The following is a 57,671-nucleotide window of genomic DNA, read 5'->3' as shown; positions in this document are numbered from 1 at the left end:
GCGATTGGCGGCCACAATTCCTGTCGCGCAATCACCGCTCCAGCCGCTACAATAATGCGCCCATGCCGTATTCGGTTTTCTATTCCGGTCATTACGCCATTCACGGCACGGATCAGGTCAACCGTCTTGGCCGCCCTGCCTCGGCCGGATGTGTGCGCCTGCACCCTGACAATGCCCGCGTCTTTTTCGACATGGTCCGAAACGAGGGTATGGATCAGACACGCGTGATTGTGGTCAGGTAAGCAAACTGCCCCCCCCCTGAGTCTGCAAGGCAACAGGCGCGCCCCCATGATCTGGTGGTGTACGTTTGTTGCTACCCAAGCCCTCGCGGTTTGCCTATAGTGTTTGCGGAGCAAGCATAAACAAACCCGAGGGAGAGGACATGCGCTGTCCATTTTGTGGAAACACCGATACGCAAGTAAAGGATTCTCGCCCAGCCGAAGATCATGGCGCGATCCGCAGGCGGCGCTTTTGCCCAGCCTGCGGGGGGCGGTTCACCACATATGAGCGCGTTCAGCTGCGCGATCTGGTTGTGGTCAAGACCAATGGCCGCCGCGAGGCATTTGACCGCGAGAAGCTGGAACGCTCGATCCGCATTGCGATGCAGAAACGGCCTATCGAGCATGAGCGCATTGACCAGATGATTTCCGGCATCGTCCGGCGGTTGGAAAGTCAGGGCGACACGGACATCCCCTCCAAGATGATTGGCGAGATTGTCATGGAAACCCTCGCGCGGATCGACACTGTGGCCTATGTGCGCTTCGCCAGCGTCTATAAGAATTTCCAAGAGGCGGATGATTTCGACAAATTCGTCTCGGAATTGCGGCCAGAGCAGAAAGAGCCAGAGTAAACCTTGGCCTGTGAGCGTGACCAGCATTTCATGCGCCTTGCCATCCGACTGGGCGCGCGCGGGCTTGGGCGGGTCTGGCCCAACCCCGCTGTGGGCTGCGTTCTGGTGCGGGGCGGGCGCGTGCTGGCGCGTGGCTGGACACAGCCCGGCGGGCGGCCCCACGCCGAAGCGATCGCGCTGGCAAAATGCGATGCGCGCGGCGCCACCGCCTATGTCAGTCTGGAGCCGTGCGCCCATCACGGGCTGACACCGCCTTGCGCACAGACGCTTATCAACTCAGGCGTGGTGCGGGTGGTAACCGCGCTTACCGACCCGGACCCGCGCGTGTCCGGGCGTGGTCATGCGATGCTGCGCGCAGCCGGGGTCGAGGTTCTCGAGAATGTCGAGGCAGAGGCCGCGCGCGCCCTGAATGCGGGTTTTCTGATGCGGCTTTCGCAGGGTCGCCCTTGGGTGACACTGAAACTGGCGCTGACTTTGGATGGCCGCATCGCTACGCAAACCGACGAAAGCCGCTGGATCACCTGCCCAGAGGCGCGGCGCATGGTGCATGTCTTGCGCGCACGCCATGACGCGGTTCTGGTGGGGGCAGGCACAGCGCGCGCGGATGACCCCGACCTGCGCGTGCGCGATCTTGGGACCACGCATCACCCTGTGCGGATCGTTGCAGCCCCGCGGCTGGATATCCCCGTTGAGGGGCGTTTGGGCCGGACTGTGCAAGAGGTGCCTGTCTGGTTGCTGCATGGGGCCACCGCCGATCAGGATGCGCGCAAACGCTGGTCGGGCGCAGGGGCAGAGCTGCTGGAATGCGCGGCCACCCCCGAAGGGCTGGTGCCGGATGCAATGCTGCAAACACTGGGCCAACGTGGGATCACGCGCTTGTTTTGCGAGGGCGGCGGCCACCTTGCCGCCAGTCTGCTGCGGGCGGGGCTTGTCGATGATCTGATTGTCTTTTCCGCAGGCAAGATGATCGGCTCTGAGGGGCGCGCGGGTCTGGCGCAACTGGGCGTGACCCGACTGGCCGATGCCCCGCACTTCAAACTGACCGATTTGCGACAGGTCGGTGCGGATATTGTCCACACATGGACACGCCAGACAGTCTAGGAGCGCTTTCCGACGGCCACGATTGTGGCCTTGCAAAGCCTGTCCCTTTGGAGAAACTGCACGCCATGACCCGGTTTCGTACATTCATGCATATCGCATTGGCGCAGGCCCGCGCCGCAGGCTTGCGCGGCGAGGTGCCGGTGGGGGCGGTGATCGTCTCGGCATCGGGCGAGGTTGTCGCCGAAGCGGGCAACCGCACGCGCGAATGGAACGACCCGACCGCACATGCCGAAATGCTGGCCATTCGCGCGGCCTGTGCCGCCCTTGGGCAAGAGCGGCTGACCGGTCATGACCTCTATGTCACGCTAGAGCCTTGCCCGATGTGCGCCATGGCGATTTCGCACGCACGCATCGCACGGCTGTATTTTGGCGCCGCTGATCCTAAAACCGGCGGCGTGGGGCAGGGGCCGCGCATCTTCGATCACCCCCAGTGTCACCACGTGCCAGAAGTCTATGACGGCATAGATGCAGACGCAGCGCAGGCGCTGTTGCAGGATTTCTTCGCGCGATTAAGGTGACGGGTATGCTACAGGAACAGGTCATCGCCTATTGCGAACGCACAGATTTTTCGTATTGGAGCGAGCCGGTCAATGCCGTGACCAATGCCGCCTTTCTGATCGCGGCGGCACTGGTCTGGCGGCAGACTGCGGGCCTGCCCTTGGCGCGGGCAATGGCGGTGATGCTGGCGATCATCGGCGTGGGGTCGTTTCTGTGGCATACCCATGCGACGCAATGGGCAGGCTTGGCGGATGTGCTGCCCATTCTGGTGTTCATCCTGCTGTATCTCTTTGCCGCGACACGAGACTACTTTCGCGTGAGTTGGCCTTTCGCCCTTGGGGTGACGCTGCTGTTTTTCCCCTATGCTGCGGGCTTCGCGTGGATCATGGGCTGGGTCGCACCGGGGCTGGGGGCGAATGCGCTGTATCTGAGTGTGGCCGTGCTGATTGCGGCCTATGGCCTTTGGTTGCAAGACCGCGACACCGGCAAGGGGTTGCTGATCGGCGCGGGTCTGCTGGTGGTGTCGCTTGGGTTTCGCATGGCCGATGACGCGGTGTGTGCGGTGTTTCCGATTGGCACGCATTTCATGTGGCACTTGCTCAACGCCGCAATGCTGGGCTGGATGATCCATGTGTATTGCCGCCACATGCGCAGTGCCGGTGCCGTGCAGGCGTGAAATCCACTTTCATTCTATGAAAAAGCCCCGGTCCGCAAACGGCACCGGGGCTGATTGTTTTCAGGTCTGAACCGCGTCAGGCGATGGTGGCGATGGCGCGTTCCAGATCGTCCGCCGCCTTGTCGAGCGCGTCTTTCTCTGGGCCCGTGGTGTTCGCCGCTTTGGCACGCATCTCTTGCAAGATGGCATCCAGTGCTGCGCGCCCTTCGGCATCAGCGGGAAAGGCACGCTCTGCCAGCACCGATGTGCCTTGCGGTGTGATCTCGGCGAAGCCGCCGGTCACGACATAGCGAATATTTCCGTCCGGCCCCTCAGAGGTCAGCACGCCCGGACGCAATGTGGTGATTGTGGCGGCATGCAAGGGCATGGCCGTCAGATCACCATCTGCGCCGGGAATCTGCACTGCGCGGACCTGACCCGAGGCAAGCTTGCGCTCGGGGCTGACCAGATCGAATTGCATCATCTCAGCCATAAGACCCTCCTCAGGCCGCTGCTGCCAGCTTCTCGGCTTTTGCGATTACGTCGTCGATATCGCCCACCATGTAAAACGCACCTTCAGGCAGGTGATCGTATTCGCCAGCAACCACTGCCTTGAACGATGCAATGGTCTTCTCCAGCGGAACCTGAATCCCGTCAGAGCCGGTGAACACTTTTGCCACGTCGAAGGGCTGCGACAGGAAGCGCTGGATTTTCCGCGCGCGAGCCACGGTCAGTTTGTCTTCTTCGCTCAGTTCGTCCATGCCAAGGATGGCAATGATGTCCTGAAGCGACTTGTAGCGCTGCAAGATACCCTGCACATCGCGGGCAACCTGATAGTGCTCGTCCCCGATATAGGTCGGGTCCATCAGGCGCGAGTTTGAATCGAGCGGGTCCACAGCCGGGTAGATGCCCAGCTCCGAGATGGCGCGCGACAACACGGTGGTTGCGTCAAGGTGGGCAAAGGACGTGGCCGGTGCAGGGTCGGTCAAGTCATCCGCAGGCACGTAGATCGCCTGAACCGAAGTGATCGAGCCTGCTTTGGTCGACGTGATGCGTTCCTGCAACTGGCCCATATCGGTGGCCAGTGTCGGCTGGTAGCCCACAGCCGATGGAATACGACCCAGAAGTGCCGACACTTCCGAACCCGCCTGCGTGAAGCGGAAGATGTTGTCGACGAAGAACAGCACGTCTGTGCCGGACTGGTCGCGGAACTGCTCAGCCAGTGTCAGGCCGGTCAGCGCCACACGGGCACGCGCACCGGGAGGCTCGTTCATCTGGCCGTAAACCAGCGCCACTTTCGACTCGGACAGGTTGTTGATGTTGATAACGCCCGAATCCATCATCTCGTGATAGAGGTCGTTGCCTTCGCGTGTCCGCTCACCCACACCGGCGAAAACCGAGTAGCCAGAGTGCACTTTGGCGATGTTGTTGATCAGTTCCATAATCAGAACTGTCTTGCCCACACCGGCACCGCCGAAGAGGCCGATCTTGCCGCCCTTGGAATAGGGGGCCAGCAGGTCGATGACCTTGATGCCGGTCACCAGGATTTCGCTTTCGGTTGACTGTGCGTCAAAGCCGGGTGCGGGCTGGTGGATTGCGCGGCGTTCGGTCGTTGCAAGTGGCGCGCCCTCATCAATAGGCTCGCCAATGACGTTCAGGATGCGCCCCAGCGTCGCGTCGCCCACGGGAACCATGATCGGTTCGCCGGTGTCGGTCACGGCCTGCCCACGCACCAGACCTTCGGTTGCGTCCATAGCGATGGTGCGCACAGTGCTTTCGCCAAGGTGCTGGGCCACTTCGAGCACCAGACGCTTGCCGTTATTGTCGGTTTCCAGCGCGTTCAGGATGGGGGGCAGCTCTCCGTCGAACTGCACGTCCACGACAGCGCCGATCACCTGTGTGATTTTGCCATTTGAAGCCATTGTCTTCTCTCTCCGGTTTCGTCAGAGCGCCTCGGCGCCCGAAATGATCTCGATAAGCTCTTTGGTGATCGCAGCCTGACGCGAGCGGTTGTAAACCGTTGTCAGCTTGTCGATCATGTCGCCAGCATTGCGTGTGGCGTTGTCCATAGCGGACATGCGCGCACCCTGCTCCGAGGCGCCGTTTTCCAAAAGCGCGGTGAAGATCTGCGTTGTGACCGAACGCGGCAACAAATCTTCAAGGATGGCTTCTTCGGATGGCTCGTAATCATAGAGTGCATCCACCTCGGCACCTTCCGGCACAACGGCGGGAATAATCTGCTTAGGTGTCGGGATCTGGCTGATTACAGATTCGAAGCGGTTGTAGAAGATTGTTGCAACATCGAATTCGCCCGCATCAAACATCTCGAACACTTTTTTCGAGACTTCGGCCGCGTTCTCATAGTTGACGCGTTTGACGTCGCTAAAGTCAACATGGCCGACCATATGCGCAGACAGATCACGCTTCAGCTGTTCACGGCCTTTTTTGCCAACGGTCAGAATCTTGACGGTCTTGCCTTCCTTGATCAGCTTGTTCGCACGGTAGCGCGCGATTTTCACGATCGAAGAGTTGAAGCCACCGCACAAGCCGCGTTCTGCGGTCATCACCACCAGAAGGTGGGTCTGATCGCTGCCGGTACCTGCCAGAAGCTTTGGCGCGGTTTCTGATCCGACAGCCGAAGCTGCCAGACCATTGACCACATCGGCCATCTTGTCGGCATAGGGGCGTGCGGCCACGGCCGCATCCTGGGCGCGGCGAAGTTTCGCCGCCGCGACCATCTGCATGGCTTTCGTGATCTTGCGCGTCGACTTGACGCTCGCGATCCGATTTTTCAGGTCCTTGAGGTTGGGCATGCGCTTATCCTCTCTCCGCCCTTAGGCGAAGTCTTTCGCAAATTCATCCAGAGCAGCGCGAATTTTTTCTTCCAACTCGCCCTTCACCTTGCGGTCATTGACGGTCATGTCCTCCAAGAGGTCCTTATGACGGCCTCGCAGGTGCGCCAGCAAGTCCTTCTCGAAGCGGCCCACATCCTTGACGGCAACGTTGTCGAGATAGCCTTGGGTGCCCGCAAAGATCACGCAGACAATCTCGGCATTGGTCATAGGTGAATACTGGCCTTGCTTCATCAACTCGGTCAGACGCGCACCACGGTTCAGCAGCTTCTGCGTCGACGCATCAAGGTCAGAGCCGAATTGCGCAAAGGCCGCCATTTCGCGGTACTGCGCCAGTTCCAATTTAACCGGACCGGCAACAGATTTCATCGCATCCGTCTGCGCCGAAGACCCCACACGCGACACAGACAGACCTGTGTTCACAGCAGGGCGGATGCCCTGATAGAACAGTTCGGTTTCAAGGAAGATCTGGCCGTCGGTGATCGAAATCACGTTTGTCGGAATAAAGGCCGACACGTCGCCGCCTTGGGTTTCAATGATCGGCAGCGCGGTCAGTGACCCTGCGCCGTGATCGTCGTTCAGCTTGGCCGAACGCTCCAGCAAGCGCGAGTGCAGATAGAACACGTCGCCGGGATAGGCTTCGCGGCCCGGTGGGCGGCGCAGCAGCAGCGACATCTGGCGATACGCAACAGCCTGCTTGGACAAGTCATCATAGATGATCAGCGCATGGCGGCCATTGTCGCGGAAATGCTCGGCCATTGCGGTTGCGGCATAGGGGGCCAGAAACTGCATGGGTGCGGGGTCAGAAGCGGTTGCGGCGACCACGATCGTGTATTCAATCGCGCCGGTTTCTTCCAGCTTCTTCACCAACTGCGCCACGGTCGAGCGCTTCTGGCCGATGGCAACATAGACGCAATACAGCTTCTTGCTTTCATCGTCGCCAGCAGCCTCATTATAGCTCTTCTGGTTCAGGATCGTATCGAGTGCCACGGCCGTCTTGCCGGTCTGGCGGTCGCCAATGATCAGCTCGCGCTGGCCACGGCCAATCGGGATCATTGCGTCAACCGACTTCAGGCCCGTTGCCATCGGTTCATGCACCGATTTGCGCGGGATAATGCCGGGTGCTTTCACATCCGCAACCGAGCGCTTGGAGGTCTTGATCGGACCTTTGCCATCAATCGCATTTCCAAGGCCGTCAACAACGCGCCCCAGCAGCTCGTCACCGACTGGCACGTCCACGATGGATTTGGTGCGCTTGACGATGTCGCCTTCCTTGATGCCGCGGTCATCGCCGAAAATAACGATACCGACATTGTCGGCTTCAAGGTTCAGCGCCATGCCGCGAATACCACCGGGGAATTCGACCATTTCACCAGCCTGAACATTGTCCAGACCATGCACACGCGCAATCCCGTCACCGACGGACAGCACACGGCCAACTTCGGCAACTTCTACATCCTGACCAAAGTTCTTGATCTGCTCTTTCAGGATCGCAGAGATCTCAGCTGCTTGGATACCCATTTATCCGACCTCTTTCATACTGTTCTTGAGGGCCGCGAGCTGCGCGCGGATCGACGTGTCGATCATTTGCGAGCCCACCTTGATGACAAGACCGCCGATGAGAGTTTCATCAACGGTCAGCTTGAGTTTTATATCCTTGCCGATACGCGATTTCAGCGTTGTGACAAGGTCTTTTTCCTGTGCCGGTGTCAAAGCCTGCGCTGATGACACGTCGGCAGTGACCTCGCCTTTCTCGGCGGCCAGCATTTCTGTCAGTGCTGCAAGCACCTGCGGCAGTGCAAAAAGCCTGCGCTTTGACGCCATCAGCCCCAATGTGCCGCTGACTGTCTTGGACAGTTTCATTTTCTTTGCGACTGCGGTGATGGCCTGTGAAACCTGATCCCGCGAATAGGCGGGCGAAACCAGAAGATTGCGCAAATCAGCGCTTTCGCTCAGCGCGCCTTCCAGCGCGTCGATATCTGCTTCCAGAGATTTGAGAGATTTGGACTCTTTGGAGAGTTCAAAAACTGCCGTGGCATAGCGTTGTGCGATGCCAGTGGAGATCGAAGCTGGTTCGGACACGTCCATCCTTCCATCTGTTTTACATCGAGCCTCGCGCAGGCCCGATATCATGAATGCTAACGTAGACGCGGCATGTGAAATCGGCGCGGGTTTAGCAGAGGGTTTTTGATGCTGCAACCGTCAAGGTCGCGCCTTTGTGAGAAAGGGTCTAATAAAAGAGGGGTGCAGTGCGACAATCTGCCACAAGCTTGCGCTATCATTCGTCGGAGTGCCGCGCAAGCGCGCAACTATCCGCACAATGTGCCTGATTTTTTTGCCGCCACAATTCATGATTCCCTAACCCGTGTTTCTTAGGTGGCGCGCGGCCATGTGCCGTTGACCCTTGCGCCATGCGGGTTGGGTTCCGCTTTCGCGCACGGGGTCCAATATGCGCAAGGGTTTGCGTTCGCGCACGTTCAGGCCAGAGGGGCGCGGCGCGTCTGCAACCCGCGTCGCTTCAACCAGCAACACCCCGCCTGCGTGATAGCGCGACAGCTTCTGGCCCATATTTTCTAACATCATCGCCCAACGCAGCCATGACGCACGGTCGCGCGGGGGGAAGAACAATGCCGCCGAATGGCTGTCCACGGCGAACCCGTGCTCGACCAGCAATGTCTCGACTTGACCCAATGAGTATGGCCGCCCAAGACCAAAGGGTGTCCCATCCCGCCGCGCCCAAAGCCCTGAGCGATTTGGCAGAATCAACACAACCTTTGCGCCGATCTTCAGCACGCGCGCGGCCTCTGCCATCAGGGCGGCGGGGCGCTCGGACGTCTCAATCCCGTGCAGGACCACCAAGCGGTCAATGCTGTCAGAGGCAAGCGGCCAGTTCGTTTCTTCCACCAGCACCGAATGATTGGCGGCCTCGGCGGGCCAGTGCATGACCCCTTGTTGCGCAGGCATCAGGGCAATCACGCGCCGCGCGTCTTGCAGGCAAGGGCGCAGCAACGGCGCGGCAAAGCCGAACCCGGCAACAGACAATCCTGCGACCGACGGCCAAAAGGCAGTCAAACGGTCACGCATGGCCTTTTGCGCGGCACGCCCAAGCGCGCTGGTATAGTAGAAATCGCGCAGGAAGCAGACGTCTTGATGCATTCTATCTCGCGTATTCGATGGGTTGCGCCGCATCGCCTCATCCCTCACACTGCCCAAAACCGACGGAAATGCAAGGAAAACACCATGCCCCTGACCCTCAAGACCGTCCCATGTTTGCGCGACAATTACGCCTATCTGATTCATGATGCCGAGAGCGGGCGCACAGCCATCGTTGATGTTCCCGAAGCGGCCCCTGTTCAGCGCGCGCTGGCACAGGCGGGATGGCAGCTCACCGATATCCTGATTACGCATCATCATGACGATCACATTGATGGCGTCGAAGAGCTCCGCGCAGCGACCGGTGCCTCCGTCTGGGGCGCACGGGCAGATCGGCACCGCCTTCCCCCGCTTGATCATGCACTAGACAAAGGCGATGTCGTCACCTTTGGGGGGGCCACCGGACATGTGATCGACGTGCCCGGCCATACTGTCGGGCATATCGCCTTTCACTTCCCTGATAGCGGTCTGGCCTTTACTGCCGACAGCCTGATGGCTTTGGGCTGCGGGCGTCTGTTTGAGGGAACCGCCGCACAAATGTGGGACAGTCTGACAAAACTGATGGCGTTGCCCGATGACACATTGATGTGTTCGGGGCATGACTACATAAAGGGGAACGGCGCATTTGCGTTGAGTGTCGACCCTGACAACACCGCCCTGCATGACAGACTGACAAAACTGGACACGGACCGCGCCGCTGGCCTGCCGATGGCCGTTGCAACTCTGCGTGTTGAGAAGGCGACAAACCCTTTTCTTCGTGCCTCTCAAGACTACCTGAAACGTATCCATTTCAAAGAGGCTGTGACCGATCTGGAGATGTTTGCCTATCTTCGTGGCTTGAAAGACAGGTTTTAGGCGATCATCTTGCGGGCAATGGCCAAGAAAACTTGCCAGATCACGGGGGATACGGCACAGTTTACGAAATAACTCTTGAAGCTCGGAGAATAAAACCGAAGTTTAAGACTATGAGGCGATACCGGAAGCCGGTTATCCCGGCAACCATCAGAAACAGGAGCGTCTGACGTGCCAAGCTTTTCGACAACACTCGAGCAATCCATCCACGGTGCCTTGGCGCTGGCCAACACCCGTCGGCACGAATTCGCAACACTCGAGCATCTGCTGCTCTCCTTGCTGGATGAACCAGATGCAAGTCGTGTGATGCTGGCCTGCAATGTCGATCTTGATGGGTTGCGAAAAACCCTTCAGGATTTCGTAGAAGAAGAGTTGTCATCACTGGTGACCGACATCGAAGGGTCCGAGGCTGTGCCGACCGCAGCATTCCAGCGCGTCATCCAGCGCGCGGCCATTCATGTCCAAAGTTCGGGCCGCAATGAGGTGACGGGCGCGAATGTGCTGGTCGCAATCTTTGCGGAACGCGAATCCAATGCGGCCTATTTCCTGCAAGAACAGGACATGACCCGCTATGATGCCGTAAACTTCATCGCGCATGGCGTGGCGAAGAATTCGCAATATTCCGAAAGCCGCCCCGTCTCTGGCGCGGATGAGGAAGAGGCCGAACAAGCCAAACCCGAGGATAAGGCGAAAGAAACCGCCCTTGGCAAATATTGTGTCGATCTAAACGCCAAAGCCCGCAAGGGCGAGGTGGACCCGCTGATCGGTCGCGCCTCTGAGGTGGAGCGCTGCATTCAAGTGCTTTGCCGCCGCCGCAAGAACAACCCGCTGCTGGTGGGTGATCCGGGCGTGGGCAAGACAGCGATTGCCGAAGGTCTGGCCAAAAAGATCGTCGAAGGGCAGACGCCCGACATCCTTGCACATTCCACAATCTTCTCGCTGGATATGGGCGCGCTTCTCGCAGGCACGCGCTATCGCGGCGACTTTGAAGAGCGTCTGAAATCCGTGGTGCAGGAACTTGAAGATCATCCCGATGCTGTGCTGTTCATCGACGAAATTCACACAGTGATCGGTGCCGGTGCAACGTCAGGCGGGGCGATGGATGCGTCAAACTTGCTGAAGCCTGCGCTTCAGGGCGGCAAGCTGCGGTGCATGGGTTCGACGACTTACAAGGAATTCCGTCAGCATTTCGAGAAGGACCGCGCCCTGTCGCGGCGCTTCCAGAAAATCGACGTGGTCGAACCAACGGTCGAAGATTCGATCAAGATCCTGATGGGCCTCAAGCCTTATTTCGAGGAACACCATGATATCCGCTACACGAATGATGCCATCAAGATCGCGGTGGAGCTGTCGGCACGCTATATCAATGATCGCAAATTGCCCGACAAGGCCATTGATGTGATTGATGAAGCGGGCGCAGCGCAGCATCTTCTGACCGAGTCCAAGCGCCGCAAGACAATCGGCCCGAAAGAGATCGAGGCTGTTGTTGCCAAGATCGCACGCATCCCGCCGAAGAACGTATCAAAAGACGATTCAGAAATGCTGCGCGATCTGGAAGGGTCGCTCAAGCGGGTGGTGTTCGGTCAGGATCAGGCCATCAGCGCGCTGTCATCTGCCATCAAACTGGCCCGCGCCGGTCTGCGCGAACCTGAAAAGCCCATCGGCAACTACTTGTTTGCAGGCCCGACAGGTGTCGGCAAAACCGAAGTGGCCAAGCAACTGGCTGACACATTGGGCGTTGAATTGCTGCGCTTCGACATGTCGGAATACATGGAGAAGCATGCCGTCAGCCGTCTGATCGGTGCCCCTCCCGGCTATGTCGGGTTCGATCAGGGCGGGCTGTTGACCGACGGTGTCGACCAGCACCCGCATTGCGTATTGCTGTTGGACGAGATGGAGAAAGCGCATCCTGACGTCTACAACATCCTGTTGCAGGTCATGGATCACGGCCAGCTGACCGACCATAACGGGCGCACCGTCAACTTCCGCAATGTCATTCTTATCATGACATCAAACGCGGGCGCGATGGAGCAGGCGAAAGCAGCGATCGGCTTTGGTCGTGACCGGCGCGAAGGCGAAGATACGGCTGCGATCGAGCGGACATTTACGCCTGAATTCCGCAACCGTCTGGACGCCGTGATCAGCTTTGCGCCATTGCCACGTTCGGTGATCATGCGTGTGGTCGAGAAATTCGTTCTGCAACTCGAAGCGCAGTTGATGGACCGCAATGTGACCATCGACCTGACCGAAGAAGCAGCAGCATGGCTGGCCGAGAAAGGCTATGATGACAAAATGGGCGCGCGGCCTCTGGCCCGTGTGATCCAGGAGTATATCAAAAAGCCGCTCGCCGAAGAGTTGTTGTTTGGCAAGCTTGCGAAAGGTGGCGTTGTGCAAGTTCATGTGCGCGACGGGGCAATCGCACTGAAGATGGACGGGCCAGATGCCAAGCGTATCTCGGGGAATAAACCCCCTTTGCTGACCGCCGAATAAGGCAGCTTTCTTTCGCCCGATGGCTTCAAAACGGCGCCCATGAATATATTCAGGGCGCCGTTCCTTTTTGAAAAGCGCGCATATATGCTCATCCCGATCCGCGACCATAACCCGTCTCGCCAGCGCCCTTATGTGACCTATGCGCTTCTGGCGTCAAATGTTGTGATTTTCGCGCTCTATTTCCCCTTGTTTTCAGATGATTACGCGCTGATGCGCTTTTTTCATGAATGGGGCATGTTGCCTGCGCGTCTCAGCTATGGCGAAGGCTATGCAACGCTGATTTCGCACCAGTTCCTGCATGGCGACATGCTGCATCTGGGCGCGAACATGCTGTTTCTATGGATATTCGGCGATAATATGGAAGAAGTGTGGGGCCATTGGAAGTTCCTGATCTTCTATCTGGTCTGCGGTCTGGCAGCGGCGGGCCTGCAATATGCAGCAGAGCCTGCGTCCATGATCCCGATGGTCGGCGCGTCCGGCGCGATTGCGGGGGTGCTGGGGGGGTATTTTCTGTTCTACCCGCGTGCGCGCGTCGATATGTTCCTGTTCCTGATTATAATCTTTCGTGTCATCCCGATTCCGGCATGGCTGGTTCTAGGCAGTTGGTTTGTCTTTCAGATATTGGGCGGGCTAAGTGTGCCGGTTGATGCAGGCGGTGTGGCCTATTGGGCGCATGCGGGCGGCTTTGTGGCGGGTATTATCCTGTGCGTGCCGCTCTGGCTGCGTATGGGCGGGCGCAAATATTGGGCGCGCTGCCACGGCCACCCACCCCATGCCGAAGCACAATATCGCTTTGTGAAATCCGATATCCCGAAGGCAGGGCGCAAAAGCCGCTTTCGGCCCAGCCCTTGGCGCAGATGAACGCAAACGCGAAGTCTTAGCTTAAGGGGACCACGCAATCGCATATCCGCAGCCGCACGCGCGCGCCCACGTCAATCATCGCGCCGGCACCAGAGATGACCAGCATACAACGCTCGCCTTCCTGCACCCAGTACAGTTGATCATGCCCACGGAATTCACGCCCCACGACCGAGGCGGGGCCATCCGAGTCTGCCTCCAGCATGATCTGCTCGGGGCGCACAGAGAGTGACACCGCGCCATTGGCCGCGCGCGACAGGGGCAGGGTGCCAAACTCGGTTTTGACCTCCATCCCGGACGCTGTGCCGCTGAGAATGTTCGAGCGCCCCAGAAATGACGCAACAAAAGCCGAGACCGGGTTGCGGTAAATCTCGTCAGGTGTGCCGATCTGGATGACACGGCCCTTTTCCATCACGGCAATGCGGTCGGCCACGGCCATCGCTTCTTCCTGATCATGCGTGACCAGAATCGCGGCAGAGCCTGCGGCCTTCAGAAATTTTCTGACTTCCTGCCGCGTCTCGACCCGCATCGCGGCATCCAGATTAGAGAAAGGTTCGTCCAGAAGCACAAGGGGCGGGGCCACGGCCAATGTGCGGGCCAAGGCAACGCGCTGCTGCTGTCCGCCCGATAATTCATGCGGCTTGCGTGCCCCCAGCGCCTCTAGCCCGACCAGCGCCAGCATTTCGCGTGCGCGGGCGTCTGCATCGGCGCGGCTCAGTTTGCGCAGGCCGAATTTCACATTGTCGAACACGCTCAGATGCGGGAACAGCGCGTAATCCTGAAACACGAACCCAATTCCGCGCGCCTCTGGTGGAAGATCGGTGATATCGCGGTCCCTCAGGGCAATGCGCCCGTCATCAGGGCTTTCAAATCCGCCAATCATGCGCAGGGTCGTGGTCTTGCCACAGCCCGACGGGCCCAGCAGGGCAAGCATTTCGCCTTCGCCCAGATCAAAGCTGACACGTTCGACCGCCGCAGCCTCGCCCTTGGTGAACTGTTTGCGCAGTTTTTCGACATTCAGCAATGTTTTGGTCGGCCGCGTGCGAAAGCCAAGCGGCGAGGCATCTGCCGGCATTTTGAAGCTGAGTATTTTGGGGCGCGGGGTCATGTCATTCATGGGGGTGATTTATCCTGCCTTCTTGTCATGACGCAACACGAAGCCCACGAAAATCGCGGAAAATGCCATGATTGCGGCGGCATAGGGCGCGGCTTCGACCAGCATCCCCTCAGAGGTGCGCGAGAACATCGTGATGGAGAGGGGGCGAAACCCTGTGGGCGACAGCAAAAAGGCGATGGGCAATTCCTTCATGGCGATCACAAAGACCAGAACCATGCCCGCCACCACACCCGGCCGGATTGACGGCAGCGTGACGCGCCAGAAAACCGAGAATGGCCCATGCCCCAAGGCACGCGCCGATTCCTCGATCGAGGGGCGGGTCTGGTAAAACGCCGAGCGTATCGGCCCGATGGCCAGTGCAAGGAAGCTGAGCGCATAGACTGTGATCAGAAGCGTGTGCGTCTGATACAGCCAGCGTGCCCCTTGCAGCGAGAAGAAGACGAAAGCCAATGCAAAGGCCAGCGCCGGAATGGCATAGCCCACAAAGGCCAGCCGGTTGATGAGCGTCGACAGGCGCGAGGGGTAGCGCACGGCCAGCACCGCCACAGGCAGCGCCATCAATGCGGCCAGTATCGCAGACGGAACCGCCACGGAGAGCGACTGCATGAAGCTGTCAAACAGCGGCTTGAGCACAGGCCCGATGGGCGAGCGGGTCATCCAGAAACTGAGAACCGCCACCGGCAGGCCCAATGAGGCGAGGACCGCGACGCCGGAAAAACTCCAGCCCGCAATTTTGCCGCCCCATCCAAGGGCCAGCCGCTTTGATCCTGTACCGCTGCCAGAACCAGTGCGCGCATAGCTCGTGCCTTCGCGCAACCGGCTTTCCCACCAGACCACCGACAGCGCAATCGCAATCAGGATCAGCGCCAGCCATGACGCATAAAGCCGGTCAAATGCGGCGGTGTATTGCTGGTAGATCACAAAGGAAAACGCCTCATAGCGCATCAGCGCGACGGCACCGAAATCGCCAATCACATACAGGCCGATCACCAGCCATCCGGCCATAAGCGCAGGCAGCAGATGGGGCAGGGTAACGCGGGCAAAAACCTCTTTCGGGCCACAGCCAAGGGCGCGCGCGCTTTCTTCCAGCCCTTGATCCAGCCCCGCAAAGGCCGCGCGCAAATTCAGATACAAATACGGAAAACAATAAAGCGACAGCGCCAATGACGCCCCCCACAGCCCTTGCATGCGCGGAATGGTCACGCCGAAAACCTGATTGAGGAAACCGTAATTCCCCGACAGCCCTATCAGCGCATAGGCCATCACATAACCCGGCACCGCCAGCGGCAGGACAGCCAGCACATTGATGATACGACGCCCCGGCAAGTCCGTCCGGCTGACCAGCCATGCCAGCGGCAGCGCAAGAACAGTGCAAAGTGCCAGAACGCAGGCGGTCAGTAGAAATGTATTGATCAAAAGCTGCCCGGTGCGCGGGCGTGTCAGCAAGGCCCAGACTGTCGGCAGGTCGGCCTGAAACGCCCGTAAGAGCAGGTAATAGATTGGCAAAAGCATCAAGGCCCCGATCCCGAGGCCAAGTGCCGAAAACAGCACACGGGCCGCCGGTAAGCGGCGGCCCGATATGAAATCGATAGCTGTCAAAGCAGTCCCGATTCGCGGATGAGTTCCAGAGTGCCTTCCATATCAACGATCAGGTTGAGGTCAAACTCTGGTGCAGCATCGGTCGCCTGCTGGTAAGTCAGCCCACGGCCCTGAACTGGCACAATGCCTTCACCGGTCACCGGGAACTCGTACACATTGCCTGTGAAATACTGCTGCGCAGTCTGACCAAGCAGGAAGTCGACGAAAGCAACTGCGTCGTCTTTGTTCTCGCTGCTTTCCAGCACACCGATGCCGGCAACCATCATCAGGTTCCCGATATCGCCAGCCTCAAAGGTGGCTTGTGCGACAGGGAAATCGGGGTCGGATGCCAGAAAGCGACCCAGATAGTAGTTGTTTGTCAGCATGATGTCGGCTTCGCCATCGGCGATGGCCTGATAGCCCGCAGTGTTGTTGCTGACGATAACAGGCTCAATCGCAGCCAAGCCCTGCAACCATTCCAGCGCATATTCATCGCTGGTGGCTTCGCGCAGGGCTGCGACATGGGCGATGAATGACCCGTTGGTCGGGGCCAGCGCCATACGGCCTGTGAACCGCTCATCCGTCAGGTCTGCCAGTGTGGCTGGCAATTCGCCCTCTTCCACCCGCTCTGGCGAGTAGATGACAGCGCGCGAGCGGCCGGAAATTCCGATCCAGCGACCGTCTGCGTCACGATAGACAGAGTCGACTCTTTCCAGCGTTTCGCCGGGCATTTCGGCAAACAGGGGTTTAGTGACCCCAAGAGCTGCCACATCTTGCGCCCAGAACAGGTCGGCAGGCGAACGGTCGCCTTCTTCGTCCAGCAGAATTGCCAACTCGGCAGTGCCGCCATAACGCACATTAACATTGATGCCTGTTTCGGCAGTGAACCGCTCGATGATCGGTGCGACCAGCGTTTCGCCACGGCCAGAATACAGCGTCACATCTGCCAGCATTGGCGTGGCTGCAAAGGCTGTAAGTGCGACAACAGAATTTCGTAGAAAGTTCATGGTTTCCCCCATAGGGTCAGGTTTCAGATCCATGCAGGAACAGGACCCCGGTACCACGCCCAAATGCGCTTCCCTCTCGCGGCGCGCCGCTCAATTCCTACTGATATTGTCAGTTATTATACCTGATCAGTTTCGTCAACATCATCTTTTGCGGTAAAGCGGATGATTTTGAAACAGGGATTGCCTCGCAGTTATGCCATGCGCATAGTGCCTTGAGTTTTTCCAGAGTGGACCTGATGACGCATTCTCGCAACCCCGGAACCGCCCTTGACTGCGACAGCTTCACGGCTGTGAACCGGCCCGCAAGCGCGCGCCGCGCCGCCAGCATGATCGCGCGCCGCTCTGTGAAAGGCCCGTATCAGGCGGCATGGCTGCTGAACGCCATCGCGTGCATGGACTTGACCACCCTTGCCGGGGACGACACGCCAGATCGCGTGCGCCGCCTGTGCGCCAAGGCCCGCAGACCCCTGACGAATGAAATTGTGGCGGGCCTTGGGTTGGACGCCATGCCACAGGTTGGCGCTGTCTGCGTCTATCCCACGATGGTCGCGCCCGCCGTCAAGGCATTGGAGGGGGCGGGTATTCCGGTCGCCTCGGTCGCAACAGGGTTTCCCGCCGGGCTGATGCCGCTGGACCTGCGTCTGGCTGAAATTCGCTATGCGGTCGATCAGGGTGCGCAGGAAATCGACATCGTGATCACGCGCGCGCATGTGCTGGGCGGCGACTGGGCCGCACTTTATGACGAGGTTGCGGCCATGCGTGCAGCCTGCGGCCCTGCGCATTTGAAAGCCATTCTCGCAACCGGTGATCTGGTCACGCTCTCGAATGTCTATGCCGCGTCACAAGTGGCCATGCAGGCGGGCGCTGATTTCATCAAAACCTCGACCGGCAAGGAAGGGGTGAATGCGACCTTGCCTGTGGGCCTGACCATGTGCCGCGCCATCCGCGATTACCGGGCCGCGACAGGGCAGATCGTCGGCTTCAAGCCCGCAGGCGGGATGAAAACCGCCAAGGATGCGTTGAACTGGCAAATTCTGATGCGCGAGGAGTTGGGCCGTGACTGGCTGCGCCCCGATCTGTTCCGCCTTGGCGCGTCATCCATGCTGGCGGATATCGAGCGTCAGTTGTCCCATTATGTGACGGGGCGCTACGCCGCCCATCACCGCCATGCGCTTGCCTGAAGGAACAGTCATGCCCACCATCACGGAGATACTGGACACAATGGACTATGGCCCCGCCTTGGAAAGTGATGCCATCGCCCGCGACTGGCTGGCGCGTGGCCCGTTCGGGCATTTCATTGGTGGAAATTTCACCCCGCCCGGCCAAATGTTTGAAACTCGTGACCCCGCAAGCGATGCCGTGTTGGCGCAGGTTACCCAAGGCACGGACCAAGATGTGGACGCCGCTGTCAGTGCCGCACGCGCCGCCTTTCCCGCGTGGTCGGGTTTGCCTGGCCATGCCCGCGCGCGCCATATCTATGCCATTGCCCGCCAGATCCAGAAACGCGAGCGTCTGTTTTCTGTGCTGGAGTGTCTTGATAACGGCAAACCCATCCGCGAGGCGCGCGATATTGATGTGCCTTTGGCGGTGCGGCATTTCTATCATCACGCAGGCTGGGCCGAACTGGTAGCCGAGGAATTTGCAGGGCAGGGGCCGCATGGGGTTTGCGGGCAGATCATTCCGTGGAACTTCCCGCTGCTGATGCTGGCGTGGAAAATCGCGCCTGCCTTGGCGGCGGGCAATACGGTTGTGCTGAAACCCGCGGAATACACGCCGCTGACAGCACTTCTGTTTGCAGAAATCTGCATCGAGGCGGGCCTGCCTGCGGGGGTGGTGAATATCGTCACGGGCGATGGCACGACCGGGGCTGCCCTTGTGGCGCATGAGGGTGTGGACAAGATCGCTTTCACTGGATCGACCAATGTGGGCCGCGAAATCCGGCGCGCCACGGCAGGGACGGACAAGGCGCTGACGCTGGAACTTGGCGGCAAGTCGCCTTTTATCGTGTTTGCAGATGCCGATCTGGATGCCGCTGTCGAAGGGGTGGTCGATGCCATCTGGTTCAATCAGGGCGAGGTGTGTTGTGCCGGATCGCGCATTCTGGTGGCCGAAGCCGTCGCAGGGCAGTTTGAAGCGAAGCTGCGCGCACGCATGGGCGGGCTGCGCGTGGGCGCGCCGTTGGACAAATCCACCGATATTGGCGCGATTGTGCACCCGCGCCAATTGGTGCGTATCCACGATCTTCTGGCACAAGGACAGGCCGCAGGCGGTGTGCTGTATCAGGGACAAGCCCCGAACGGGTGCTTCTGCGCCCCTGCCTTGATGGTTGAAGTGTCGCCCGCAAACCCTTGCGTTAGCGAAGAAATATTTGGCCCCGTTGCTGTGATGATGAGTTTCCGCACCCCGGATGAGGCGGTAGAGCTGGCCAATAACACGCGCTACGGTCTGGCCGCCTCGATCTGGTCAGAGAACCTGACACAGGCGATGGATATTGCCGCGCGCGTCAAGGCGGGGGTGGTCTGGATCAACGCAACCAATCTGTTTGACGCCAACGCACCCTTCGGCGGTACGCGCGAAAGTGGTTTCGGGCGCGAGGGCGCGCGCGCAGGGATGGCCGCCTATCTGCGACCGGCGCGGGCAGACGCAAAGCCGGTTGCGCCGACACCGCTCGCCCCTTTGCCGCAAAGCGCGTCCATTGGCGGTCTGGACCGTACCCATAAGCTGTATATCGGGGGCGCGCAGAAGCGGGCGGATACTGGCCAAAGCTATTCCGTGCTCGCGGGCGACACACTGCAAGGCCATGCGCCCTTTGGCAGCCGCAAGGATATTCGCAACGCGGTCGAGGCCGCGCATAAAGCCAGCGCTTGGACCGCGATGAGCGGCCACCAACGTGCGCAAATCCTCTATTTTCTGGGCGAGAACCTTGTCGCGCGGGCCGACAGCTTGTGCGCATTTGCGCCACGGTCTGAGATTGACGCCAGCATTGCCCGCGCCTTCTACTATGCCGCATGGGCCGACAAATTCGATGGCAGCGTGCATGACACGCAAAGCGCCCATGTCACCCTTGCCATGAAAGAGGCATTTGGCGTTATGGGTCTGGTCTGCGGCGAAGAGGCACCGCTCTTGGGGTTTCTCTCGCTGGTGTTGCCCGCGATTGCGATGGGCAACCGTGTGATCGCCACCCCGTCGCAATCCGCACCTCTTGCTGCACTGGAACTGGCGCAGGTGTTGGCCATTTCCGACATTCCGGCGGGTGTCATCAACATCGTCTCAGGGCCGGTGGCGGATCTGGCACAAACACTGGCCGCGCATGATGATGTGGCGGCGCTGTGGTGCGCGCAGCCCGCAGTGGCGGAAATGGTCGAGCGCGCCTCGGCGGGCAATCTGAAACCTGTCTGGCAGGTAAGTGATCCGCTGGGGCAGGGGCGCGACTATCTGAATGCTGCAACCCAGATCAAGACCATATGGGTGCCCTACGGCGCGTGAGTGTGGGCAGTTGACGCTGCCTGCCTTTGCGGGCAGCTTGCGGCTAGGGCAGGAATTTGGGAGAGCACTCATGCGCGCAGCCGTCTTACGCGAATACAGCAAGGATCTGAGCATCGAAACCGTCGCGGACCCTGTCTGCGAAGAAGACGGTGTCGTTTTGCGCACACTTGCCTGCGGGATTTGCCGGTCTGACTGGCATGGCTGGGTGGGGTCACATCCACGCGTGAAACCGGGCCAGATTCCGGGCCATGAATATTGCGGCGAAGTGGTCGAGGCCGGACCGCGCAGTGGCTGGGCCGTGGGCGACAAGGTGATTGCGCCGTTCATTCTGGCGTGTGGGTCTTGCCCCGCCTGCCGGTCTGGTGTGTCGAATACCTGCCCTGACCAGCGCCTGCCGGGCTTTATCGAGCCGGGTGCCTTTGCCGAATATATCGGCGTGCCACATGCCCATAACCTTGCGCGCTTGCCGGGCAATATGTCGCCAGTTCTGGCGGCGGGTCTGGGGTGCCGCGTGACAACGGCCTTTCACGCGCTGACCGACCGCGCGGCCTTGCGCCCCGGTGAATGGCTGGCGGTGCATGGCACGGGTGGCATCGGGCTGGCCACGCTGATTCTGGGCCGTGCCTTGGGCGCGCGCGTGGTTGTGGTCGACATCGTGCCGGAGAAGCTGGACCATGCCCGCGCCTTGGGCGCAGAGGCGGCGCTTGATGCGCGCGACGGCGATGTGGCGCAGGCGATACGCGATCTGACAGGCGGCGGCGCGCATGTCTCGGTCGAGGCGTTGGGCATTGCCCAAACCACGAATGCGTCGCTTCAGTGCTTGCGGCCTTTGGGGCGCCATGTGCAGGTGGGCATGCCTGCGGGCAAGGCAGTGCGCATGGAAATCGACATGGGCGCTGTGTATCAGAAAAACCTTGCGCTGTACGGCACGCGCGGGATGCCTGCGCATAAATACCCGTCGCTTTTGGGTATGATCGCAGGCGGGTTGGTTGATTTCACGCCGATGATCGGGCGTGAAGTGGGCCTGTCACAGGCCGGCGCCGAACTTGCGGCCTTTAATGGCCCGATGCCGCCCGGCGTGGCCGTGATTGCGGATTTCCACGCCTGAGCGCGCTGCTTTCTCTTTGCGCCGGACGTGCAATCACGCTAGAGGACAGATAAACCAGTCCAGAATCCAGCCCAGACGGAGCCTTGCGCGATGAAAGCTGCTGTCATCACTTTTCCCGGATCAAATTGTGACCGCGACCTTGCTGTCGCATTCGAACAGGCAGGCGCAAGCGTAACGCGCGTCTGGCACAAGGACACAAGCCTGCCTGACGGGATTGATATTGTCGGTGTGCCCGGTGGTTTCAGCTTTGGTGATTACCTGCGCTGCGGTGCCATTGCGGCGCGGTCCCCCATCGCGCAGGCCGTTTCGCGGTTTGCAGAACAGGGCGGGCATGTTCTGGGCATTTGTAACGGGTTTCAGGTGTTGCTGGAAATGGGTCTTTTGCCCGGTGCATTGCTGCGCAACGCCCATTTGAAATATGTGTGCAAACCCGTGGGGTTGCGGGTCGAAGCTGCGGATACACCCTTCACCACAGGGTATGGCGTCGGCTCCGAGATTGTGCTTCCGATTGCGCATCATGATGGCAATTATACTGCCGATGCAGAAACACTGGCCGAATTGACGGGCGAGGGGCGCGTTGCCTTTCGCTACACCGCCAACCCCAATGGGTCCGTGGATGATATTGCCGGGATTGTGTCCGCCAACCGGCGCGTGTTGGGAATGATGCCGCATCCCGAACGCGCCTTTGCACCGATACATGGCGGCACAGATGGGCGGCGCATGTTTGATGGGCTGATAGGCGCTTTTGCGCCCGCCTGATCGCGGCGCGCGCGCGCCGCGCTTGAGCGGGCGTAGCAAAGCTCGTATTCTTCACGCTATGGTCAACGCGCCCGATCTTGACAACCGCCGCACCAGTATTCTGGGCATCCCCCTGTGGGGGCGCGTAATCGTTGTGATGCTGGTTGCGGTGGCGCTTGTCAGCACGTGGTTTCTCAATGCGTTTCTGTCGGAAAGTTTCACCGAGTCGACGCGCAACCGCGCCGAATTGCGGCTGGTTTTGTACTCCGGCAATATCCAGTCAGAGTTGCAGCGCAATTCGGTTGTGCCCTTGCTTCTGGCGCGTGACCCGGACCTGATTTCGGCACTGCGCGAAGGCAGCTTTGCGACCACATCGCAGCGTCTGATTGACCTGCAATCTGAAATCGGCGCGGCCACAATCGAATTGCTGGACAATGCGGGGCGTGTCGTCGCCGCTACAGATCGCAATCAACTGGGCAAAAGCCGCAACTCAGAGGCCGCGTTCGTCGAGGCGCGGCGCTCCAGTGACACAGCTTTTCTGGTGCAGGAACTGGACAGCGGCGGCTTCGGGTTTTCCTTCGCGCGCTCTGTCCGGCAAGGCTCTGAGGTGGTGGGCGTTGTCATCGTCGGCGCTGATCTGACGAAGTTTGAACGAAGCTGGGCAGGCTTTGCCGACGCGGTCGCGCTGATGGATTCAAGCGGGCGTGTCATTCTTGCGACGGAACCGCGCTGGCGTGGCCGGTCCCTTGAAGAAGCCTTGGCCCTGCGCGATGCGCCCTCGGCGATTGCGCGCGCGCTGCGTGTCACGGCCGATTGGGCACAAAGCCCGCCTGATGCCTTTGTGCGCGGCGAGGCTGTGCTGCAATCCGAAGTCAGAGTGCCGTTTCGCGGCTGGCGGCTGGTCAGTTTCACCCGCTACGATTCTGTGCGCGAAAGCGTCAACGCCGCACTTGCGCTGTTGTTGACGGGGTTTGCGCTGTTGCTGGCGCTGGTATTCTACATTGTCAGCCGCCGGGCTTGGTCACAATCGGCGTTGTTTCAACAGGAATCGGAAGAACTGCGCGGATTGAATGCGCGGCTTCAGCGCGAAATTGCGGCGCGTGTGCGGGTGCAAAAGGATCTGGCCGTGGCCGAACAGACCTTGGCGCAATCGTCCAAGCTGGCCAGTCTGGGCGAGATGTCCGCCTCGGTCAGCCATGAGTTGAACCAGCCACTGGCGGCGATGAAAACCTATCTGGCGGGCGCGCGCCTGCTGCTGAAAAGCAAACGCTCGGAAGAAGCGCTGGCCTCGTTCCAGCGGATTGATGATCTGATCGACCGGATGGGCGCGATTGCGCGCACGCTGAAATCCTTTGCCCGCAAGGGCGGCGAGGCGTTCGCCCCCATTGATCTGCGCACCTGTCTGGCCGACGCGCTGACCATGATGGAGCCGATGTTGCGCGACAGCCGCGTTCTGGTCGTGCGTACAGTACCGCCCGAACCCGTGATGATCCGCGGGGATACTGTTCGTGTCGAGCAGGTGATCCTGAATCTTGTGCGCAATGCTGTCGATGCAACTTGTGGCGTGAACAGCCCGCAGATCGACATCATCATCAGTCAGGGCGAAACGGCAAAACTGACGGTGCGCGACAATGGCGAAGGCATCAAGAACATTGATAGCCTGTTTGAGCCTTTTTATACCACCAAACCTGCGGGCAAGGGTGTCGGGCTGGGGCTGGCCATCTCATCAGGGATCGTCAGCGACCACGGCGGGCGACTGACGGCCCTGAATGCCCCGGATGGTGGCGCGGTATTCGAGGTGGAATTTCCCCGCGAAGGGGTGCAACTTGATGCGGCAGAGTAACGCCAACGTGCCTGATGCGATCTTGCGTGTCGGGCGCAAACGGGTTCAACAGGGACAAACACGACATAAGGGAAGACCAACATGAGCCGTCAGATGCGTGTGGCGATCGTCGATGATGAGCAGGATATGCGCCAGTCGATCAGTCAGTGGTTAGCGCTTTCAGGATTTGCGACCGAAACCTATGCCGATGGTCAGGAGGCTTTGGCCGCGATTGGCGCAGATTTCCCTGGCGTTGTTATCACGGATATCCGCATGCCCAATCTGGACGGGATGGGATTGTTGAAGCGGCTTGTTGCGCTGGACAGCACTATTCCTGTTATCATGATTACCGGCCACGGCGATGTTCCCATCGCGGTCGAGGCAATGCGCCTTGGCGCGTTTGATTTCCTCGAAAAGCCTTTCAACCCGGAAAAAATGATGGCGCTGGCTGAAAAGGCGGTCAAGAAACGCAGCCTTGCATTGGAAGCGCGCGCCTTGCGCAATGAATTGTCCGATGGCACGACAATCATGCGCCGCCTTGTTGGCGCGTCCGAGGTGATGCAGCGCTTGCGTGAGGATATTCTTGATATCGGGCAGGCGGATGGCCATGTTCTGATTGATGGCGAAACCGGAACCGGCAAGACGCTTGTGGCACATGCGCTGCACGCAGTCGGGCCACGCGCATCGCGCAAGCTGGTGTCAATCAGTTGTGCGGGCCTGTCGGATGATGTGCTGAGCGCGCGCCTGTTCGGCGTCAGTGACGATGGTGCGGGCAAGCCCTTGGTTGAAGAGGGGCGTGGCGGTACGCTTGTTCTGGAAGATGTCGAAAGCTTGTCAGAGTCGATGCAGGCGCGGCTGCTAGGACTGATCAATGATCTTGGCACACCGCCCGAAACCCGGATTGTCGCGGTCTGCAACACCCACCGCGCCGATCAGACGATCGAGGATGCCTTGCGCCCTGATCTGTATTACCGGGTTTCCGCGCATAAAATTACCTTGCCGCCCCTGCGGATGCGCGGTGAGGATATTTTGGCACTGTTCACAACATATCTGGACCGCTTTGCCGATGAATATGGCTGTGCCGTGCCGGAATTGTCGATGCCAGAAGCCGCGCAGTTGCTACAGGCACCATGGCCCGGAAATGTCCGGCAGTTGGTCAATATCGCCGAGCGCGCCGTGCTGCAAAGCCGCCGCGAGGAGGGGGGGCTGATGTCTCTCATCATCGCCGACAACGAGGCCACGGGCGAGATGATGACGACCGAAGGCAAGCCGTTGAAAGACCATGTCGAGGCATTCGAGAGAATGCTGATCGACAACACCATGCGCCGGCACAAAGGCTCGATCACTTTGGTGATGGAAGAGCTGCGCCTGCCGCGCCGCACGCTGAACGAAAAAATGGCGAAATACGGCTTGGTCAGATCGGATTATGTCTAAGCAGAGCGCGCCGCCGTCGACCCCAAACAAGATGGCGGCCCTTGAACGGATGGGCCTTTGCGCGGCTGGTTGTGTCGGGGCGCGATACAAAGGCCGCACGTACATGTCCGGTCCTGCACCGAATTGCGGGCGCTGATCGAGGTGATCCATGAGCAGGCACAGGATATTCGCGCAACCCGCCGTGAAAATGGTTTGAAAAACAGGCGCTAAGCACGCCTCATGGCGTGAAAAACAATCACAAGTGGCGGGCAAGGCAAAATCTTCATTGTGTTTGCCTGCCTTTCCCCCCTATTGTAGCGGTGTAAAGATGTGTCCTGAACCGCAGGACAGATCCGAGCGAATTTCGCTGCATGGGCAAACTGGCGCGCTGGTCGTCTCCCGCATCGCCCTCATGCAGATGGATCGGCCGAAAGGCTTTGGCGTCTGTGTTGTCAGAAGTGACACGCGGGCAAGACAAGAACCGAGCCGCAGTCATGCGGCGAAACAGGAAACGCGATGACAGCTGTCGCACGCATATTGCCCGTCGCCCCGCCAAGGACAGACCTTGTGGGCGCACTTGCGGCTATAGAGCGAGCATTTCTGTCACCCGCACAGACAAGTCACGCCGCTGCATGTGTTGCGCCAACTGTCCTTGCCGAACGGCACAGGACAGGCGCGCTGCATGCAAGCTGGCGCGCATTGGACATACATGGCTCAGAAAATGCTGATAGATGCCACCCACGCGGAGGAAACCCGCGTCGTGGTGGTCGATGGAACCAAGGTCGAGGAATTTGATTTCGAAACCGCCAGCAGGCGACAGCTTGCAGGCAATATCTACCTTGCAAAAGTAACACGGGTCGAACCCTCGTTGCAGGCTGCTTTCGTAGATTATGGCGGAAATCGCCACGGCTTCCTTGCTTTCAATGAAATCCACCCCGATTACTACCAAATCCCTGCTGCGGATCGTGCCGCCCTTCTGGAAGAAGAGCGCGCGCTAGCTGCTGATGGCGATGATGACGACAACGCAGATGCGGCCCCCAAAGGCCGCAAGGGCGTGCAGCGCAGCTCTAACCGGCGCAAGTCAGAGGCGAAGCCCGCAAAGGTACAAGCCCCCGATCAGGTTGAGAAGCGCGCAGTCTCGGGCATGGATATCGTCGAGCCTGAGGGCGAAGAAGATGACCTGATCGCGGAAAATTTTGGCGTCACCACGCCAGAGGTTGGCGACGCCAAACCACAACCGCAACCGGACGACAGTGAGACCACTGAAGATGAGGACGTCTCGTCATCAGAGGCCGATCAGGAAGAGCCGTATCGCGCAGCCGATCATGCCACTGAAATTGATGACCAGATCGAATCTGTCTCTGATGGCGACGCCAGTGAAGAAGTGCGCCCGCGCCGCAAGCCGCGCATGCGCCGCTACAAGATTCAGGAAGTCATCAAAGTGCGCCAGATCATGCTGGTGCAAGTGGTCAAGGAAGAACGCGGCAACAAGGGCGCGGCACTGACGACATATCTGTCCCTTGCCGGGCGCTACTGTGTGCTGATGCCAAACACCGCGCGCGGGGGCGGGATCAGCCGCAAGATCACAAACGCGGCGGACCGCCAGAAGCTCAAGGCCATTGCAGGCGAATTTTCCGTGCCCGAAGGGGCAGGGCTGATTATTCGGACCGCAGGCGCGAACCGCACCAAGGCCGAGATCAAGCGCGACTACGAGTATCTGTTGCGCCTGTGGGAACAGATCCGCGACCTGACGCTGAAATCCATCGCACCCACCCCGATCTATGAAGAAGGCGACCTGATCAAGCGCACCATCCGCGATCTGTACAACAAGAACATCGACGAAGTTCTGGTTGAGGGGGAAGCGGGCTACCGCGTTGCCAAGGACTTCATGAAGATGATCATGCTGTCCCACGCCAAAAACGTGAAGCTGTACCAAGAACAGATGCCGCTTTTTGCGCGCTATCAGGTCGAAAGCTATCTGGCGGCCATGTTCAACCCGACTGTGCAATTGCCTTCGGGTGGTTATATCGTGATCGGCATTACCGAGGCATTGGTCGCCATCGACATCAACTCTGGCCGGGCCACACGCGAAGGTTCCATCGAAGAGACGGCGCTCAAGACCAATATGGAAGCTGCCGCCGAGATTGCGCGCCAGTTGCGTCTGCGCGATCTGGCAGGTCTGATCGTCATTGACTTCATCGACATGGAAGAGCGCAAGAATAACGCGTCGGTCGAGAAACTGCTTAAGGACAAGCTGAAGCATGACCGCGCCCGCATTCAGGTGGGCCGTATTTCAGGCTTCGGGCTGTTGGAAATGTCGCGCCAGCGTTTGCGCCCCGGCATGTTGGAAGCCACCACACAGCCTTGCCCGCATTGTCATGGAACGGGTCTGATCCGGTCTGACGACAGTATGGGCCTGACAGTGTTGCGCCAGATCGAGGAAGAGGGCACACGCGGCCGCTCGCTTGAAGTTCTGGTGCGTGCGCCTGCCGCAGTGGTGAATTTCATCATCAACTTCAAACGCGAACATCTGGCACAGATCGAGGCACGCTACGGCATGGCGGTCCGGCTAGAGGCCGATCCGCATATGATCAGTCCCGATTTCGCCATTGATAAATTCAAGACCGCGACCCGCGTTCCGGCCCCGCAGGCCGATGTTGTCTCGATCAGCACGACCCTGATGCCCGATCTGGAAGAAGAAGAGGATCTGGTCGAAGAGCAGGCCATTGAAGAGCCGCAGGTCGAAGCTGCTGCCGAAGCCGATACCCAGCCGCGCAAGAAGCGGCGGCGGCGCAGGCGGCGGCGCGGTGGCGGTCAGAATGGTGACAGCGACAACGATACGCCACAAGAGGCGGCCAGCGACACGGCACAACCTGCCGATAGCCCTGAGGCCGAGGCCGAGGTTCAGCCCGTTGCTGCAAGCGCGCCAGCGCCCGAAGCCGCTGCCCTAGAGGCACCGGAAGACGCAGCACCCGCCAAGCCCAAGCGCGCACCCCGCAGCCGGTCCAAGAAAGCCGCGGCGGCCAAGCCCGAAGCACAACCAAGTGTTGAAGCTGAGGGCACCGTGGCGGATGCTGCAAGCACAGACGCAGATGCGACGGCGGCCCCAGACGCAGAGGCCGCACCCGCCAAGCCCAAGCGGACCCGACGCAAGGCTGCGCCGAAAAAGCCAGCCGCCGCTGAGGCCGAAGAGGCGAAGGCCACCCCGCCGGAAGCTGCGGAAAGCGCTGCACCACAGCCTGCCGCGCAGCCAGAGCCTGCCGCCCAAAGCGAGAACGTGCAGACTGTGCCAGACGAATCGGACGCACAAACGGCTGAGGTATCTGTCCCGGTCGCCGATCCGGTCGCGCAAACCCCTGAGGTCACTCCGTCAGAGGGCGCACCTGCACAGCCAGACCCAGCGCCCGAACCGGAGCGCGCGCGCGATGCGCCAGCCAGCGTGCCCGCAGATGCAGATGCATCCGCACAAGAGGACGCGCCCATCGAGAACTTGGCCGAGGCCGAGGAAACGCCTGCTCAGGAGGCGGCGGAAGCAGAAGAAAAACCTGCCAAGCCAGAGAAAAAGCGCAGTGGATGGTGGTCCTTGCGCGCTTGATAGAAGGGCGGGCCATCCGTGCATGGCCCGCCAACACCTCTGCGGCATAGTTTCGCACGGCACATAAACGTGACACTGGACCACGTGACGATTGGGGCTGAGCCGCGTATCTGTCATCGTACCCCAAATAAGAAGGCAGGGTGATGTTCGGGATAGATGTGTTTGACGTGGGCCTGATAGCCGCGCTGATGATTGCCTTCGGGGCAGGGGTGCTGTCGTTCCTGTCGCCCTGTGTCCTGCCGATTGTGCCCCCCTATCTGGCCTATATGGGCGGCATCTCGATGCAAGAGCTGACAGAGGAAGGCAAGACAAGCCGCAGGGCCATTCTGCCCGCACTGTTTTTCTTCATGGGACTGTCGACGGTTTTTCTGTTGCTGGGGTTCACCGCCTCGACGATGGGGCATCTGTTCTTGCGCAATGCCGAACTGTTCGGCCAGATTGCCGGTGTGGTGGTGATCGCGTTTGGTCTGCATTTTCTTGGCTTTTTCAGGCTTATGGCACGGGCGGTAGAGCGGTCTTTGCACAGCGCCAATCTGGCGGCCCCGGCGCTGTTGTCGGGGTCTTTGCTGTCGCGGGATATTCGGTTTGATGCAGGTGACAGAGGGGGCTCGGCCTTTGGGGCCTATGTGCTGGGACTGGCCTTTGCCTTTGGCTGGACCCCGTGTATCGGGCCGGTTCTGGGCGCAATCCTGACCATGGCCGCAACCGAAGCAACCGTGACGCGCGGAACTGCGATGCTGGGCGTCTATGCGTTGGGGCTGGGGTTGCCATTCCTGCTGGCAGCGATTTTCGTGCAGCGTTCAATGGGGCTGATGTCACGGCTCAAGCGGCATATGGATGTGATCGAAAAGGTCATGGGGTTGTTGCTGCTGATTGTCGGCATCGCTTTGGTGACAGGCGCGTTTTCCGCGTTTTCCTGGTGGTTGCTGGAAACCTTTCCGGCGATGCAGCGACTGGGATAAACCCGCCAACCGACGGGCTGGCCGCCGATGTCGGATTGAGTATTTGAAGCAAGAAAATGAGGAATTACTGCAACCCGAGATCCGCCAGCGCGGCATCCAGTTCCGGGGGCAGTTCATCATCGCCCACGCGCGCTTTTGGCAGGTCGGGTGGTGCGTCTTCCGGTTTGAGATAGCGCCAGCCCTGAAAGGGTCGTTTTGTGGCCCCAGCGGTCCGGATCACATCGGGGTCCAGAACGATAGCGCAGCGCAGAATTCCATCCGCGCCTACGACCTCATCCAGGCGCAGGATACGCTGGCGCGCAAGGACCACACCCTTGAACACCCAATAGAGCGAGCCGCCGGACAAGATTTCACCCGCGCGTTTGGGCCGCATGCGTGTGACATGGCGCGGCAGACCATCTGAACCTTGCGCGCGGGGGGATTGTTGCCACGCGATCAGGTCTTCGACCTGTTCTGCACCGACGCAGAGTTTGATCAGATGGATGCATTTGCTCATACGCCCCTTCTAGCGCGCATGACACTGGCGGCAAGGGGGGTAAATGCGTTGACCCGCGCGCAGCAGGTGCTTATCTTGTGGGTCTGCCCTTTCCATGCCCCAAAGGATGCCGCGCATGACCCGTTTTGCTGCCCCGATCGCTGAACAGATATGGGACATGAAATACCGGCTGAAAGACGCCGCAGGCGTGGCGCTGGATGAGAGTGTCGAGGATACCTGGCGCAGGGTGGCCCGCGCCTTGGCATCGGTCGAGGATGACCCCGCATTGTGGGAAGAGCGGTTTTATGCGGTGCTTGAGGGGTTCAAGTTCCTGCCCGCAGGGCGGATCACCGCAGGTGCAGGCACGGGCCGGTCGGTGACCCTGTTCAACTGTTTCGTCATGGGCACGATCCCCGACAGCATGGGCGGAATCTTCGAGATGTTGAAGGAAGCGGCATTGACCATGCAGCAGGGCGGTGGGATCGGGTATGATTTCAGCACTGTCCGGCCCAAGGGCGCCCCTGTCAAAGGCGTCTCTGCCGATGCATCGGGACCGCTGTCTTTCATGGATGTCTGGGACGCGATGTGCCGCACGATCATGTCGGCAGGCTCGCGCCGGGGTGCGATGATGGCGACGATGCGGTGCGATCACCCGGATGTCGAGGATTTCATCACCGCCAAGCAGGATGCCGCGCGTTTGCGGATGTTCAATTTGTCAGTCTTGGTGACAGATGACTTTATGGAAGCTGTGAAAGAGGATGGTTCCTGGGATCTGGTTTTTGAGGGGCGCGTCTACCGCACTGTTCAGGCCCGCGACCTGTGGAACCGGATCATGCGCGCGACCTATGATTTTGCCGAACCGGGGGTGATTTTCATCGACCGGATCAATGCCGCCAATAACCTGAATTATTGCGAAACAATCGCTGCAACCAACCCCTGTGGCGAGCAACCCTTGCCACCTTACGGGGCGTGTCTGCTGGGGTCGGTCAATCTGGCACGGCTGATAACAAACCCCTTCACGGCGGATGCTGCGCTGGACGCTGGCGCGCTGGATGATCTGGTGCGCGTGGCCGTGCGGATGATGGACAACGTCGTTGATGCCAGCCGTTTTCCGCTGGATGCACAGGCGCAAGAGGCGCGCGCCAAGCGCCGCATCGGGCTGGGGGTGACCGGTCTGGCCGATGCGCTGCTGATGGTGGGGTTGCGCTATGGATCAGACGCCGCTGTGGCGCAACTGGATGCATGGATGCACGCCATTGCACGCGCCGCCTATCTGGCCAGTGTCGATCTGGCGCGCGAAAAGGGCGCTTTTCCGTTGTTCGACGCCGATGCCTTTCTGAGTTCGGGCAATATGCTTGCGATGGATGAGGATGTGCGCGCGTCGATACGCACCCACGGTATTCGCAACGCGCTGCTGACCTCAATTGCGCCCACGGGGACGATCAGCCTGTATGCAGGCAATGTCAGCTCCGGGATCGAGCCGGTATTCGCATATGAATACACACGCAAGGTCTTGCAAAAGGACGGATCACGCACCGAGGAAAAGGTCGAGGATTATGCCGTGCGCCTGTGGCGCGAGACGCAAGGCGACGCGCCCTTGCCGGAATATTTCGTGAATGCGCAGACATTGGCCCCGATCGACCATGTCCGTATGCAGGCGGCGGCCCAGAAATGGGTGGACAGCTCCATCTCCAAGACGATCAACTGTCCTGAAGATATCAGTTTCGATGCCTTCAAGGACATTTACATGGCTGCGTGGGATATGGGCTGCAAGGGCTGTACAACCTATCGCCCCAATGAGGTGACAGGATCGGTCCTGTCTGTCTCAGAAGCAACTGAGGCGGCACCCATGGCGGATAAAGGGGCCGATGTTGTCTATCTCTCGACCCCCTTTGATCGCCCCGAGGCTTTGGAAGGGCATACCTATAAGTTGAAATGGCCGGGATCAGAACACGCGATTTATGTCACGATCAATGACACAATCATCAACGGCCATCGCCGCCCGTTCGAGATTTTCATCAACTCCAAGAATATGGAGCATTTTGCCTGGACTGTGGCCCTGACGCGCATGATTTCGGCTGTGTTCCGGCGTGGCGGTGATGTGTCTTTCGTGGTGGAAGAACTGAAAGCCGTTTTCGATCCGCGCGGCGGCGCTTGGGTCGAGGGGCGCTACATCCCGTCCATTCTGGCTGCCATCGGCGGCGTGATCGAACAGCATCTGATCCGCATTGGCTTCATTGCGGGCGAGGGGTTGGGCCTGAAGGCCGATCCAGAGGCCGCCAAGCTGGTAGCAGGCGAAGCCCCGCGCGGGCGGGCCTGCCCTGCTTGTGGAGCGTATGAACTGGCAATGATTGAGGGCTGTATGACCTGCCGCGCATGCGGGCATTCGAAATGCGGCTGAACTGGGGTAACGGTATACCCTGTTCCGACAGGCAGTTATCAGCCTTTTTGGACAAAAGATTTGCCTTTTATAGGGTCTATTTTTTCCACTGGAACATAAGGCACTGAAATTAAAAATAAAAAACGCCGCCCCAGGGGGTGGCGTTTAGCTGATCTAGGGACGTGAAAGTAAACGAAAGCGTCTCATGCAATCCGGTCTATGTCACGCATCATCCGGGCATAAAGCTCACCAGATCAACGTCTCATCATCACCGAAAAATTGCGCGAAAACTGATCACATACCATCACCCATGCCGCCATACTCTTGCTGGTTATACAAAGTAAAATATGGCCTTGCCCGTCCGACTCTTATTTTACTTTATCGGACGGTGATCGCGTCAAGGTGACGCAGAGCAGCCTTCACGTTGATCGCGTGAACACGGCGCTGCTGTTATATCCACTGCCAGGACTTCTGATCTTACCAATTGTAACAGCCTGACAACCGACAGAGCAGGCCTGACTTCTGATGTGACTATCCCCAAGTTTCCGGAAAACTCTGACTTGTGAGAAATTCCGGATGATTCAGGCAGAGCAAGTCGCGCAGAAGAACAGCTCGTTCATTTTAGGGATCAACTTACTCCGGATGTCCCATAGGGTCTGCGCAACCCAAGCCTATAACTGGTTGCGCTTTCGATGCACCGCCATCCTTTGATGACAAGGATAAGCTCGGGTACCAGCCCTTCAGTTCTGCAGCACGCCCAATACAGACTGGTCGGCTGCTATGCGGGACCTTTCTGCCGTTCGCTGCATCTGCGCAAAAACCGCTCGTGCTTGCGGCATTCTCGATGCGACATGCTGCGTTGCGCGCATCAAAAACGCGCCTCTGGCTGCGCATAACGTGTAAAGCTGTGGCATTTTCGCTACAAAATTTTGGAAATCCCCCCCCCCCCCTCGCAGTAGGGACCGGGGGGTATTCGCCCAAGAAAATATGGTAGTATTAGCGACATGCCGGTGAGATTGCACCAGCAAGAGGTGTGGCGACCGGTCAAGCAGGACGAAACATGTGAAACAGTGGGACCAAATAGGTTTGCCGCGGCTTCGGCCGCTGAGCGTTGCGCGCGGGACTGCGCGGCACGGGGTGTTGCGCTTTGACGCGGGCGACCGACCTACACTGGCAGCCCTCGCAGCGCAGCTCACCAAGATACTGCCTCGCTCTCCCCGTTGCTATCACCTCAAGGGAACAGGCGGCTTGAAAGCGGCTGTCCGCGCCGCAACGCAGGCCCTGCATCAGTATGGCCCGGCCCCTTTTGTCTATCGCACCGATGTGAAGTCTTTCTATGAGACCGTCGATGCCGAAATCCTCCTTGGCAAGGTCGAACGCCACACGCGCGATCGCAACTGTCTGAACCTCTTGGGGCAATACCTGAACATGAGTGTCGAGACCGGCGGCAACTTTGTTGATGCCCCGCGCGGGCTTCGCGCAGGCGGCGCGCCCAGCCCCGTATTGGGGGCGTTCTATCTTTACGATCTCGATTGCGCGATGGCCGCGCAAAAAGATGTGTTTTACCTGCGCTACATGGATGACATCATCGTCATCTCACGCCATCGCTGGCCACTGCGTCGCGCAATCGCGACCATCCAGCACCATTTTGCCGCCGTGGGGATGGTATCGCACCCCGACAAGACCCTGATCGGCCGGATGGGCCATGGGGCGATGTCGGGTGGTGTCAGCTTCCTTGGCTATCAGCTCAGCCTGACAGGCCTGAGACTGTCAGCTGAAACCCTGCATCGGCATATCGAGAAGGCCCGTCGGCTTTATGAGCAGTGCAAGATCCGTCAGCGTCAGGCTGCGCGGGTCTTTGCAGACGGTAACATCATAGCGGATTCCGCGCCAGAATGGCTCAAGAACCGCGCTTATATCACACTCACACCAGACATGCGAAATCCCAGCTACCTCACAGACCGCCTGCGCGCCTATGAGGCAAGGTTTCCCATCTGGGCAAAAGGAGGACTGAATGATGAAGTGGCTTTGCAGGTTTTTTATGAAGCATCTCGAGCGCCCACCACGTCGTGGGAGTTGCAGTAAAAAGTACCTGTGCTGCGCATTGGCGGCGTGTACTATGACTTTTAACTCAGCCGCAGACGCGCTTGAAGTTCCATGGGGCTCGCCGATTGTAGGTGGGGCTGGTCCTGGTGGGTCCACGCAGTATGTGGCTATTTCGCGGTTTGTGTGGGTGGCTTGGTTTCCGTTCATTTGCCTGTGGCACAAGATGTTGTGCGGTAGGGTGACGCTGGTAAGTGGGTGAGATTGCCTGCGATGAGGTATGACATGTTGATGAGGTTGCGGGTTTTGCGATACCCGCGCGCCCGAGCCTTTGCGGCCTGAATGAGGCCGTTGATGGCTTCGACAGCGCCGTTGCTCAGATCGCTGTCAAAACCGTTAAGTATACCATCCCAGTGCGCCTTGAGTGTCAGAGCGAGTTTCTTGAATGCTGGCAGCCTGCTGCGGCGCGCCCATTGAAACCAGGCGGTAAGCCGTTCTTCGGCCTCTGCCTTGGACTCGGCTTCAGCAAAGATGTCGCGCAAAGCCTCTTTCAAGCGAAACGCGCGTCCTGTTTTCAGGTGCATCCGAGATAGATCATGATGCTGTGTGATCTGCCGCTTCGTCCATCTCTTCTTGTCCTTGAGCCACATCCAGCGGCTGTGTTTCAACTCAGGTCTGCTGCGTACTTCGGCGCGGCGAACCTCTTCAAGCGCCACATTGGCCAGTTGGATGACATGGAATGGGTCGAAGGTAACATCCGCGTTCGGCAGATGCTTTGCGACGCCAGAAATGTAGGCCCTACTCATATCGATACAGGCAGCGGAGATGGCATCGGGATCACCGCCATGGGCGCGCAGATCTTCACCGAAAGCCGCCACAGTCTTTGCATCACGTCCTTCACAGGCAAAGAGAAGCCTGCCGGCCAGAAGGTCGTGAAATAGGGTGATGTAATTATGCCCGCGGCGCGCAGCTGTCTCGTCAATCCCAAGGGCGGTCACGGCGCTGAAGTCTTCGCGATCTCGCGCTGACGACACGTAATGGTCAAGAACCCGCCAGAGGCGATCGTCACCAACATCAAGCATATCAGCAACAGCCTTCACCGGCATCTGTCGCACCAGCGCAATCACAAAGGCTTCAAACAACTGACTGAAACCGCTGCCACTGCGCGCCCAGGGGACCGGAACCTGTCCGGTCTTGCTACATTGGCTGCAAGCAACACGTGGCACATCGGCATGGATGAAAGCCTTGTGCTCGAAAAAACGCAGGTGTTCCCAGATCCTGGATCGCGTGTCATGGACGGGCTGATCGGGCGCGCCACAGGAGGGACAAGCAAATCGACTTCCCGCCTTGAAGCGGACGTCAAAGTGGATCTCTTTGAGTTTGGCGTCAAAACGTACGTCCGTGACACTCCACGGAGCCTGCAGGCCAAGAGCTGTCGTGAACAAACTTGTCTCGGGACCCATGAATACCTCCTCATCCGCTGGTTTCAGGAAGCTTCACCCTATCCAAAAAAACTGCCGCAGCTCAACAGGCTCGGCGCGTCTGACGCTGCGATATTTGAGGTCTCCGCGACAGACGCGCCTTATGTTGTGACCACAATATCTGGTAGAAGATTCAATCCGCCGCCCACCAGCAACCCACACAAATCGCGAAGGGACCCCTGTTTCTGAACAATCTTCTGGAAATCGCTCAAGGTAGATTTGGCAAGGCCTGAAAATCACTGATTGCAAAAATTATCACATCTAAAACAATAGGATAGTGGTTATTTTTTCGACGGAAGAAAACCACATCACTTTGTGGCCGTGGTATATCCCTTCCACCATCGATTGGGTCTTCGAATGGAGAGCAAGTTGAACTTTAACAATTCTCTCTAACGCTATGAAAAAAAATAAAAAAAATCTTCCAAATGATGTGAGGATGGTCATAATTTGCTGTACGAGCAGCGGTCTTTCGTACAGCTCAATAGACGCCAAAGCTGAACAGAAAGGATAATTGCGATGACCAGATAGAACCTAAAATCAAACACCCGATCCGCGCCAACGGATCAGGTGTTTGATAACCGAGGCAGACAACAATCCACCATTAACACATTCTGAATAGCATAAGCCGCTCTCAGATTCAAGGATTGCCCTCTGCCCGTTTTGATCGTGTCTCACTGTCTGCCCAATGCGCGCAGGCAATCGGAGACGCATGCGCTGATCGAAAAATTACTCCGGTTTTCCGGAAGCTTGATTGATCTCAGCGCCAGCGAAACAGCATCGGCCTAGTTCCAGGCCGATGGCAGCGACATCAAAAATTGGGGGAATTCCCATGACGTTTCAAACCAAGAAAGCTGGTTTCAGCCTGCCTGCGGCATCAAGAGCCATGCGCAATGTGCCTATGGCTTCTGCCGGTCATTGCACCACCCATGTAGTACTTGGCGATGGTGCCGGTGTGCATGTCCAGGGGGAGAGTATTCTCGAGATGCGGCTTCAGTTTATTCTGAACGCCCGTCGCGAGGTTGCTGACATGCGCGAGCAGGTCCGTTTCTTTTATGGGTGGAATCCTGCGAAGCAGAAGCAGCATGTCTTTGATCTTGTTGTCACTCTCGTTGACGGCACTGTCATCGCTTATGCAATCAAGCCCGAGGTCCGTCTCGAATCTGGACGCTTTATGCAGGAAATGCAGGAAGTTGCATGGTGGGTGCGCACCAAGGGATTCGCGGATGATGTACGCATCATGTCAGATGCAGATATCCAACCTGTTGCACTTCACAATGCGCATATCATTGCTGCGCTGCGAGGCCACGATGATCCGGAGGCTGATCTCATCGCGCATCGGGTTGTGATGGATCTGGAATCTGGTGCAGCTCGAAGCTTGCGATCATTGACGATTGAGACCGGACTCTCTGATCGAGGTTACAGGGGACTGCTTGGGCTGGTGCGGAAGGGAATCTTGGAGCCATTGAGCCATGAGAAAATCCGGCCCGAGACGCTAATGCGTCGAGCCCGAACTTAGGCGGAGGCCCCGGAAGTCCGTTCATGCGCGCTTGGTGGCCCCCCCGAGGGTGGTATCGAAGCCTGCTGAATCCAAGACCCCACTGCTGAACACCCTGACCGCGCGTGATGTCACGCGCGGCAAGGCACCCCTTTATCTCAAAACGGGCTGATTGCCCTGAAAACTTAAGGAACAAACCAATGGCACTTGATTTGATCAACTCCTATCCGACCTTCAGCCTGGACCCACACCACCTTTATATCATCGACTCGCAAGAGTATCGCTTTGCCTATCGAAATACGGAGGCGGTCAGCTTTTCCCTGAAAGACGATCCCACCCGAATTGTTTCATACAGAGTGGGAGATTTGAACCGGATGAACGGGGCAGGGCTCCTTGAGGTCATCCCGATGGGTTTGATTTCGGCCGGCGTGCATCTCGACGCTTCTGTCGAGGATGGCCGCAAGGTTATGGCCAGCTTGTCCGAACAAAGGCGCCAGGCTGTCGATATGAGACACGCGTTCGTCCGTGCTGTTCTCGATCTGCATGAAAGCGGAGAGCTGACTTTGACCGAAGCGTCTATCAAACACCATCAGGCCGCTATCCTCGAGAACGCGAAAGCATATCTTGTGCAGGATTTGCCTAAACCGGAACATGCGCTGGCACTTGAGAAATGGAAAAAAGGGGAAGGGAAAAAACCCAAGACCGGAGCAGTTGAGCGTATCCCATCCGAGAAATCCGCAAGATCAATTTTGGGCTGGGTCCGGAAATACAGGGCAGGTGGAAAGGTTGCTCTGATCGACAGCCGTCATAATCAGGGTAATCGGTATTCCTACTTCCTGCGAGAAGAGAATGACCTGATGGCAAAGGTTGTCCAGAAGGAATACATGACGCTCAATCGCAAGACGATCAAGGTAGTCCATCAAGACCTTAAAAATGCCTTTTTGATTGAGAACGAGCGGCGTTTTGATGCGGGCCAGTCAAAGCTCCGCTGCCCGGGATATGAAACCCTTCGGGTGTTCATCGCGTCCATCGACAAGTTCCACAAGCTGGTTGCTCGGTTTGGTCAAAAGACTGCCCTGAAGAAAATGGGTTCGGTCAAGGCGGGGCTGGAAATCTCTCGTCCACTCGAACGTGTCGAAATGGATGAGTGGAAAATCGACCTTCTGACGCTTTTGAGGCGGAGTGGTCTGCTGGACTTCTTCGGTCAGGACGAGCTTCAGGAAATGGGCCTTCTCGACGAACGTGGCGAATTGCGACAGATGAAACGGTGGTGGTTGGTCGCCTCAATTTGCTGCCGCACTCGCTGCATCCTCGGCATGGTTCTGACGGCAGATCCTACATCCTCGGGTGCCATCAAATGCCTGCAGATGACCATGAGTGACAAGGGCCAATTTGCAGATGCCGTCGGTGCCCTATCGCCCTGGTCCATGTTTGGGAAGCCCGAGACGCTTGCTGTCGATAACGGCGCGGCGTTCAAGTCGATCGCCTTCACATCAGCTTGTATGGATTCGGGAGTGAGCAAGATCGCAACCATCGCCGGTAACCCCGCGATGCGTGGCTGTATCGAGCGTGTGTTCAGCACCTTTCGGATGACCCTGATCCCGCGACTGCCTGGTCGCACTTTCTCGAACAATGTCGAGCGGGGAGATCATCCATCAGAACAGCGGGCATGCCTCAGCATCGATGATCTCGCTTTCATCCTCGTGCGCTGGATTATCGATGTCTATCACAACAGTCCACATGAGGGTCTCGGAGGACGTACCCCTCTGGAGCAATGGGAAGCGGATATGCAGGATGGCAATTATCAGCTTCATTCTGCCCCTAATCTGCGCCAGCGGCGATTGGCATTCGGGCTGGCGACGACACGCAGGGTCCAGAAAGACGGGATCCGGACTCTGAACGTTCAGTATAATTCCGGAGAGCTACACGCATGGTTTCTGAAAAACGGGAACTGCGATGTCGAGGTTCGGTGGCTTGCTGACAACATCGGTGCAATTGAGGTTCTGCTTGATGGAATTTGGGTCGAAGTAGCCGCTGTTTCCAATCTTTTCAAGGATATGGACGCATCCACATGGAATGCAACCCGCAGGGCTTTACGGACGAAAGATCCCAAGCGCGTTGACTGGGAAGAGCATGTAATCATCAAGGCGATCCGGGCGGTTGAGGAAATCAAAAAGAACCAGATGTCGACTCTCAGCATCATTGATCATGTCTGGACACCCAAGCGACTTGCCCAGGCCGATCAAGAAGCATCAGTGTCGATCAATATTGTCCCGACTCTGGAGACCACTTCCGCGAGCAGTGAAGGAATGGGCGTATCGGTAATCCCGGTCGAGCCCCCCAAACCTGTGACAAAAACCACTATCGCCATGAAGGCCGCACCGACGGCGCGGCCAGCGAATGACAAGTGGTCGATCCCAGTAATCGGTAACGACAAGCCTGAAACCAAATCCTGAGGAGAAATCAGATGACCGAAGCGATCAAAACAAACCAGTTCGACTTGGATACCTCCGCGTCCGAAGCAGTTGAAGACGTGCAAGAACCCAATCGATTATACGTGATCAGCCAGTTGATCGAGGAATTGCGCCACACGCATGTGATGACCCGGCGGGATCATGACTTCCAAAAACAGCTTCGCCGCCTTTTCAAGGGTATACATCCGGCGAGAACCGCGGTTACGCGGCCTTGACCCTGGCCTGTTTTGCCGCCTTCCAGTTCCACGGCAGCAATTCTGGCAGGCGTGACGCTGGCAGCTCGGAGATGCGGGCGATGACATCTGCAAGCCAAGCTTGTGGATCGATATCATTCAATTTTGCTGTTCCAATCAAGGTATACATGAACGCTGCGCGCTGGCCACCACGCTCTGATCCGGCGAATAACCATGCCTTTCTGCCCAGTGCGACACCGCGCAGGGACCTTTCTGCGGCATTGTTTGTCAGGCAAGCGTGGCCGTCTTCCAGAAAGAGCTTGAAGGCAGGCCAATGCCCTGGCGACAGCAGGTAATTGATCGCCTTTGCCACCTTTGCGTGTTTGGAAAGGAGTGCGCGTTCACCCAGCAACCACCGCTCCAGATCTTCGACCAAGGGGACTGATAATTGTCGTCGGACTTCGAGACGTGCTTCGGGGGAATGCCCTTTAATCGTGCGCTCAATGTCAAACAGCGCATCGATCCGACGAACTGCCTCAAAGGCGATTGGCGAAATTTCCTTGGGTGACTTTCCTTTGCGGATATTGCTTTCAATATCGGCGAGTTCAAAGAATTTGCGCCGCGCGTGGGACCAGCATAGCGCAGAGGTGACAGGCCCGGGCTGGCGCTTGAGGTCATAAAGCTGGTTATACCCGGCATAGGCGTCAGCCTGAAGAATGCCGTGCCACCCTGCCAGATGCGCCGTTGGATGTTCGCCACTACGATCACGCGAGAAGTAGAACACCACTGCCGGTGGCGCATTGCCGCTCCAAGGTCGATCATCGCGCACATATGTCCAGAGCCGTGCTGTTTTCGTGCCACCACGAGCCAGGAGCGGCACGGTCGTATCGTCTCCATGCAGCCGAAGGGCTGCGCGCACATGTGCCTCGATCAATGCATGGAGGGGCTTGAGCAACTCAGCGACAGCCCCCACTTGATCAGCCAGCGTTGACAGGCTGAGATCAACACCCTCGCGCGCATAGCGCTCGGACTGACGGTTCAGGGGCTGGTGCTGGCCGTATTTCTCATAAATGATCATTGCCAGCAGGCTGGGCCCTGCCCATCCGCGAGGGATAGGGTGGAACGGTGCGGGTGGCTGGCTGATCTTTTCGCAATTCCGGCAGGTGAACTTCTCACGTACGGTCTGGATTACCTTCCACTGCCGCGGCACAACCTCGAGTGTCTCGGTGATATCTTCGCCCATCTTCACGATGCGGTCCGAGCCACAGCAGGTGCAGCTGGTAGGTGCATCCACCACCACGCGTTCGCGTGGCAGATGCTCCGGAAATGGTTTCTTCACCGGCTTACGCCGCTCGAAGGAGCTGACTTTCGTGGTCTTTCTGGCTTCCAGCTCCGCGCGCATAGAGGTGGTCGCGGAAATTCGGACCAGTTGCTAAGCTCTGGCAACTGAAGAAGGACGAACAATCGATACGGCGAAACAGAAGCGTTATACCAATCAGCATTGATCAGAACTCTTGAGCCCAGTCGCGGGTTCCAATGGAGGTGATTGTGTCGGGCATGCTGACCAATTTGTTCCAAGCCTTGCAGCAATGATCTACGATGTCTTCATAGGTTTCGAAGATGAGGTTTGATAGCCAGTTGTCTCGCATGAATTGCCAGATGTTTTCGACTGGATTGAGTTCTGGGCATTTTGCGGGGATCGGGATGATGGTGATGTTGTCCGGAATGACCAGCTTGTCAGTCATGTGCCATGCGGCTTGATCCACGAGCACAGCCCCATGTGCTTTGGGTGCGACAGTTTGGGAGATTTCAGCAAGATGCAGGGCCATCGCTTCGGTATTGCACGCTGGCAGCACAAGACCTGCAGCTTTCCCGAGGGCTGGGCAAATCGCTCCAAAGATGTAGCTTGAACTCGTGCGCTGATCATGTGGGGCGGAAGGTCGCGTACCGCGCTTCGCCCATCGGCGCGTGATCTTGTTTTTCTGGCCGACACGCGCTTCATCTTGGAACCAGACTTCGATCACAGTGCCTTGCAGGAGCCGTGCGCGGAGCTTTGCTACTGCGGCTGCAAACCCTTTTTTTTAAAGTCCTCCAGTGCGGCTGTATCTTGCGCGTGATGGCGCGGGCGTGCTGTGAGTTTGACATAACCAAGCGCCCTGAGTTCCCGGCTTATCGACGTCTCGTGAAGTGAAATCCCAAATGTGTCTGCAATCCATTTCCTCAGATCACTCAGGCGCCAGCGGACGACCCCATGGACCGATAAGGTCGGACCGCTCTCAACAATTGCAGCAAGCGCCCTGCGCTGCTCATCGTTAAGCTTAGACTGCTGACCAGGAGCTTTGCCGTTGATCAAGCCGTCAGGCCCGCGGGCATTAAACCGCTCCACCCAGTCACGGACAATTTGTAGGCCAACACCACCAATCCGAGCAGCATCGCTGCGCCGACCGCCATCATAGATCTCCGCCAGCGCCAAAAGCCTGCGGGCTTGGTTGGCATCCTTTGTCTTTCGCGCAAGTTCTCTCAACTTCATGCCGTCGTAGTCTGTCCGTAACGCGAGCGCTGCGCCCATAGAGAGGCCCTCCCCAGAAAATCTGACGCCATTGAGTCAGATCTTCATAGATTTGGGAATCCCAAAACCCTCAGAAGAGTCAGATTTCGCGAGACTTGGTATTACACGGCAGAATTCAAGGCGAAGGTTGCCTTGGAAGCGATCCGTGAAGAGTTGACGACGGCAGAGCTGTCGAAGAAATATGAAGTACATCCGACGATGATCAACGGCTGGAAACGCACGGCAATTGCCAAGATGGCGCAGTCGTTTGACGCCAAGCCGGTTGGTGAACCAGTGATTTCCGGCAAGGATGTAGAGAAGCTGCACGCCAAGATTGGCCAATTGGTAGTGGAACGGGATTTTTTGGCGGATGCCTCCAGGCTCATTCTCGGGACTGGAGGCAAAAAGCCGTGAAGAAAGATCATCCCAAACTGAGTGTCCGGCGGCAATGCACACTGCTGTCGCTCGCCCGATCGACGCTGTACTATCAGCCCTGCGGTGAAAGCGCGGAAAACCTGAAATTCATGAAGATCATCGACGAGCAATTCCTGAAAACGCCATGGTACGGCTCGCGGCAGATGGCGCGTCATATGCAAAGAGAGGGTCACAAATGCGGCCGCCATCGCGCAAGACGGCTGATGCGGCTCATGCGTTTGGTGCCGATCTATCAGGAACCCAAGACCAGTAAGAAAAACCCCGAACACAAGGTTTATCCATATCTTCTAAAAGATCTGCCCATCACGCGTCCCAACCAGGTGTGGTGTACGGACATTACCTATATCCGCATGCAGCGCGGGTTTTTGTATCTGGTCGCCATCATGGACTGGCACAGCCGCAAGGTGCTGAGCTGGCGGCTGTCCAATACTATGGATGCCGGGTTCTGCGTCGAGGCCTTGAAGGAGGCACTGGCCACCTATGGCCCGCCCGAAATTTTCAATTCGGACCAGGGCAGCCAGTTCACCAGCACCGATTTCACCGACGTTTTGAAAGACGCAAAGGTGAAGATTTCGATGGATGGGCGCGGCCGCTGGATCGACAACCGCATGATCGAACGACTGTGGCGGTCCTTGAAATACGAATGCGTCTTCTTGAACACCTTCGAAACTGGCCGGGAGGCGCGCCAGGGGATCGGCACCTGGATCGCTTATTACAATGAAGAACGCCCGCATTCATCCCACGGCCTGATGACCCCGGACGAAGTTTATGATAATCGCAAACCAAACATGAAACTTGCCGCGTGATAGGAAACCCATGCCAGAGCGCTGCGCGGCATAAAACTGGTCGAAAAACCAGGACCACCTCTACCGGACTTCAGCTTCCAGCCGTCAAGGTATCCCTTCTTGATCCAGAGAGCACACCCATTTTGAATGGGCTCGCGTTGCGTAACGGGGCGATCCAGCAGGTGATCCGGCTTCTCTCGCTCCGGTCCACCGGCAAGGGCACAGGCCGTATCTCCTACGCAAAACTCGGCATCGGCCAGTTGGGTGCGGTTTATGAAACCCTGATTTCGTTCACCGGTGTGGTCGCAAAGACCGACCTGATCGAACTCAAGCCCCGCAAGGGCCGGTCGAGTGATGCGGCCGAGGAGGAGGAGGCGCCCGAGCAGGACGAGGACGCGGAAGAGGAACTGGTCGATGCGGACGAGACCGAACAGGAGGATGCCTTCCGCCGGGACAAGGTGGACAAGCTGGCGCCCAGCTGGTTGAACTGATGCGGTGGATGCCCCCACCCGCCGGCATCGTATACCATGACGGTTCTATATTCGCTTAGTGGAGGGCACATCGATGACATCAAAGATCAGTATTTTGGCGATCGACTTGGCAAAAGGCAGCTTTCAAGTCTGTGCTGTTGGGCCAGATGGGGTGGTTGTATTCAACCGCGCTATGTCGCGAGCACGGTTGGCGGCGCTACTTGCTGAGCAACCAGCGTGCATTGTAGCGATGGAGGCCTGCGCGACGTCGCACCATTGGGGCCGGTTTGCGCAAAGTCACGGTCATGAGGTTCGGCTCGTGCCAGCTGCTTACGTGAAGCCGTTTGTTAAACGCCAGAAAAATGACCGTGCGGACGCTGAGGCCATTGCGGAGGCTGCCATGCGCCCGACCATGCGGTTCGTGGCAGTAAAGAGCGCTGCAACCCAAGGCCGTGCTGTAGCGTTCCGAACGCATCAATGTATGGTTCGACAGCGGACGCAGCTTATCAACGCTCTTCGCGGTCATTTGGCTGAATTTGGGTTGGTAGCACCCAAAGGACCAGCAAGCCTCAAACTGCTTGAGAATGCGCTTGCTGATGAGAGCACAGACCTACCTGAAGCAGTTCGACACATGGGATCGATCTATGTCGAGCAGATCGCTCGACTCACCAAAGTCATTGACCGGCTTGCAAGTGAGTTGGAAACCTCATCAAAGACAGATGTGCAACTGCGCAGGCTTTGCACCATTCCAGGGATTGGTCCTGTCACCGCAGGTGCTGTCGCGGCATTCGCGCCTGATCTTGATACGTTTGACAGTGGCCGCAATTTCGCCGCTTGGCTGGGCTTGGTGCCCCGACAAAGGTCAACAGGCGGAAAGGCCAGACTGGGATCGGTCAGCAAGATGGGGCAAACCGATATCCGTCGATTGCTTATCGTTGGCGCCATGAGCGTGATCCGCTGGGTGGTTCGCAAAGGCGGCAGCTCGAACCGCTGGCTGGCCGCACTTGTGGCGCGCAAGCCGAAGATGGTTGCCGCGGTTGCATTGGCGAACAAGATGGCGCGGATGATCTGGGCAATTTCGACCAAGCAGGAGAATTATCGAATGGCGTGACCTGATCCCGAGAAAGGAGAAAGGCACGACATGGCCGCAAGGCCAGGGTGAGCGATCGACGAGGAGTACGCGATACGGACTTCGAAGTTCAAGGCAGGGAAATTCAGACCCGGGGCTCGAGCGCTTGCAGCTCTCTGAACCGATGTGAACCCAGCCTTCCGAACAGCATACCGGCCCGTGGCGTCATAGAAGGCCACACTCAGAGGCCTGACACACGTCCGATCGAAGGCCCCGCTGAAAATCGAAGATATCGCTTGCCAAACAGGGGGCATCCACACACGTCATGGTATACGATGCCGGCGGGTGGGGGCATCCACCGCATCAGTTCAGTTGGGTGCTGGTATGACAATCATTACGTCGCGGAGCTCCCGCGCGACGGACAAACCGCATATTGAAACACTTTTTGGAACCACGCAGTGGGATGCTGTGAATTTTCTGCCGGGCTATACTGGAAGCAGGCCTGGTGAACTAAAGGACTATGATCCCAAGGGATCGGCCAAGATCACCAGCGACGAATTGTACGGGACACTCACCCGATATCTGGTTGATGAGTATTCGCACAAACCACACCGCGGGACCGGGATGTTTGAGGCAACGCCTTGGGAAAAGTTGCAAGACATCGTGAAGACCTATCGGGGGATTGATGCACCCACGCAGCGGCAACGTTGCCTGCATCTCGGGGTTAAATCATATGCGACAACCACATCCGAGGGTGTGAAGGCCTTCAACATTCCCTTCAACTCGACTGCGTTACAAGCATTTGCAGGTGGAACCGCGCGGAAGGTGACAATCCACCTCGACCCGGATGATCTGAGACATGCCTATGTGACCGCGGAGGGCCATGGCGATACGATCCGGGTGGACCTGTCCATGACTGCTTTTGCTGATCTTACTCTCGAGGAGGCGATCCGTTTGATGGAAGAAGCGGCCGTACGTAACCCGAAATCGCAGGAACTGCACGACGCACATCTGAAAGAAGTCCGTGCGCGTCGCGCCCGGGAGTCCGGGTTCCTCCCCGATACGCGTAATCCGTCAAATTACCTGACGACCACTCAATTGAGGCGCCGCGCAGATCAACTCTCGCAGGTCTCTATCCGCCCGCAGGGGGTAGCCAGGCTGACCGCCCGGCCGGGTCATGTCACGGACAGGGCTGGCACTACACCAACATATATCGTTGGTGCGCAGAAAGCCTCACCTTCTTCTTCCTCGACGAACGCTCCGAAACCCAGGCCCGGCGGAAAGACCTTCGCGCCGATCAAGGACAGTAAATTATGAAACCCCTTTTCAACCCCCAAATCGTTGAGACGGCCGCACAGAACACAGGCCGCCATTTCCCGCTCCAGAGGGGCGAAAAGCTTCGTACCACGTTCAGTGAGGTGTTCAGTCGGCATATCGGTCACCTGAAGAGCGGCGAGTGGTTCGAGGCGGAAGTCCTTCTGGTTACCGGTCTGAGCGAGTCCGGGAAAACCCGTGAAACAAACGAGGTTCTGAAGCTGCTCCATGCGGAACAGGTTCCGCTTCCGAATGGTGGCCCCGCGCGCATAGCCCAGTGCGACCTGAACCGAGCCGGCGGATGGGAGGATCTTGGTCGACGAACGCTGAAGGCGATGGGATATCATCTGTCCGACAGCGCGCGGCTGACCCAGGCCGAGATCTGGTCACGGGTCGCATATCAGGCGCAACAACAAGGCATCATCGGGATCCATTTTGATGAGGCCCAACACATTTTCGCGGGGAAGTCCGATAATGACCGGGAAATGATCCTCGACAACTTCAAGTCTCTCATAAAAACAAGGGGGTGGCCCCTGATGTTGATCATGTCTGGTGTGCCTGAACTCGCCGAACATGTTCGCTCTCTTGACCAGACACAGAACAAGGTGACCCATGTTCATTTTGACGCGATCGACCTGACCGAAGATCTGGATGTGATCCATGAGATCGTGGGGAGCTATGCCCTCGAAAACGGCCTTGAACTCGAGCAGCGCCTCTTGACGGAGGACTTTTATCGTCGCCTCGCCGCCGTGTCAGCGATGCGGTGGGGGACACTTATCAAGATGACAATCGCGTCGATCGGGAATGCGCGGGTTTCAGGTTCGTCCGTTTTATCTTTGGAACACTTTGCGGACTTCTGGTCCAGAAAAGCAAACGTGAACGCCCTCGCGACACCCTTCACACATGATGGATACGAGACCATGTTCCGGCCGGACAAGCCGTTCCAAGCGTTCATCTCGTAACATCGCAGGGAATAAGTCCCTGGCAAAGAACCGCGCTTCGGCGCGGTTTTTTCGTTTTCCGCGTCGGGTTGCCTTGCCCATACCGATCTTGGGAAAGCTGCGCAGACTTATGGTGTGGTGCGCAGGCTTATGCTTTTCTGATGCCAGGAGAGCCTGTAAGGCATTGTATTTATGTTATTTTTATTCGATTCGAATCGATGGTTACTGATTTTGCGCACTGTTATGGTTTGTCAGGGTATTAGGTTGTAATGCCGCATTGCACGGGAATGAAACCCAATAGATCACGCGCCGTCATCACCGGAAAATTGTCGGGGTTCGCAGCTCACAACAGCGGTGGGCGGGTGGTGGCCAAAGCGTGCATACGCACCGCTGTGGATTGACTTAAATCCTGCGCCTATATGCCGTTCAGACCGATGCGCGAACTTGCCCCATCTCGCACACTGGCACCGCCCCACGCGCAAAAACCCGATTTTCGGTCCCCGCCCCGGAACGCAGGCGCCCATGTTGGTCGAGTATCCAAATTTCTGAACTGCACGCCACATAAACACCACATTTATACCCCGTTTGTACGGGATGCACTTTTGAGAAATTATGCATTGATCCCGGTCTACCATTTATGTCGCATATATTAACGCTCAAGCAGCTGAATGCCCTTGCGCGTTGCGACAGTGGCGCGGTCACTGTGGATTGGCTCGTGCTGACGGCGGCGACGGTCGGGCTGTGCATCATGGCAGCCGGTGCGGTCTTGAACGGATCTGTTTCGTTGGCCGAAGCAATCAGAATCAGCCTGGCGGGGGGCAAAGTTTCGGCCTACACGCTCCAACGGTTGAGCGAGGCGGCGGCGGCCCAATGGGCTGCCACCTTTGCTGACATGACTGACGCACAGCTTCTGGGACAGGTTCCCTTGCGCCATGACCAGTTCATGTCACATCTTGAAGCGCAGCAATGGTCACAGGCCTTGCAGCGGGTCGATTACATGCATCTGATCCACGTCGAACTGGCCACGCGCAATATCTCGCCGCCAAGCGACATTCCCTCCGCAGAGGCGATGTTCCAGATGTATACCGACGCGCGGAGCGGCACCCTATGAAAAAGGCCCTCTCCCCCAATAGGGGAAAGGGCCCGTGTTTGCGCTGTTAACTGCGTCAGTTGCGGTCTTTGTCGACCATTTTCGACGCGCCAATCCACGGCATCATCGCGCGCAGCTTCGCGCCGACCTGTTCGATTTGATGCTCATCATTGATGCGGCGTGTCGCCTTGAAGAAGGGCTGGCCAACGGCGTTTTCCGCCATGAAGTCGCGCACGAATTTGCCCTGCTGAATGTCGGTCAGAACTGCCTTCATCCGCGCCTTGGTTTCGTCATAGGGCAAAATGCGCGGGCCGCTGACATATTCGCCATATTCCGCCGTGTTCGAGATCGAGTAATTCATGTTGGCGATGCCGCCTTCATAGATCAGGTCAACAATCAGTTTCACTTCATGCAGGCACTCGAAATAGGCCATTTCCGGCTCATAACCCGCCTCGACCAGCGTCTCGAAGCCCATGCGGATCAATTCGACCAGACCGCCACACAGCACCGCTTGTTCCCCGAACAGGTCAGTTTCACATTCCTGACGGAAGTTTGTCTCGATGATGCCGGAGCGCCCGCCGCCGATGGCGGAACAATAGGACAGGCCGATTTCCATCGCCTTGCCGGTTGCATCCTGATGCACAGCCACAAGACAGGGCACGCCGCCGCCTTTGGTGTATTCGCCGCGCACTGTGTGGCCGGGGCCTTTGGGCGCCATCATGATGACATCGACACCGGGTTTCGGCTCGATCAGGCCGAAATGCACGTTCAACCCGTGGGCAAAGGCAATCGCCGCGCCGTCGCGCAGGTTGTCATGCACGTATTTCTTATAGGTTTCTGCCTGCAATTCATCCGGCATGGTGAACATAATCACGTCACACCAAGCCGCCGCTTCGGCAATGCCCATGACCTTCAGGCCTTCGGCTTCACATTTCTTGGCGCTGGCTGAGCCTTCGCGCAGGGCAACGACGACGTTCTTTGCACCTGAATCGCGCAGGTTTAGCGCATGTGCATGGCCTTGGCTGCCATAGCCCAGAATTGCCACTTTCTTGTCTTTGATCAGGTTCACATCGCAATCGCGATCATAATAGACGCGCATCTGCCGTCCCTCCTTGGTTATGAATCATGCAGCGCAGTATACGGAGAATTGGCTTTATTTCGTTTCATTCCTCGCGTATTCATTCGGTAAAACCGAAAAACTATGCGTTAAAACAACAAAAATAAAGAAATCATGCAGATAGATGACAGCGACCGCCGCCTCTTGCGCCAGTTGATGGCCGCGCCCGATGCAAGCACGGCCATGCTGGCAGACCGCGCGGGCCTGACCGAGGCCACGTGCTGGCGTCGACTGGAACGCCTGCGCAGCCGCGGTATCCTGCGCGGGCAGCGGGCTGTCATTGACTGGCGCGCGCTTGGCTGGCAGGTCGAGGTCAGCTTGCGCATCACATTGGACAAAACCAACCCGCGCGCTTTCGATGAATTCATCGCCGCGGCCCGCGCAGTTCCGGAAGTGCTGGAAATCCAGACCTTTCTGGGGCGCGTCGATGTGCGCCTCAATGTGATCGCGCGCGACATGATCCATTATCAACAGGTTTACCGCGACCGCATCCTGCCCTTGCCCCATATCGCCGATCTGGAAGCGTTGATGCATCTCTCCGATATCAAATCAGACGCAAGCCTGCCGATATGATCATTTTCTTGCTTCAAATACCCATCTTCGTGTCCACGCGCGCAGCGGCTGACACGCTGAAACTCGCACAAGCCACAGGTGCGCGATGATCAATCTTGACGACACCGACCGCGCCCTGTTGCGCGCATTGGCGCAGGACTCCACGCAAAGTGCGGGCGCGCTGGGGCGCCATCTGGGGCTTAGCCAGCCTGCAACATGGCGCCGACTGAAGCGCCTGCGAGAGGAGGGGGCCATTGCGCGCACTCGGCTGGACCTCGATCTGCCAGCACTTGGCTTCGGGGTGACGGTGTTTCTGGGCATCAGCCTTGCTGCCAAGGGGCGCGTCAGTCTGGCCGATTTTGAACGCGCAGTCTCTGCCATCCCCGAGGTGCAGACAGTGCAGCATGTGCTGGGCCTCTATGATTACCGCCTGCGCGTTGTCGCCCGTGATCTGTCGGATTTCGAGCGCGTCTTGCGCCGTCGCATCATGACCCTGCCGGGGGTAGGGGCGGTGGATGCCAATGTGCTGCTCAGCGAAGAACGGCTGCCGGGTCCGTTGTGAGTGCCCGATGAGAGAGATTGACCTCTGCGCCCGCATTGGGCAAGAGACATGTCATGTTGATCTATAAAATCTTTCGCCGCCCCGAATGGAATGAACTGGTCGCCAGCGGCCAGACGCTGGGCGCGCCTGTCGATCTGGCGGATGGGTATATCCATTTCTCGACCTCGCAACAGGTCATGGAAACCGCCGCCAAACATTTCGCGGGCGAAAGCGATCTGGTGCTTGTCGCCTGTCAGTCTGACGTGCTGGGATCGGTGCTCAAATGGGAACCGTCGCGCGGGGGCGCGCTGTTCCCGCATCTGTACCGCCCGTTGCGGCATTCCGATATTGCTTGGGACACGTCCCTGCCGCTGGGCGTCACTGGTCACATTTTCCCCGAGGGTCTGGTATGAGTCTGATCGAGAGAACCGCGCTGGCGATGCTGCGCCGCCTTGACCCTGAAACGGCGCATGGTCTGGCGCTCAGGGCGCTGCAAAGCGGCCTTGCCCCGCTGCCACAGCCGGTACAGTCGCAGCGTCTGCACTGCCGCCTTGCCGGACTTGATCTGCCCAACCCTGTCGGGCTGGCGGCGGGGTTTGACAAGAATGCGCAGGCCTTGTCCGGGCTGGTCCGCGCGGGCTTCGGCTTTGTCGAGGTGGGGGGCGTCACACCGCGCCCCCAGACCGGCAACCCGCGCCCACGCCTGTTTCGTCTGGCCGAGGATCGCGCCGTTATCAACCGCTTCGGGTTCAACAATGAAGGGGCTGGTCCCATCGCGCAGCGTCTGGCTGCGCGCCCGAAGGGCATGGTCTTGGGGCTGAACCTTGGGGCCAACAAGGACAGTGCCGACCGCGCAGATGATTTTGCGCAAGTGCTGCGCAGTTGCGGCGCATTTCTGGATTTTGCCACGGTCAATGTCTCGTCTCCCAATACCGAAGCACTGCGCGACTTGCAGGGGGCAGCTGCGCTGGCCGCATTGCTGCGCGGCGTCATGCAGGCCCGCGCGGAACTGCCCAAGGCGATCCCGATCTTTCTGAAAATCGCCCCTGATCTGGATGATGGCGAAATCAGAGAAATCGCACAAGTCGCCCAAAGTGCGGGCGTAGATGCAATCATTGCGACAAACACCACGCTCGCGCGCGATGGGCTGAAAAGCGCACATGCACCCGAGAAGGGCGGCCTGTCGGGTGCCCCCTTGTTTGCGCACTCCACGCGCGTTCTGGCGCGACTGTCGCATGCGACGCAGGGCACCATGCCACTGATCGGCGTGGGCGGCATTGGGTCGGCCGAGCAGGCCTATGCGAAAATCTGCGCCGGCGCCTCTGCGGTGCAGCTTTACTCTGCGCTGGTCTATGAGGGGCTTTCGCTGGTCGGGCGCATCAATCGCGGCTTGCTGGACCTGTTGGACCGCGACGGCCACGCAACGCTTGCCGACGCGATTGGGACCGACCGCGAAAAATGGCTGTAAGCGTTCAGCCTTGAACTTCCACGCGCCGCTCCAACCTTGGGTACAAGGCCCCCAGAAACACCCCGCGCAAGACATTCAGCAAGATCAGCGCCATCCACAGCGCGTGATTGCCAAAGATCGGCACCGATAGCCAGATGACCAGCCCGTAAATGGCCACGGCCAGAATCACAGTATTGCGCATCTCGCGTGTGCCGGTTGCGCCGATGAAAATGCCGTCCAGCATATACGCGGCCAAACCGACCACAGACAGCACCACGACATAGGGCAGATAGGCGCGCGCGGCGGCCCGCACATCGGTATCGGTTGCCATCAGGTCAATCACCCACGGCCCGAAGCCCCAGAACCCCAGCGCCATAACAACCGCCGCCCCGAACGCCCAGATCGAGGCGCGGATACTGGCGCGCCGCATCAGCCCCACCGACCGTGCGCCCACCGCTTGCCCCACCAGAGCTTCGGCGGCAAAGGCGAATCCGTCCAGCGCGTAAGCGGTCAGCATCAGGAATTGCCACAAGATCTGATTGGCCGCCAGTTCCACATCGCCAAACCCGGCAGATGTGAACAAAAACCCCGTCATCGCACCTTGCAGCGCAATCGTGCGCAGCATGATGTCTGAATTGACCGACCACATGCGTTTCAGGCGCACACGGTCAAACACCCGTGGCCAGTCGCGCCATTGCGCACCCGAAAAGGCGGCGCGGCAAAGCCACAAGCCCAGTGCCAGCCCGGTCACTTCTGCAATCAGGGTCGCCACAGCTACCCCCTGCACGCCCCAGCCAAGCCCCAGCACGAACCACAAGTCCAGCGCAATGTTCAGCCCGTTCATCCACAGTTGCAGCACCAGCACACCGCGCGTGCGTTCGGTCGCAATCAGCCAGCCATTCACGGCATAGAGCGCGATTGTGGCAGGCGCGCCCCAGATACGGATGCGCAGATAGTCGCGCGCCAGCCCTTCCACCTCGGCGCTGGCAGGGGCAATGCGAAAGGCGGCGTGCGTAATCAGCACTTGCCCCAGCACCATGACAGCCCCCGCTGCCAGCCCGATCATGATCCCGCGTGTCAGGATTGCGCCGCTTTCCGCCAGATCGCCTGCGCCGGTGGCCTGCGCCACCAGCCCGGTCGTGCCCATGCGCAGAAAGCCGAAAATCCAATAGATCGAGGCCAGAATGATCGCCCCCAACCCCACCGCACCAATCGGGGCCGCAGCCCCCATCTGGCCCACAACGCCGGTATCCACAGCGCCAAGGATCGGCACTGTCAGATTGGCCAGCACAATGGGAACGGCTATTTTCAGTATGCGCCGGTCGGTCAGCGGTTGCGGCTTAGCCATCTATGCGTTGTGGCATCAGGAAATGCCCGGTCGCCTGCGCGAACAAGCGCGCGCGGTTGTCCTGCCACGCCTCGACATGCACGGACGCATAGCGCCGCCCCGACCGGTTCACACGCGCGCGCGCATAGGCATCGCGCGGCAGGCCAGTGCGCAGGTAATCCACCGTGAAATCAATCGTTTTGGGCAGGCGCGGCAGGTTCTCCGCCATGCTCTCGGGCGACAGGCGACCCGATTCCAGCTCGTCCCACAGCATCGCCCAGCTCAACTCGATGATTGCGCCCACTTCCAGAAACGAGGCGATAACCCCGCCATGTATCGCAGGCAGAACAGGGTTGCCGATCAGCTTTTCGTCAAAGGGCAGAACGGCGGTCAGCTCGTCACCATGGCGTTCAAACTTTATGCCCAGAAAGCCGGCATAGGGCACAGCATCAACCAGAGTGGTCAGCGCTGTATCACGGCGGTGCTTGACCTGCTGGACAGGTTCAGGGCGCTTCATGAACTGCCCTCCTTGCGATCAAAGGTAAACGCGCCAGAGGCGGTGGCCACAGGGTTCTCGCTATCTTCGTCATACGCCGTCGCCCGTACAAAGGCCACGCGGCGGGTGACGTGGTAGCACTCGGCACGCGCGGTAATCCGCTGCCCCGGTGTTGCTGCGCGCATATAGTCGATACGCAGGTCAATCGTGGCCGTGGTCAGCGCACCGGGATAGGACATAACCGCCGCCCCGCCGCAGGTGTCCATCAAGGCCGAAACCGCGCCGCCATGTATCACGCCAGTTGCCGGGTCACCAATAAAGCGCGCGTCCCAAGGCATTGAAATCTGGGCATGACCTGCGCCAATCTGGTCAAGTTGCATGCCAAGCGCACGCGCAAAGGGAAGGGCATTGATAAAATCGCTCGTCGGGTTGGATGTGGTCATATTGGGGCCATCTGCTTGCCTGATGGGGCCTTTCTGCGCCCGAACGCGCCCCCATTGCAAGAGCGTCTGACAAAATTGCATCTTTCAGGCAGGCCGCGTAGCATAAGAGTCTCCGCGAAGAGGGTGAGGTAAGATGAGTGACACGCGATTGACCTTTAAAGAAATGTGCGCGCAGTTTGACGTGACGCCCCGCACCTTACGCTATTACGAATATATCGAATTGCTCAGCCCCGAAAAGGAAGGGCGCAACCGCTTCTACACGCCCCGCGAAGTGGCCCGTATGACATTAATCATGCGGGGCAGGCGGTTTGGCTTCAGTCTGGAGGAAATCCGCCAATGGCTGGAAATCTACCAAAAGGAAGGCACTGCACCGCAGTTGCGCACCTGGCTCGACATGGCAGACCGGCAGTTGGTTGCCTTGCGCACACAGGCCAAAGAGTTAGAGCAAACCATCACGGATCTGGAAAAACTGCGCGCCGAAGCCGCCGCATTGCTGCCACCTGACAGCTGAACGTGGCGTCACGCCAAGCCGTGACGCAGCGTTTAACTTTACGTTCACGTCAACTTGGGTACTCTCTGGGTCATGTCCTCGTGGCCTGCCCCAAGGCGCGACTGTGTTCGGAGGTGTGAAATGGTGTTGGAATTCAAAACAATCCGCCAGATGTGTGCAGATTTCGGTGTAACGCCCCGAACCCTGCGCTTTTACGAGGCGAAAGAATTGCTGTTTCCCCGCCGTGACGGTCAACACCGGTTGTTTGGTCGGCGGGATCAGGCGCGCCTGAAGCTTATTCTGCGCGGCAAGCGCTTTGGCTTCAGCCTCGAAGAAATCCGCCAATTGTTGAATATGTATGAACGCGATGACAGCGAACTCAGACAGTTGCGCAAAACCTATGACATCGCCTGCCAGCGTCTGGCCGATATGGAACGTCAGCGCAACGAGCTGGACGAGGCGATAACCGATCTCAAACAGGAACTGGCCTGGGGTGAGGCCGTACTGCGCCACGCAGACAGCCCCAAAGCCGCTGAATAAGCTGAATAACCGGAGTTTCCCATGCCAAGCTACACCGCCCCCACAAAAGACCTTCAATTCGTGCTGCATGATCTGTTGCAGATCAGCACATCCGATGTTCCCGGCTATTCCGATCTCGAATCCGACTTCACAACCGCCATTCTCGACGAGGCGGCAAAGCTTGGGCAGGACGTCATGGCCCCGCTGAACGCAAGCGGCGATGTCGAAGGGTGCAGGCTGGAAAACGGTGTCGTCTACACCCCCAAAGGGTTCAAACAGGCGTTCGACCAGATCAGAGAAGGCGGCTGGAACGGGCTGGATCTGCCCGAAGAATTCGGCGGCCAGAACCTGCCCTATGTCATGGGCTCGGCTGTGGGCGAGATTTTCGTCTCTGCCAATATGGCGCTGAACATGTATCAGGGCCTGACACATGGCGCGATATCAGCCATTCTCGCGCATGGCTCGGAGGCGCAAAAGGCGACATATCTGCCCAAGATGGTGGCGATGGACTGGACCGGCACCATGAACCTGACAGAACCGCATTGCGGCACCGATCTGGGGTTGATGCGCACCAAGGCCGAACCGCAGGCGGATGGCAGCTACAAGGTCACGGGCCAGAAGATATTTATCTCGGCAGGCGATCACGACATGGCCGAAAATGTCATCCATCTGGTGCTGGCCAAGGCACCCGGCGGGGGCGAAGGGACCAAGGGCATTTCGCTGTTTATCGTGCCCAAATTTATGGTGTCGGAAGATGGCAGCCTTGGCGCGCGCAACGGCGTGTCCGTCGGCAGTATCGAGGAAAAGATGGGCATCCATGCCAATGCCACCTGCGTCATGAATTACGACGGCGCAACCGGCTATCTGATCGGTGATTTGCACAAGGGCATGCGCGCCATGTTCACCATGATGAACGAGGCCCGCATCGGCGTTGGCCTTCAGGGGTATGCGCAAGCCGTGGTCGCCTATGAAAACGCCCGCATCTATGCGCAGGACCGCCTGCAAGGGCGCGATGTGACAGGGGCGAAAAACCCCGATGGCCCAGCGGACCCCCTGATCGTGCACCCGGATATCCGGCGTATGCTGATGGACCAGAAAAGCTTTGTCGAGGGCGCGCGCGCCTTCACTCTCTGGGGGGCAAGCCTGATTGACCGCGCCCACCGCATGCAGGACAAAGATGCAGACGGCCTGATTTCGCTGCTGACCCCGGTGATCAAGGGTTTCCTGACCGACAAGGGCTTTGACATGTGTGTCCAGGCGCAACAGGTTTACGGCGGGCATGGCTATATCGAGGAATGGGGCATGTCCCAATTCGCCCGCGATGCGCGCATCGCTATGATCTATGAAGGCGCAAATGGCATTCAGGCGCTGGATCTGGTGGGCCGCAAACTGGCACAGGATGGCGGCAAGCATGTGATGGCATTCTTCGAG

General features: G+C 58.6%; 50 protein-coding genes and 1 pseudogene (2 of these 51 running past the window's edge). 34 read left to right on the top strand and 17 right to left on the bottom strand.

The features are described 5' to 3' along the window. The 5 genes from BD293_RS09375 to BD293_RS09355 all read left to right on the top strand — a co-directional run. Positions 1-242 carry the 3' portion of a L,D-transpeptidase gene (locus tag BD293_RS09375; protein ID WP_142081124.1) on the top strand. Its footprint begins 190 nt before the window's first position, so the window shows 242 of its 432 coding nt (coding positions 191-432); its start codon lies off the left edge, out of view; it ends in the stop codon at positions 240-242. A gap of 140 nt (positions 243-382) precedes the next feature. Next, entirely contained in the window at positions 383-850 is a 468-nt protein-coding gene (gene nrdR, locus BD293_RS09370; RefSeq protein ID WP_142081122.1) for a transcriptional regulator NrdR, read from the top strand. Between the two features lie 3 nt (positions 851-853). Beyond that, positions 854-1,951 (top strand): bifunctional diaminohydroxyphosphoribosylaminopyrimidine deaminase/5-amino-6-(5-phosphoribosylamino)uracil reductase RibD, encoded by a 1,098-nt coding sequence (gene ribD, locus BD293_RS09365; RefSeq protein WP_281286636.1) that lies wholly within the window; start codon positions 854-856, stop codon positions 1,949-1,951. Positions 1,952-2,016: 65 nt separating this feature from the next. Continuing rightward, entirely contained in the window at positions 2,017-2,469 is a 453-nt protein-coding gene (locus BD293_RS09360; protein ID WP_142081120.1) for a nucleoside deaminase, read from the top strand. Between the two features lie 5 nt (positions 2,470-2,474). Further along, a complete protein-coding gene (locus BD293_RS09355) occupies positions 2,475-3,125 on the top strand; it encodes a ceramidase domain-containing protein (protein ID WP_142081118.1) in 651 nt (216 codons plus the stop codon). Positions 3,126-3,201: 76 nt separating this feature from the next. On the opposite strand, the gene BD293_RS09350 is transcribed toward BD293_RS09355, so the two are convergent. The 6 genes from BD293_RS09350 to BD293_RS09325 form a co-directional block, all read right to left on the bottom strand. Continuing rightward, positions 3,202-3,597, bottom strand: a complete 396-nt coding sequence (locus BD293_RS09350) for a F0F1 ATP synthase subunit epsilon (RefSeq protein WP_142081116.1) — start codon at positions 3,595-3,597, stop codon at positions 3,202-3,204. A gap of 10 nt (positions 3,598-3,607) precedes the next feature. Continuing rightward, positions 3,608-5,026 carry a F0F1 ATP synthase subunit beta gene (gene atpD, locus BD293_RS09345; RefSeq protein ID WP_142081114.1) on the bottom strand — a complete coding sequence of 473 codons (1,419 nt, stop codon included), beginning with the start codon at positions 5,024-5,026 and terminating at the stop codon, positions 3,608-3,610. Between the two features lie 21 nt (positions 5,027-5,047). Beyond that, positions 5,048-5,917, bottom strand: a complete 870-nt coding sequence (locus BD293_RS09340) for a F0F1 ATP synthase subunit gamma (protein WP_142081112.1) — start codon at positions 5,915-5,917, stop codon at positions 5,048-5,050. A gap of 21 nt (positions 5,918-5,938) precedes the next feature. Then, positions 5,939-7,477, bottom strand: a complete 1,539-nt coding sequence (gene atpA, locus BD293_RS09335) for a F0F1 ATP synthase subunit alpha (protein ID WP_142081110.1) — start codon at positions 7,475-7,477, stop codon at positions 5,939-5,941. Continuing rightward, a complete protein-coding gene (locus tag BD293_RS09330; RefSeq protein ID WP_142081108.1) occupies positions 7,478-8,044 on the bottom strand; it encodes a F0F1 ATP synthase subunit delta in 567 nt (188 codons plus the stop codon). It abuts the gene before it with no gap. A 270-nt stretch (positions 8,045-8,314) separates the two neighbouring features. After that, positions 8,315-9,112 (bottom strand): methyltransferase domain-containing protein, encoded by a 798-nt coding sequence (locus BD293_RS09325; protein ID WP_142081106.1) that lies wholly within the window; start codon positions 9,110-9,112, stop codon positions 8,315-8,317. Positions 9,113-9,196: 84 nt separating this feature from the next. On the opposite strand from BD293_RS09325, the gene gloB reads away from it, so the two are divergent. From gloB to BD293_RS09310, 3 genes are all read left to right on the top strand, one after another. Continuing rightward, complete coding sequence (gene gloB, locus BD293_RS09320; RefSeq protein ID WP_142081105.1) at positions 9,197-9,964, top strand: hydroxyacylglutathione hydrolase; 768 nt, start codon at positions 9,197-9,199, stop codon at positions 9,962-9,964. 168 nt (positions 9,965-10,132) lie between these two features. Then, complete coding sequence (gene clpA, locus BD293_RS09315; RefSeq protein ID WP_142081103.1) at positions 10,133-12,451, top strand: ATP-dependent Clp protease ATP-binding subunit ClpA; 2,319 nt, start codon at positions 10,133-10,135, stop codon at positions 12,449-12,451. 39 nt (positions 12,452-12,490) lie between these two features. Beyond that, positions 12,491-13,312 carry a rhomboid family intramembrane serine protease gene (locus tag BD293_RS09310; protein WP_246086260.1) on the top strand — a complete coding sequence of 274 codons (822 nt, stop codon included), beginning with the start codon at positions 12,491-12,493 and terminating at the stop codon, positions 13,310-13,312. 16 nt (positions 13,313-13,328) lie between these two features. Here the strand turns inward: BD293_RS09310 and BD293_RS09305 are convergent, their stop codons facing one another. The 3 genes from BD293_RS09305 to BD293_RS09295 are packed head-to-tail and all read right to left on the bottom strand — an operon-like array spanning position 13,329 to position 17,011. Continuing rightward, the gene (locus BD293_RS09305; protein ID WP_211841007.1) at positions 13,329-14,426 is read right to left on the bottom strand and encodes an ABC transporter ATP-binding protein; all 1,098 of its coding nucleotides are present in this window, start codon (positions 14,424-14,426) and stop codon (positions 13,329-13,331) included. 9 nt (positions 14,427-14,435) lie between these two features. Continuing rightward, the gene (locus BD293_RS09300) at positions 14,436-16,025 is read right to left on the bottom strand and encodes an ABC transporter permease (protein WP_246086259.1); all 1,590 of its coding nucleotides are present in this window, start codon (positions 16,023-16,025) and stop codon (positions 14,436-14,438) included. After that, positions 16,022-17,011: an extracellular solute-binding protein gene (locus BD293_RS09295; RefSeq protein ID WP_246086258.1), complete on the bottom strand. Its 990-nt coding sequence runs from the start codon at positions 17,009-17,011 to the stop codon at positions 16,022-16,024. Before BD293_RS09295 ends, BD293_RS09300 begins: the two co-directional genes overlap by 4 nt. A gap of 236 nt (positions 17,012-17,247) precedes the next feature. Here BD293_RS09295 and deoC point away from each other — a divergent pair, with 236 nt between their 5' ends. The 8 genes from deoC to BD293_RS09255 all read left to right on the top strand — a co-directional run bounded on the left by deoC (position 17,248) and on the right by BD293_RS09255 (position 30,135). Further along, positions 17,248-18,192: a deoxyribose-phosphate aldolase gene (deoC, locus tag BD293_RS09290; RefSeq protein ID WP_142081101.1), complete on the top strand. Its 945-nt coding sequence runs from the start codon at positions 17,248-17,250 to the stop codon at positions 18,190-18,192. A 10-nt stretch (positions 18,193-18,202) separates the two neighbouring features. Beyond that, entirely contained in the window at positions 18,203-20,497 is a 2,295-nt protein-coding gene (locus BD293_RS09285; RefSeq protein ID WP_142081100.1) for an aldehyde dehydrogenase family protein, read from the top strand. 70 nt (positions 20,498-20,567) lie between these two features. Then, positions 20,568-21,605 carry a zinc-dependent alcohol dehydrogenase family protein gene (locus BD293_RS09280; protein ID WP_142081097.1) on the top strand — a complete coding sequence of 346 codons (1,038 nt, stop codon included), beginning with the start codon at positions 20,568-20,570 and terminating at the stop codon, positions 21,603-21,605. Between the two features lie 90 nt (positions 21,606-21,695). After that, positions 21,696-22,364, top strand: a complete 669-nt coding sequence (purQ, locus tag BD293_RS09275; RefSeq protein WP_142081093.1) for a phosphoribosylformylglycinamidine synthase subunit PurQ — start codon at positions 21,696-21,698, stop codon at positions 22,362-22,364. Positions 22,365-22,500: 136 nt separating this feature from the next. After that, positions 22,501-24,186, top strand: a complete 1,686-nt coding sequence (locus BD293_RS09270; protein ID WP_246086361.1) for a sensor histidine kinase — start codon at positions 22,501-22,503, stop codon at positions 24,184-24,186. 81 nt (positions 24,187-24,267) lie between these two features. Beyond that, entirely contained in the window at positions 24,268-25,599 is a 1,332-nt protein-coding gene (locus BD293_RS09265; RefSeq protein WP_142081089.1) for a sigma-54-dependent transcriptional regulator, read from the top strand. Positions 25,600-26,287: 688 nt separating this feature from the next. Continuing rightward, on the top strand, positions 26,288-29,173 hold the full coding sequence (locus tag BD293_RS09260; RefSeq protein ID WP_142081087.1) for an Rne/Rng family ribonuclease: 2,886 nt from the start codon (positions 26,288-26,290) through the stop codon (positions 29,171-29,173). A 143-nt stretch (positions 29,174-29,316) separates the two neighbouring features. Beyond that, positions 29,317-30,135 (top strand): cytochrome c biogenesis CcdA family protein, encoded by an 819-nt coding sequence (locus BD293_RS09255; protein WP_142081085.1) that lies wholly within the window; start codon positions 29,317-29,319, stop codon positions 30,133-30,135. 64 nt (positions 30,136-30,199) lie between these two features. Here the strand turns inward: BD293_RS09255 and BD293_RS09250 are convergent, their stop codons facing one another. Next, complete coding sequence (locus BD293_RS09250) at positions 30,200-30,631, bottom strand: DUF1489 family protein (RefSeq protein WP_142081083.1); 432 nt, start codon at positions 30,629-30,631, stop codon at positions 30,200-30,202. A 115-nt stretch (positions 30,632-30,746) separates the two neighbouring features. Here BD293_RS09250 and BD293_RS09245 point away from each other — a divergent pair, with 115 nt between their 5' ends. Both BD293_RS09245 and BD293_RS09240 read left to right on the top strand, forming a co-directional pair. Continuing rightward, complete coding sequence (locus BD293_RS09245) at positions 30,747-33,011, top strand: adenosylcobalamin-dependent ribonucleoside-diphosphate reductase (protein ID WP_142081081.1); 2,265 nt, start codon at positions 30,747-30,749, stop codon at positions 33,009-33,011. A gap of 1,227 nt (positions 33,012-34,238) precedes the next feature. Then, positions 34,239-35,075, top strand: coding sequence for a reverse transcriptase domain-containing protein (locus BD293_RS09240; protein ID WP_170207094.1), 837 nt, complete (start codon positions 34,239-34,241; stop codon positions 35,073-35,075). A 164-nt stretch (positions 35,076-35,239) separates the two neighbouring features. Here BD293_RS09240 and BD293_RS09235 read toward each other — a convergent pair whose 3' ends face one another. Then, positions 35,240-36,496 carry an ISL3 family transposase gene (locus BD293_RS09235; RefSeq protein ID WP_142079999.1) on the bottom strand — a complete coding sequence of 419 codons (1,257 nt, stop codon included), beginning with the start codon at positions 36,494-36,496 and terminating at the stop codon, positions 35,240-35,242. A gap of 847 nt (positions 36,497-37,343) precedes the next feature. Between BD293_RS09235 and BD293_RS09230 the strand changes: the two genes are divergently transcribed. The 3 genes from BD293_RS09230 (at position 37,344) to BD293_RS09220 (ending at position 40,698) form a co-directional block, all read left to right on the top strand. Continuing rightward, positions 37,344-38,030, top strand: coding sequence for a PDDEXK family nuclease (locus BD293_RS09230; RefSeq protein ID WP_142081077.1), 687 nt, complete (start codon positions 37,344-37,346; stop codon positions 38,028-38,030). A 179-nt stretch (positions 38,031-38,209) separates the two neighbouring features. Beyond that, entirely contained in the window at positions 38,210-40,465 is a 2,256-nt protein-coding gene (locus tag BD293_RS09225) for a Mu transposase C-terminal domain-containing protein (RefSeq protein ID WP_170207093.1), read from the top strand. Positions 40,466-40,476: 11 nt separating this feature from the next. After that, on the top strand, positions 40,477-40,698 hold the full coding sequence (locus BD293_RS09220) for a hypothetical protein (RefSeq protein ID WP_142081072.1): 222 nt from the start codon (positions 40,477-40,479) through the stop codon (positions 40,696-40,698). Here the strand turns inward: BD293_RS09220 and tnpC are convergent. Both tnpC and BD293_RS09210 read right to left on the bottom strand, forming a co-directional pair. Then, a pseudogene (tnpC, locus tag BD293_RS09215) lies at positions 40,685-42,052 on the bottom strand (IS66 family transposase); the annotation flags it as partial. The gene BD293_RS09220 and the pseudogene tnpC overlap by 14 nt on opposite strands. Positions 42,053-42,161: 109 nt before the next feature. Beyond that, positions 42,162-43,225 (bottom strand): IS630 family transposase gene (locus tag BD293_RS09210; RefSeq protein ID WP_142079576.1). Its coding sequence is split into 2 segments (ribosomal slippage): positions 42,162-42,737 and positions 42,740-43,225, totalling 1,062 coding nucleotides; the frame shifts between segments, so codons are not numbered across the junction. Between the two features lie 132 nt (positions 43,226-43,357). On the opposite strand from BD293_RS09210, the gene BD293_RS09205 reads away from it, so the two are divergent. From BD293_RS09205 to BD293_RS09180, 6 genes are all read left to right on the top strand, one after another. Then, positions 43,358-44,445 (top strand): IS3 family transposase gene (locus BD293_RS09205; RefSeq protein ID WP_142081070.1). Its coding sequence is split into 2 segments (ribosomal slippage): positions 43,358-43,577 and positions 43,577-44,445, totalling 1,089 coding nucleotides; the frame shifts between segments, so codons are not numbered across the junction. A 122-nt stretch (positions 44,446-44,567) separates the two neighbouring features. Further along, positions 44,568-44,915 carry a hypothetical protein gene (locus BD293_RS09200; protein ID WP_142081068.1) on the top strand — a complete coding sequence of 116 codons (348 nt, stop codon included), beginning with the start codon at positions 44,568-44,570 and terminating at the stop codon, positions 44,913-44,915. Between the two features lie 73 nt (positions 44,916-44,988). Beyond that, positions 44,989-46,005 carry an IS110 family RNA-guided transposase gene (locus BD293_RS09195; protein ID WP_142081066.1) on the top strand — a complete coding sequence of 339 codons (1,017 nt, stop codon included), beginning with the start codon at positions 44,989-44,991 and terminating at the stop codon, positions 46,003-46,005. A 342-nt stretch (positions 46,006-46,347) separates the two neighbouring features. Continuing rightward, positions 46,348-47,280 (top strand): Mu transposase C-terminal domain-containing protein, encoded by a 933-nt coding sequence (locus BD293_RS09190; RefSeq protein WP_142081065.1) that lies wholly within the window; start codon positions 46,348-46,350, stop codon positions 47,278-47,280. Beyond that, entirely contained in the window at positions 47,277-48,239 is a 963-nt protein-coding gene (locus BD293_RS09185; RefSeq protein ID WP_142081063.1) for an AAA family ATPase, read from the top strand. The genes BD293_RS09190 and BD293_RS09185 overlap by 4 nt, the downstream gene beginning before the upstream one ends. 616 nt (positions 48,240-48,855) lie before the next feature. Further along, positions 48,856-49,329 (top strand): hypothetical protein, encoded by a 474-nt coding sequence (locus BD293_RS09180; RefSeq protein WP_142081061.1) that lies wholly within the window; start codon positions 48,856-48,858, stop codon positions 49,327-49,329. A 55-nt stretch (positions 49,330-49,384) separates the two neighbouring features. Here the strand turns inward: BD293_RS09180 and ilvC are convergent, their stop codons facing one another. Then, on the bottom strand, positions 49,385-50,407 hold the full coding sequence (ilvC, locus tag BD293_RS09175) for a ketol-acid reductoisomerase (protein ID WP_142081059.1): 1,023 nt from the start codon (positions 50,405-50,407) through the stop codon (positions 49,385-49,387). Between the two features lie 132 nt (positions 50,408-50,539). Between ilvC and BD293_RS09170 the strand changes: the two genes are divergently transcribed. The 4 genes from BD293_RS09170 to BD293_RS09155 all read left to right on the top strand — a co-directional run bounded on the left by BD293_RS09170 (position 50,540) and on the right by BD293_RS09155 (position 52,986). Continuing rightward, the gene (locus tag BD293_RS09170) at positions 50,540-50,998 is read left to right on the top strand and encodes an Lrp/AsnC family transcriptional regulator (RefSeq protein WP_142081057.1); all 459 of its coding nucleotides are present in this window, start codon (positions 50,540-50,542) and stop codon (positions 50,996-50,998) included. A gap of 85 nt (positions 50,999-51,083) precedes the next feature. After that, complete coding sequence (locus tag BD293_RS09165; RefSeq protein ID WP_142081055.1) at positions 51,084-51,539, top strand: Lrp/AsnC family transcriptional regulator; 456 nt, start codon at positions 51,084-51,086, stop codon at positions 51,537-51,539. A gap of 53 nt (positions 51,540-51,592) precedes the next feature. After that, positions 51,593-51,931, top strand: a complete 339-nt coding sequence (locus BD293_RS09160) for a DUF952 domain-containing protein (RefSeq protein ID WP_142081053.1) — start codon at positions 51,593-51,595, stop codon at positions 51,929-51,931. Continuing rightward, positions 51,928-52,986: a quinone-dependent dihydroorotate dehydrogenase gene (locus tag BD293_RS09155; protein WP_142081051.1), complete on the top strand. Its 1,059-nt coding sequence runs from the start codon at positions 51,928-51,930 to the stop codon at positions 52,984-52,986. The genes BD293_RS09160 and BD293_RS09155 overlap by 4 nt, the downstream gene beginning before the upstream one ends. A gap of 4 nt (positions 52,987-52,990) precedes the next feature. On the opposite strand, the gene BD293_RS09150 is transcribed toward BD293_RS09155, so the two are convergent. Genes BD293_RS09150 through BD293_RS09140 form a run of 3 tightly spaced genes read right to left on the bottom strand, consistent with a single transcriptional unit; the run spans position 52,991 to position 55,231 of the window. Further along, a complete protein-coding gene (locus tag BD293_RS09150; protein ID WP_142081048.1) occupies positions 52,991-54,313 on the bottom strand; it encodes an MATE family efflux transporter in 1,323 nt (440 codons plus the stop codon). Next, on the bottom strand, positions 54,306-54,809 hold the full coding sequence (locus BD293_RS09145) for a PaaI family thioesterase (protein WP_142081046.1): 504 nt from the start codon (positions 54,807-54,809) through the stop codon (positions 54,306-54,308). The genes BD293_RS09150 and BD293_RS09145 overlap by 8 nt, the downstream gene beginning before the upstream one ends. Further along, positions 54,806-55,231 carry a PaaI family thioesterase gene (locus tag BD293_RS09140; RefSeq protein ID WP_142081044.1) on the bottom strand — a complete coding sequence of 142 codons (426 nt, stop codon included), beginning with the start codon at positions 55,229-55,231 and terminating at the stop codon, positions 54,806-54,808. Before BD293_RS09140 ends, BD293_RS09145 begins: the two co-directional genes overlap by 4 nt. Before the next feature lie 133 nt (positions 55,232-55,364). On the opposite strand from BD293_RS09140, the gene BD293_RS09135 reads away from it, so the two are divergent. From BD293_RS09135 to BD293_RS09125, 3 genes are all read left to right on the top strand, one after another. Beyond that, positions 55,365-55,742 carry a MerR family transcriptional regulator gene (locus BD293_RS09135; protein WP_142081042.1) on the top strand — a complete coding sequence of 126 codons (378 nt, stop codon included), beginning with the start codon at positions 55,365-55,367 and terminating at the stop codon, positions 55,740-55,742. Positions 55,743-55,862: 120 nt separating this feature from the next. Next, the gene (locus BD293_RS09130) at positions 55,863-56,261 is read left to right on the top strand and encodes a MerR family transcriptional regulator (RefSeq protein WP_142081040.1); all 399 of its coding nucleotides are present in this window, start codon (positions 55,863-55,865) and stop codon (positions 56,259-56,261) included. 21 nt (positions 56,262-56,282) lie between these two features. Further along, positions 56,283-57,671, top strand: partial view of an acyl-CoA dehydrogenase C-terminal domain-containing protein gene (locus tag BD293_RS09125; RefSeq protein WP_142081038.1) — the 5' portion only. The gene runs 387 nt beyond the window's last position; only the first 1,389 of its 1,776 coding nucleotides appear in the window; its start codon is at positions 56,283-56,285; the stop codon falls past the right edge of the window.

The organism is Roseinatronobacter monicus, assembly GCF_006716865.1.
Lineage (GTDB): Bacteria > Pseudomonadota > Alphaproteobacteria > Rhodobacterales > Rhodobacteraceae > Roseinatronobacter > Roseinatronobacter monicus.
The sequence above is the reverse complement of the archived record's forward strand: the minus strand, read 5'-3'. Positions and strand labels throughout refer to the sequence as shown.

Coding starts and splice junctions, on each gene's coding strand:
- BD293_RS09250 (WP_142081083.1), bottom strand. CDS start 30,631: ATGAGCAAATGCATCCATCTGATCAAACTCTGCGTCGGTGCAGAACAG.
- BD293_RS09295 (WP_246086258.1), bottom strand. CDS start 17,011: ATGAACTTTCTACGAAATTCTGTTGTCGCACTTACAGCCTTTGCAGCC.
- BD293_RS09230 (WP_142081077.1), top strand. CDS start 37,344: ATGACGTTTCAAACCAAGAAAGCTGGTTTCAGCCTGCCTGCGGCATCA.
- BD293_RS09235 (WP_142079999.1), bottom strand. CDS start 36,496: ATGGGTCCCGAGACAAGTTTGTTCACGACAGCTCTTGGCCTGCAGGCT.
- BD293_RS09180 (WP_142081061.1), top strand. CDS start 48,856: ATGTCGCATATATTAACGCTCAAGCAGCTGAATGCCCTTGCGCGTTGC.
- BD293_RS09325 (WP_142081106.1), bottom strand. CDS start 9,112: ATGCATCAAGACGTCTGCTTCCTGCGCGATTTCTACTATACCAGCGCG.
- BD293_RS09220 (WP_142081072.1), top strand. CDS start 40,477: ATGACCGAAGCGATCAAAACAAACCAGTTCGACTTGGATACCTCCGCG.
- BD293_RS09225 (WP_170207093.1), top strand. CDS start 38,210: ATGGCACTTGATTTGATCAACTCCTATCCGACCTTCAGCCTGGACCCA.
- BD293_RS09140 (WP_142081044.1), bottom strand. CDS start 55,231: ATGACCACATCCAACCCGACGAGCGATTTTATCAATGCCCTTCCCTTT.
- ilvC (WP_142081059.1), bottom strand. CDS start 50,407: ATGCGCGTCTATTATGATCGCGATTGCGATGTGAACCTGATCAAAGAC.
- BD293_RS09130 (WP_142081040.1), top strand. CDS start 55,863: ATGGTGTTGGAATTCAAAACAATCCGCCAGATGTGTGCAGATTTCGGT.
- BD293_RS09170 (WP_142081057.1), top strand. CDS start 50,540: ATGCAGATAGATGACAGCGACCGCCGCCTCTTGCGCCAGTTGATGGCC.
- BD293_RS09165 (WP_142081055.1), top strand. CDS start 51,084: ATGATCAATCTTGACGACACCGACCGCGCCCTGTTGCGCGCATTGGCG.
- nrdR (WP_142081122.1), top strand. CDS start 383: ATGCGCTGTCCATTTTGTGGAAACACCGATACGCAAGTAAAGGATTCT.
- atpA (WP_142081110.1), bottom strand. CDS start 7,477: ATGGGTATCCAAGCAGCTGAGATCTCTGCGATCCTGAAAGAGCAGATC.
- purQ (WP_142081093.1), top strand. CDS start 21,696: ATGAAAGCTGCTGTCATCACTTTTCCCGGATCAAATTGTGACCGCGAC.
- BD293_RS09340 (WP_142081112.1), bottom strand. CDS start 5,917: ATGCCCAACCTCAAGGACCTGAAAAATCGGATCGCGAGCGTCAAGTCG.
- BD293_RS09270 (WP_246086361.1), top strand. CDS start 22,501: ATGCTGGTTGCGGTGGCGCTTGTCAGCACGTGGTTTCTCAATGCGTTT.
- BD293_RS09155 (WP_142081051.1), top strand. CDS start 51,928: ATGAGTCTGATCGAGAGAACCGCGCTGGCGATGCTGCGCCGCCTTGAC.
- BD293_RS09355 (WP_142081118.1), top strand. CDS start 2,475: ATGCTACAGGAACAGGTCATCGCCTATTGCGAACGCACAGATTTTTCG.
- BD293_RS09185 (WP_142081063.1), top strand. CDS start 47,277: ATGAAACCCCTTTTCAACCCCCAAATCGTTGAGACGGCCGCACAGAAC.
- deoC (WP_142081101.1), top strand. CDS start 17,248: ATGACGCATTCTCGCAACCCCGGAACCGCCCTTGACTGCGACAGCTTC.
- BD293_RS09145 (WP_142081046.1), bottom strand. CDS start 54,809: ATGAAGCGCCCTGAACCTGTCCAGCAGGTCAAGCACCGCCGTGATACA.
- BD293_RS09360 (WP_142081120.1), top strand. CDS start 2,017: ATGACCCGGTTTCGTACATTCATGCATATCGCATTGGCGCAGGCCCGC.
- BD293_RS09160 (WP_142081053.1), top strand. CDS start 51,593: ATGTTGATCTATAAAATCTTTCGCCGCCCCGAATGGAATGAACTGGTC.
- BD293_RS09305 (WP_211841007.1), bottom strand. CDS start 14,426: ATGAATGACATGACCCCGCGCCCCAAAATACTCAGCTTCAAAATGCCG.
- BD293_RS09285 (WP_142081100.1), top strand. CDS start 18,203: ATGCCCACCATCACGGAGATACTGGACACAATGGACTATGGCCCCGCC.
- BD293_RS09310 (WP_246086260.1), top strand. CDS start 12,491: ATGAATATATTCAGGGCGCCGTTCCTTTTTGAAAAGCGCGCATATATG.
- BD293_RS09135 (WP_142081042.1), top strand. CDS start 55,365: ATGAGTGACACGCGATTGACCTTTAAAGAAATGTGCGCGCAGTTTGAC.
- BD293_RS09195 (WP_142081066.1), top strand. CDS start 44,989: ATGACATCAAAGATCAGTATTTTGGCGATCGACTTGGCAAAAGGCAGC.
- BD293_RS09260 (WP_142081087.1), top strand. CDS start 26,288: ATGGCTCAGAAAATGCTGATAGATGCCACCCACGCGGAGGAAACCCGC.
- BD293_RS09330 (WP_142081108.1), bottom strand. CDS start 8,044: ATGGACGTGTCCGAACCAGCTTCGATCTCCACTGGCATCGCACAACGC.
- BD293_RS09350 (WP_142081116.1), bottom strand. CDS start 3,597: ATGGCTGAGATGATGCAATTCGATCTGGTCAGCCCCGAGCGCAAGCTT.
- gloB (WP_142081105.1), top strand. CDS start 9,197: ATGCCCCTGACCCTCAAGACCGTCCCATGTTTGCGCGACAATTACGCC.
- BD293_RS09280 (WP_142081097.1), top strand. CDS start 20,568: ATGCGCGCAGCCGTCTTACGCGAATACAGCAAGGATCTGAGCATCGAA.
- BD293_RS09265 (WP_142081089.1), top strand. CDS start 24,268: ATGAGCCGTCAGATGCGTGTGGCGATCGTCGATGATGAGCAGGATATG.
- BD293_RS09190 (WP_142081065.1), top strand. CDS start 46,348: ATGACAATCATTACGTCGCGGAGCTCCCGCGCGACGGACAAACCGCAT.
- BD293_RS09245 (WP_142081081.1), top strand. CDS start 30,747: ATGACCCGTTTTGCTGCCCCGATCGCTGAACAGATATGGGACATGAAA.
- BD293_RS09150 (WP_142081048.1), bottom strand. CDS start 54,313: ATGGCTAAGCCGCAACCGCTGACCGACCGGCGCATACTGAAAATAGCC.
- atpD (WP_142081114.1), bottom strand. CDS start 5,026: ATGGCTTCAAATGGCAAAATCACACAGGTGATCGGCGCTGTCGTGGAC.
- BD293_RS09255 (WP_142081085.1), top strand. CDS start 29,317: ATGTTCGGGATAGATGTGTTTGACGTGGGCCTGATAGCCGCGCTGATG.